A 56,270-nucleotide genomic window follows, 5' to 3' on the forward strand; every position below is an offset into this window, starting at 1 on the left:
ATGCCGAGCTTGACGCGCATCGAGTAGGCGGAGTTCTTGTTCACGGTGACCTTTGCGGGAAGGCTGACCCACTTGGCACCCTGCTTCTGCTGGAGGGTGACCGTGGTGCCCGCCTTGATGTCGGTGGCCTTGCCGCCGACGCGGAACTCCTGCCACGCCTTGACCGTGTCGGTGCTCGCCTTGGCGGTGAGCGCCGGCTTGGCCGCCGCGGTGGACGAGGATGCGGACGCGGACGTGGCGTGCGCCGGGGTGGCGGCGACGGCGGCGGCGGCGCCACCGGCGACGAGTCCTGCGGCGAGGACACCGGATATGGCGAGGCGGTACGCGCGGTTCATGAGGCATTCTCCCTGATGAGCCTGTGAGCCTGTTGGTGGGCTTCGGTGGGCTTCACTGAGGAATACGTGAAAAAGGGAGACACCGGTTGCAGGTGGATCGAACGTATTTTCAGGACTTATGGGTCTTGACCGAAAATCAGCGGATCCTGGCGGAAAATCCTACGGATCCGCAGGGTTCTCCGCGGAACCTCACGACGAGAACGTGAAGTTGGAGTGGTTCGTCGCGAGCCGCGTCCCGTCCGGCCCGTACGCCGTCACCTGGAGCTGCCAGTGCACGGAGGGGTTGCTGACGAGGAACGTCGGGTGCCAGTTGGTCACGTCCCAGTTGAGGACCGGCGAGTGGACGACGGTGTCGACGCTCAGTGACTGCTTGGTCAGATCGCTGTACGTGTGCCACTTGATGTAGGCCGTCCTGCCCTTGAGCCCGTTGAGCGTGACGTTCACCTGCACCTTGGTGATGCCGACGCCCGCCGATCCCTTGGAGAGGACGCTGGTGACGCTGCCCGAGACCCGCAGGGTCGGGGTCGCGGACGGCGGGGTCGTCGAGGGCTGGACCGACGGCGGATGGGGAGTCGTCGGTCCGGGCGGCGGGGGTGGCGCGGGCCCCGTCGACACGGGTGCCGCGGTGCTGCTCAGGGGGCTCGTCGAGGGCGGGGTCGGTGGCGGGTTCCCCTTGTCGTCCGAGGAGCCGTCCTGCAGCAGGACCGGCAGGAGCGCCCCCAGGACGATGGCCATCCCACCGGTGACCCAGTAGGCCCAGACGCGGGACCAGAAGGGGGTGTTTCCCGGTGGGTCCGGCAGGTGTGGCGGGTCTCCTGCGCTCATGTTCCGTCCCCCTCGGTATGGCCCCGGCATGTGCCTTTGGGCCGAGCGTGACCGGACGCTACTCCCGGAATCGGCCATTCAGGGAGGCGTATGAGGCGCACGGAGGAGCGCGTAAAAGGGGCTCTTGCGCCCCTGTAAGGGATGGATTCCGCTTGCGTCCATGACACCATGGGCGGATACCTGTACGAGCCACGGAGTAACGCATGAAGGAGCCCGGCCCCGCCACGGCCGAACCCCGCGGGGACACCCCGTCCGACCAGCGGATATCCACCGCCGGGGACCCGTCCCCCGGCCGCAGGACCGGCCTGTTCGTCACCCTCGCCCTCGGCGGGCTGACGGCCATGGCCCCGCTCTCCATGGACATGTACCTCCCGGCGCTCCCCGAGGTGACGAAGTCCCTCGGAAGCCCCGCCGCGACCGTGCAGCTCACCCTCACCGCCTGCCTCATGGGCATGGCTCTCGGCCAGCTCGTCGTCGGGCCGATGAGCGACAAGTGGGGACGCCGCAGGCCGCTGCTGGCCGGCATGGTCATCTACGTCCTCGCCACCGTCCTCTGCGCCGTCGCGCCCGACGCCGGTCTGCTCATCGCCTTCCGGCTGGCCCAGGGCCTGGCCGGGGCGGCGGGCATCGTGATCGCCCGGGCGGTGGTCCGGGACCTGTACGACGGCGTGGCCATGGCCCGTTTCTTCTCCACCCTGATGCTGATCTCCGGCGTCGCCCCGGTCGTCGCACCGCTCGTCGGCGGCCAGTTGCTGCGGGCGACGGACTGGCGGGGCGTCTTCGTGGTGCTCGCCGTCATCGGCGCCGTCCTCACCCTCCTCGTCCACCGCTTCCTGGACGAGACCCTGCCGCCCGCCCGCCGCCAGTCCGGCGGTCTCGGCGGGACGATGCGCGCGATGCGCGGTCTGCTCGCGGACCGTGCCTTCACCGGCTACATGCTCTCCGGCGGCTTCGCCTTCGCCGCGCTCTTCTCCTACATCTCGGCCTCGCCGTTCGTCGTCCAGGACATCTACGGCGCCTCGCCGCAGACCTTCAGCCTGCTGTTCGGCCTCAACTCCGTCGGCCTGGTCCTCGTCGGCCAGATCAACGGCAAGCTGCTGATCGGCCGCGTCAGCCTCGACAAGGCCCTGGGCTGGGGTCTCGCCGTGATCACCCTGGCCGCGGCGGCCCTGCTGCTGATGACCTCCGGCGTCCTCGGCGAGGTCGGACTCGCCCCCGTCGCCGCCGGGCTGTTCGTCCTGATGGCGGCCATGGGCCTGGCCACCCCGAACACCAACGCCCAGGCTCTGATGCGCTCCCGCGACGCGGCCGGCTCCGCCTCCGCGCTGCTCGGCACCTCCACCTACCTGCTCGGCGCCGTCGCCTCGCCGCTCGTCGGGATCGCGGGGGAGCACACGGCGGTCCCGATGGCCACCGTGCAGCTGTGCTGCGCGCTGGCGGCGGTGCTCTGCTTCCTGGCGCTCTGCCGCCCGGGCCGGCGCGCGGACGGTACGGCGGAGGAAAGCGCGGACGGTGCGGCGGGGGAGCGTGCGGAGGGTGCGGACGGTACGGCGGGGGAGCGCGCGGGCGGTACGGCGGGGGAGGCGGCGCCCGCCGCGTGACCGGGTCCGGCCCGCGGGGCGGTCACCGTCCCTCCGCCTGCGGGGCGGTCACTGCCTTCACGCTCGCGGGGCGGTCACCGTCCCCACGCCTGCGGGGTGGCCCCGCCTTCACGCCTGCGGGGTGGCCACCCGTCCCCACGCTCGCGGGGGTGACCACCGCCCCCACGCCCGCGGGGCGGCCACCGCCCCCACCCCGTAAAATCCACCCAATGCACGCCCCCGAGAACACGCCGCCGACCGGCGAGAACCTCCGCGCCGCGCTCGCCGGACTGCTCGACGGACTGCCGCCCCGGCAGGCCGCCCGGGCCGTCGAGCGGCTGATCGCCAACTACCGGGGGCGCACCCCGACCGACGCGCCGGTGCTGCGCGACCGCTCCGACGTCGCCGCCTACGCCGCGTACCGCATGCCCGCGACCTTCGAGGCCGTGCGGTCGGCGCTGGAGGCGTTCCGCGACCGGCTGCCCGACTGGTCACCGGCCTCGCACGTGGACATCGGCGGCGGTACGGGCGCGGCGACCTGGGCGGTCGCGGCGGCCTGGCCGGAGGGGGAGCGGGAGACCACCGTCCTGGACTGGGCCGAGCCCGCCCTCGCGCTCGGCGCCGAACTCGCCCGCGCCGCCGCCTCCCCGGCCCTGCGCGCCGCCCGCTGGCAGCGGCAGGTGATCGGCGGCGGCCCCGCCGTCCCCGACGGCACGGACCTCGTCACCGTCTCCTACGTCCTGGGCGAGCTCACCGAGGCCGACCGGCGGGCCGTCGTCGGACAGGCGGCCCGGGCCCGGGCCGCGGTGATCATCGAGCCGGGCACCCCCGAGGGCTACCGGCGGGTGATCGAGGCGCGGGACCTGCTGATCGAGGCGGGCTTCGAGGTCGTCGCCCCCTGCCCGCACAGCGCGGCCTGCCCGATAGCGCCGGGGGCGGACTGGTGCCACTTCTCGGCCCGGGTCAGCAGGTCGTCCCTGCACCGGCAGGTCAAGGGCGGTTCGCTGGCGTACGAGGACGAGAAGTTCTCGTACGTGGCCGCGGTGCGGAGCGACGGCACGGACGGCCTCCCCGCCGCCCGCGCCCGCGTCGTACGCCGCCCGCAGATCCGCAAGGGGCAGGTGCTGTTGGAGCTGTGCACGCGGGACGAGGGGCTGGTGCGCGAGACGGTGACGAAGCGGCACGGTGCGACGTACAAGGCGGCGCGGGACGCGGACTGGGGCGACGAGTGGCCGCCCCGCGACGAGGCCTGACCGGCAGAGGCCCCGGTCACCTACACCTCACCTACACCGGTCACCTGCCCCGGACGGGCCGTCCCCGGCCCGCCCGGTACGTCCTCAGCGCAGTTCCTGCGTGCAGCACTTCACGCTGCCGCCCCCCTTCAGGAGCTCCCCGAGGTCCATCCCGATCGGCTCGAAGCCGCGGTCCCGCAGCGGTTCGTAGAGCCCGACGGCCGCCTGCGGCAGCACCACGTGGCGGCCGTCGCTGACGGCGTTGAGCCCCAGCGCCGCCGCGTCCTCCTCGTCGGCGATCAGCGCGTCGGGGAAGAGCCGTTCCAGGACGGCCTGGCTGCCGGGGGAGAAGGCGCCCGGGTAGTACATGATCTCGTCGGCGGCGGCGTCGAGGACGCACAGGGCCGTGTCGAGGTGGTAGTAGCGGGGGTTGATCAGGTCCAGCCCGATGACGGGACGCCCGAAGAACTCCTGTGCCTCGGGGTGCGAGAGGGGGCTGCTGCGGAAGCCGCGGCCGGCGAGCAGCCAGGTGTCCGTGACGGCGAAGTCCCCTTCGCCCTCGTTGATGTGCTCCGGTTCGCGGACCTCGGCGAAGCCGTGGGCCTGGAACCATTCCCGGTGCACGGCCGCCTCGGCGGCGCGCTGGGAGTGGGCGAAGCGGGCGCCGAGGACGCGGCCCTCGACGACGGTGGCGCCGTTGGCGGCGAACACCATGTCCGGGAGTTCCGGGCGGGGTTCGAGCTCCTCGACGGTGTGGCCGAGGGCGCGGTAGCGGTCGCGGAGGTCTTCCCACTGCGTGAGGGCGAGCGGCAGATCGACCGGCTTGGCCGGGTCCATCCAGGGGTTGATCGAGTACGTGACCTTGAAGTGGGTGGGCGGGCACATCAGATAACGGCGGGGAGTCGCCGCCCGTGGTGCTGCGGTACGCAAGTCGCGCTCCTCACGGTGGTGTTGGGCACGTGCGCGGCGAGCGCACGTGCCCAAATCGTCCACGCTGGGCGACGTTCGCGCATGAACCGTACGGGTGGTTTACGCCTGACTCCTCAGGCACCGGTGTTACCGGTCCGTCCTTCCCGCAAGGCGCGCAGCAGCTCCCGCTTCTGCGCGACGGGGTCCATGCCGCGGCCCGCCCCGCCGGACCGGCCGCCGCCGCGCAGCGCCTTCCGGGAGAGGTTGCTGCGGGTGCCGCCCACTCCGAGCATGTGTCCGTTTCCCCGAGGCATTGGGGTCTCCTTCCGCCGATCTTTGAAACGAGACGTCTCGTCTCGTTGCTCCACTATTACGCCACGTGAAACGCCGTGCGTCAACCCTCAACGAGACGAAACGTCTCGCCTCATTGGCCGCTACCCTGCCTCCATGGCCACCATCAAGACCCCGCCCGACGCCAACCGCCGCAGCGAGCGTTCCCGCCGCGCGATCCTGGAAGCCGCCCTCGAACTCACCGGCGAGACCGGGTACCAGCGGCTCACCATCGAGGCCATCGCCGCCCGCGCGGGAGTGGGCAAGCAGACGATCTACCGCTGGTGGCCCTCGAAGGCCGCCGTCCTCCTGGACGCCTTCGTCGCCCTCGGGGAGGACGCCGCGGAGGGGCAGACCGGGCTCCCCGACACGGGTGATCTGGAGGCCGACCTCAAATTCGTCCTCCGCGCCACCGTCGACGAGCTCAACAGCCCCCGCTACGACGCGCCTTCGCGCGCCCTCGCCGCCGAGAGCATCGTCAACCCCGAGCTCTGCGCCCAGTTCACCAGGACGGTCCTGGAGCCACAGCTCCAGCTCTACGTCACCCGGCTGCGCGCCGCCCAGGAGGCCGGGCAGATCGACGCGGACGTGGACCCGCGCGTCGCCCTGGAGCTGCTCACCGGACCGCTCGCGCACCGCTGGATGCTGCGGACCCAGCCGCTCACCCACGCCTACGCGGACATGATCGTGGAGCTCACCCTGCGGGGCCTCGCCCCCCGCTGACGGCCGTCCGGCCCGTACCGCTCCGGTGCCGGGAGCGGTCCGTGTCACACCCCCGGATGCGCCCGGCGGTCACGTCGGGCGCAGGATGGTGGCAGCATTGACCGGAGACCGCGGTCGAAGTGAGGGGATAGATGGAACGCAAGAGCAGATTCTCCCAGTGGCTGCGCCGCCCCAGGAGCGGAGCGGGCGGCGATGCGGGTACGGGGGCGGTCACCGGCGCCGCCCGCGAGGAACTGCTCCTGGCCGCGGCCGCCGCGGGATTCCCCCTGGCCCCGGCCGCCCACCCCTCCGGGTACGGGTGTTCGTGCGAGCGCATCGGCTGTCCCACCCCCGGCCGGCACCCGGTCTCCTTCGCCTGGCAGACCCTCGCCACCACCGACCCGGAGAAGGTCACCAAATGGCTCCGGGCCCAGCCCGAGGCCAACTTCGTCACCGCCACCGGCATGGCCCACGACGTCCTGGACGTCCCCGCCGAGGCCGGCCGCAAGGCGCTGGACCGGCTGACGGAGGCCGGCGTCGAGGTCGGCCCGGTCGCCACCGTGGCCCCCGACCGGATGCTGTTCTTCACCGCCACCCGCGGCACCCCGGACGACGAGGACGAGTGGTGGCCCTGCGAGCTGGACTGCCACCCCGAGACCCTCGACGAGCACCCCGGCCTGCGCTGGCACTGCCGCGGCAGCTATGTGCTGCTGCCGCCGTCCCGCCTCCCCGGTGACGACGCCCACGTCGCCTGGCTGCTCGGGCCGGAGCGGCCGTTGCCCGAACCGCTGACCCTGCTGGAGACCCTGACCGACGCGTGCGCGCAGTACGCGGGGGACCGGCCGGACCACGAGCACCACGCGGCGTGGCCGATCGGACGGTAAGCCGTCCGCGCGCCGCGGCCGCGGTCACTCGCCCTTGGCGGCGACCAACGACTCGATGCGGTTCAGGAAGACCACCCGCCCGCCCGTCGCCCTGCCCGGCACCCGCGCCGCGGACTCCGACACCCGCGTCAACGTGATCGCCGTCGTCAGCCGGCCCGACAGCAGCGCCTTCGTCCGCTGCTCGGTGACCGCGGGGCGCACGCCCTTGGCCATGGTGCGCTTCTCGCGGTGGTGCGCCGCGCTGAACACCAACGCGCCCCCGTCCTCGGTCCGCAGCGCCAGCGGCGGGAAGCCCGGGGCCTTCTCGGGGGTGTCGATCCAGTCGGTCCAGAAGGTGGGCGTCCGGGCCAGCCTGGCGCGGTCGGCCCGGAGCTGGGTGGTCGCGCCGCCGGGCGCGAAGACGTCGCCCTTGCCGGTGCGCAGGTAGTCGGTGTACGCGCCGCTGACCGCGGCGGGCTCAAGCACTAGCCCCGACGGCTTGCCCGCGGCGACCGGCACGGCCTCCGCCAGGCCGTCCCCGTCGGTCCTGAACGCCGGGACCGTACCGGGGGCGTGCAGCGTCAGGTAGGCGGCCTTCCACGGCTCCTTCGCGCCGCCGCGGGTGAACACCACCAGCCAGCGGTTGGCGTCGCGGTTGCTGAGGGTGTCGGCGAGGAAGAACTTGGGCCAGCCGGCCGACTTGGGCACGGTGAACCGGGCGTCGCGCAGCTCCAGCGCCGGATAGCGCGGGTTGCCCTTCGGCATCACGGCGCGCTGGGCCGTCACGTCGGCCCGGCCGATCTCGGCGAGGGCGCCGGTCTCGACCCGGTCCACGAGGGCCGGGTCGAGCCTGCGGTACGCCTCGGTGTAGCCGGCGGTGAAGTCGGCGAGGGCCTTGGCGGCCTCAGCCTTCTCCACCGACGGGACGATCTCCCGTTCGCCGTGCACCGTCATGCACCCGGTCGTCGTCGCCAGCAGCAGCGACAGTGCCAGTGCCGCCGGCCACGGGGAGAGACGCGGGCGCGTCCGACGTCGCATCGGCCTTGGCCTCCTGGGTGGCTGCTCGGGACGGCGCCACCTTACCGGGGCGGAAGAACAGCACCAGGGTGGGGATCAGATAGAGCGCCCACACCCAGACCTGGAGCTCGGTCGGGTCCGGCTGGAAGTTGAACACGCCCTTCAGCAGCGTCCCGTACCAGCTGTCGGCCGGTATCTGCTCGCTGATGTCGAAGGCCTTGTCGTGCAGCCCCGGGAGGACGTCGGCCTCCTGGAGGTCGTGGAAGCCGTACGCGAGCACGCCCGCCGCCACCACGATCAGCATGCCGCCGGTCCAGGTGAAGAACTTCGCCAGGTTGATGCGGAGCGCGCCCCGGTAGAACAGCCAGCCCAGCAGCACCGCGGTCAGCAGCCCCAGCAGCGCGCCGACCAGCGGCCGGACGCCGTCGTCGGTGGCCTGCACCGCGGTCCAGACGAACAGCGCGGTCTCCAGGCCCTCCCGGCCCACGGCCAGGAACGCGGTCACCACCAGCGCGGTGGTGCCCATCGCGAGCGCCGCGTCCAGCTTGCCGTGCAGCTCCTTCTTCAAATGCCGCGCGGTGCGCCGCATCCAGAAGACCATCCACGTCACCAGCCCCACGGCGACGACGGATAGCGAGCCGCCCAGCATCTCCTGCGCCTCGAACGTCATGGTCTGCGAGCCGTACTGGAGCACGGCGCCGAAGCCCATGCTGAGCAGGACCGCGGCGGCGATGCCGAGCCAGACCGGCCGCAGGGCGTCCCTGCGGCCGCTCTTGACCAGGTAGGCGACGAGGATGCAGACGACCAGGCTGGCCTCCAGGCCCTCGCGCAGGCCGATCAGATAGTTGCCGAACACGCGGCTTCTCCTCTGTGTACGGGGGCCGTCAGGCGAACAGGGCCCTGCCCCACCAGTCGTCCTTGTCGCGGACGCCCGGCGGTACGGCGAAGACCGCCGAACCCACGTGCTGGATGTACTCGTTGAGCGCGTCCGAGCGCGACAGCTGCTTCTGGATCGGCACGAAGCCGTCCCGGACGTCGCGCTGGTAGGCGATGAAGAACAGCCCGGCGTCGAGCCGGCCCAGGCCGTCGGTGCCGTCCGTGAAGGAGTAGCCGCGGCGCAGGATCGTCGCTCCCGCGTTGCTGTCCGGGTGGGCGAGGCGCACATGGGCGTCCGGCTTCATCACCTTGAGGTTGGGCTCGTCGTGCTCGCGCGGCTTGCCCAGCGGCGCGCCCTCGGCCTTGTCCCGGCCGAAGACGTCCTCCTGCTCCCTGAGCGAGGTCCGGTCCCAGGTCTCGATGTGCATCCGGATGCGGCGGGCGACGAGGTACGAGCCGCCGGCCATCCAGTCCGGGCCCTCCTTCTCGCCGACCCACACGTGCTTGTCGAGCCGGTCGGTCTCGGTGCCCGCGATGTTCCGGGTGCCGTCCTTGAAGCCCATCATGTTGCGCGGGGTCAGCGCGTCCGGCGTCGTCGACGACGTCTTGCCGAACCCCAGCTGCGACCAGCGGATCGCCACCCGGCCCATGCCGATGCGGGCCAGGTTGCGGATCGCGTGCACCGCGACCTGCGGGTCGTCCGCGCACGCCTGGACGCACAGGTCGCCGCCGCTGCGGGCCGCGTCCAGGTTGTCGCCCGGGAAGACCGGCAGGTCGATCAGGGCCTTCGGACGGCGGCCCTTGAGGCCGAAGCGGTCCTTGCCGTCCTTCTCGAACAGGGTGGGCCCGACGCCGAAGGTCAGCGTCAGCCGGGACGGCTTGAGGCCCAGCGCCTCACCGGTGTCGTCCGGCGGCAGCTCGTCGTTCTCGCTGATGGCACCCTCGCCGACCTCGTGTCCCGAGGTCATCCGGGCGGCCGCGGCCGTCCACTCCTTCAGGAGCTTGATCAGCTGGTCGCGGTCCTCGGTGCGCACGTCGAAGGAGGCGAAGTGCAGCCGGTCCTGGACGGGCGTGGCGATACCGGCCTGGTGGGCGCCGTGGAACGGCACCGCCTCGCCGCCGGCGGCGACGGTCCCGGCGTCGTCGCCGACGCGCAGGGCCGCGGCGGTGCCGCCGGCCGCGACGGCACCGAGCGCGAGCCCGGCCCCGCCCCAGCCGAGCAGCGCGCGACGGGAGGGCTTCCGGCCGGTGCCGGTCTTCTCGCCGGTCCCGCCGGTCTCTTCGCTCTTCTCGCTCATCGCCGGGTCCCCCGTCACTTCGCGACGGCGCCGGCGAGCTTGGACAGCGGCTCGCCGAGGGCGTTGACGGCGTCCGACAGCTTCTTGCGGTCGTCCTTGCCGACGGTGTCGTACGCCTTGAAGGAGTCGCCGTCGCGGTAGTCGCCGAGCAGCTTCTTCAGGTCCGCGAACTGCTTGTCGAGCTCCTTGACCAGCGCCGCGTCGTTCTTGGAGGCGACCGGCTTCAGCAGCTCGTAGGACTTCTCGGCGCCCTCCACGTTGGCCTGGAAGTCGTCCAGGTCGGTGTGGCTGTAGCGCTCCTCCTCACCGGTGACCTTGCCGGTGGCGACCTCGTCCAGCAGCTCCTTGGCGCCGTTGGCCATGCTGGTCGCGGTGATCTCGGCCTTGCCGACGCGCTTCTGCCAGTCGACGAGGTCCTTCATCAGCCGGTCGGCGAGGGCCTTGTCCTCGTCAGTGATCTTCTTGTCGTCCCAGAGGGACTTCTCCAGCTTGTGCCAGCCGGTCCACTTCTGGCCCTTCTCCAGGCCGTCCTCGCGGACGTCGACCTTCGGGTCGATGTCGCCGAAGGACTCGGCCACGGGCTCGGTCCGCTCCCAGCCGAGGCGGGACGGGGCGTAGGCCTTCTTCGCCTCGTCCAGGTCGCCCTTCTTGACGGCGTCGACGAACTTCTGCGCCAGCGGAATGGTTTCGTCGGCCTGCTGCTGGGCGTACTTGCGGTACTCCGCGACGGCCTTGTCGAGCGCCGGGTCGGTCTTCTTCTCCTTGCCGTCGCCCGCGGTGACGGTGACCTTCTGACGGATTCCGTCGCCCTTCATACCGGGCTTGCAGGCGATTTCGTAGTCACCGGGCTTCTTGACCGTCGCGGTGATCTCGGCCTTGGTGCCCGGGCCGATGTTCTCGCGCTCGGTGACGATCCGGTCGTCCGCGGCGTAGACGTAGACCTCGGTGACCTTGGAGCCCTTGTTCTGCACGTTGATCTGCACGTGCCCGGCGGGGAAGGAGGTCTTCGAGACCTCGCACTTGTCGTCGGAGGCGGTCACGCGTATCGCGTCGGAATCACCGGAGTCCGACTTCTCTGCGCAGCCGGTCACGACGGTCAGGGCCGCCGCCGCGGCGACGACGGTGACGGCGGAGGAGCGGAGGGCTCGCATACGGGGGCTCCAGGCGGGCTCGGAAAGCGGAAATACCGTGCGTTTCCATAACGGATCCGTCACGGGTGGACGGCGTGGCTGAAAACGCGCCTCTAATAAGGCCGCCCTAACTTATCTGAGGCTTGCCTGGGTCGTTCCCCAAAGTGCGCGTGATCCTGCTCTCACGGGGCGAAATTTCGACTCACCCGGTCATTGAGGCGCTCGTGCCCGTCGCTTCTCTCCAGTCTCTCCAGTTCGCGCCGCATGAAAGGATCTTGGTCCTCTTTCTGTCCGTCCCGCTCTTCCCGTACCTCGCGCCCGCCGCGCCTCTCCCGCACCGGTGTCACCAAAGGATCACCGCTGACGGGGTGTTCGATCACATCGACCGGATGCGCGTAGACCCGGCCCAGCAGTTCCGGATCGAAGACCTCCGCGGGCGGCCCGTCGGCCGCCGTCCGCCCGCCGTGCAGCACGGCGACCCGGTCCGCGTACGCCCCGGCCAGCCCCAGGTCGTGCAGGACGACCACCACCGCGACCCCCGCCGCGGCCCGCTCCCGGCAGAGGCGGAGCACCAGCTCCTGGTGGCGCAGGTCCAGAGCGGCCGTCGGCTCGTCGAGCAGCAGCAGTGAGGTGCGCTGCGCCAGCACCCGCGCCAGCGCGACGCGCGCCCGCTCCCCGCCGGACAGGGCGGCGAACGAGCGGGAGGCGAATCCGGCCACCTCGGTCAGGTCCATGGCCTCCCGCACGGCCTCCTCGTCCTCGTCCTCACCGGCGGTCCCGGCCCAGGGCGCACGGCCCATCCGCACGACCTCCTCGACGGCGAACGGGAACGACAGCTGCGCCGACTGCGGCAGCACCGCCCGCCGCAGGGCGAGTTCGCCGGCCGACCAGTCCGCCGCGGGACGCCCGTCCACCCGCACCTCACCGGCCTCGACGGGCAGGTCGTGCGCGAGCGCGGCGAGCAGCGTGGACTTGCCCGCGCCGTTGGGGCCGACGAGCGCGACGACCTCCCCGGCGCCGACGGAGAGGTCGACTCCGTCCAGCACCGTCCGCCCGCCCAGCCGCACGCACAGGCCGCGCGCCTCGACGAGGGGAGTGCCGGGGAGGGAGGGGGAGGGGAGGCTGCGGGTGCGGCCCGAGAGGAGTCGACGGAGCGGTCCGGACGCGGAACGACCTGACGACGTACGGTCGTTCACGCCCAGCCCCCCTGCCGCCGCCGCGTCCTGCGCAGCAGCCAGAAGAAGAACGGGCTCCCGATCAGCGCCGTCAGCACGCCCAGCGGCAGCTCCGCGGGCTGGGCGACCGTACGGGCCGCCAGGTCCGCCGACACCATCACCAGCGCCCCGCCCAGCGCGCTCCCCGGGATGAGGAAGCGGTGCCCGGGGCCCGCCGCCATCCGCAACAGGTGGGGCACCAGCAGCCCCACGAACGAGATCACTCCCGCCACCGCGACCGCCGCGGCCGTCAGCAGCGCCACCACCAGGATCAGCACCAGGCGCAACCTCTCCACGTCCACACCCAGATGGCGCGCCGGGCGCTCCCCGAGCGCCAGCAGGTCCAGTTTCCGTGCGAACAGCGGCGCCGCGGCCAGCCCCACCAGCGCGCACGGCAGCACCGCGAGCACCTTCGGCCAGGTCGCCTGGGCCAGCGACCCCAGCTGCCAGAAGGCGATCTGCGACACCTGCGCGTTGTCCGCGACGAAGATGCCCAGCCCGATCAGGGCACCCGTCAGCGCGTTCATCGCGATGCCCGTCAGCAGCAGCGTCACCACCTCCGCCCGGCCGCCCGACCGCGACAGCGCGTAGACGACCAGAACGGTCACCAGACCGCTGAAGAACGCGCAGCCGGTGATCGTCCAGTCGCCGAACACGGTCAGGCCGAACGAGATGGCCGCCACCGCGCCGACCGCCGAGCCCATCGAGATCCCGATGACGGCCGGTTCGGCGAGCGGATTCCCGAACAGCCCCTGCATCAGCGCCCCCGCGCAGCCCAGGGACGAACCGACGAGCAGCGCCAGGGCCACCCGCGGCAGCCGGACGTTCCACAGCACGCTCTCGGCGACCCGGTCCAGCTCCGCGCCGCCCAGGCCCACGCGGTGCAGCAGCGAGTCGACGACGTCGCCGAGCGGGATGTCGTACGCGCCGAGGCCGGCGGAGACCAGGCAGGCCAGCAGCAGGGCGGCCGCCATTCCGCCGGTCAGCAGGGCGACGATCCGTCGGTGGCGGACGGGGGCGCGGGTCACCGCCTCCGACACCGTTGTTCCCCGCGCCGTGGCCGTGCCGCTCACCCGCCGCTCCGGTGGATCTGCTCGACCAGCGAGGCCAGGACGCGGTCCGTGCGCGGACCGTAGTTGAGCAGGACACCGTCGTCGATGGAGGCCACGCGGCGGTCCATGCCGGCCGGCGTCTGCGCGACGCCCGGAACCTTCAGCAGCCCGTCCATCCCACCGACCGAGTCCAGCCCCTTGGACATCACCAGGATCACGTCCGGCGCCGCCTTGGCGAGCGCCTCACTGGTGATCGGCGTGAAGTCCTTCTCCAGCCCCGACTCCTTGCCCGCGTCCACCCCGCCGGCCGCCTCGATCAGCGACGACGCACCGGAGTCCGCCCCGCCGATCAGATAGACCGAGGCCGAGCCGCGCAGATAGAGGAAGGCCACACGCGGCTTCTTGCCGCCCTCCTTCGGAGCCGCGTGCTGTGCCTTCCCGACGCGTTCCTCGGTCCGTTGGCGCAGTTGCTTCCCCGCGTCGGGCACCCCGAGCGCGGCGGCCACGCGGTCGATGCGCGGGCCCACGTCGGAGAGCTTCTTCGGCGGGTCCAGCACGAGCACCGGGACCCCGGCGCCGCGGATCTGGTCGAGGGCCTCGGCCGGGCCGGTGGTGGTGTCGGCGATGACGACGTCCGGCTTGAGGGAGAGCACGCTCTCCGCCGAGACGTCGTGGCCCCGGGTGACCAGGGGCAGCTTCGCCGCCTGCGCGAACGTGGCGGAGATGTCCCTGGCGACGACGCGGTCGCCGAGGCCGAGCGTGAAGACGATCTCGGAGGCCGAACCCGTCAGCGGCGCGATCCGGTCGGCCTTGCTCACCGTGACCTCGCGCCCGTCCGACGACTTCACGGTGGCGGGCAGTCGCGGGGTGGGCGGCTTGCCCGCGAGCGGTTCGAGGCGGTCGGCGTCCTGCTGCCCGGAGTTGCCCCGCGTACCTGACGCGCTCGCGTCGGGTTTCCCGTCCGACTCCGCGTCCTTTCCGCAGCCGACGAGGGAGAGGGAGAGGACGAGCAGGGCGGCGAGGGCGCCGAGGAGGTGCGGGGTGCGCCGGGTGCCTGGGGTGCGGCGCGTGGGACCAGCGGGATGCGATGTGGTCATCGGCGCTTCCCGCGCCTGCCGTTGCTGCACGTTCCAACCTTTCCTGGGGAGGCGGGTGTACGTTCCTGCGTGGCTTAGCTTAGGTTAGCCTTACCTAAATGGCCACGCTGGGTGTGGGTGCCGACATACGCCCCGGTGGGAAAGGTTCTCGATGCCGTTGCTCTCGAAGGCGCCGTTCTCGATGACGCCTTGTCCGATGAAACAGTCTGTCGCCGAACAGCCTGGAGCGGCACTGCCGTACAGGTCTGCCCGCGCACGAGCCACGGTATTCCTCGGCGCCCGGGGTTTCCTGGCCGTCGTGGTGCTGGCCGTGTGCGCGACGCTGCTGACGCCGCCTTCCGCCGCCGGAGCGGCGGAGCGCCGGGAGGTGTCGGGCGGCCGGCTGGACTGGGGCATCAAGTCCTCGTTCCAGACATACGTCACCGGCCCGATCGCCCACGGCGGATGGGAACTCCGGGGCGGCGCCGCGACGGTGGGCAGCAACCAGTTCCGCTTCCACTCCGCCAAGGGCTCCCACGAGCCCGACACCGGGAACCTCGACGCCGCCTTCTCCGGCGGCGTCCACTTCACCGGCCACCGCAAGCCGGACGGCTCCTACGAACTCGACCTCACCATCGCCAACCCCGCCGTCAGCGTCCGGGGCGACGGCGGCACCCTCTACGCCGACATGACCAGCAAGGCCCGCGGCACGGGCAAGGTCACCTCCCGGACGCGGGTGCCCCTCGCCACCCTCGACCTCACCGGGACGAACCTGCGCGGCGCCGGAACCGCCGTCAGCCTGACGAACGTTCCGGCGAAGCTGACGACGGAGGGCGCCGAGTCGTTCGCCGGCTTCTACCAGCCGGGCACGCAGCTCGACCCGCTGAGCCTGTCCGCCGACATCACCGCGAACGCCGCGTCCTCGCCGTCCCCTTCGGGCGGCGCTCCCTCGGGCGGTGGTGGCGAAAAGCCCGCCGAGCAGGGCCGGTTCACCGGCGCGGCCGTGGACTGGGGTATCCGGCGCACCTTCCGCGAGTACGTCACCGGCTCCATCGCCCGGGGCTCCTGGAAGCTCGCCGACGGCGCCCGCGAGGGCGGTGCGCTGTTCCGCTTCCCGGAGGGCAAGGGCGCGTACGAGGGCGGGGGCACGGCGCTGGAGGCGTCGTTCGGCGGCACCCTCCGCTTCACCGGCAAGGACCTGGACCTGGCGCTGACCGGGGTCGAGGTCGCGGTGAAGGAGGGCAAGGGCACGCTCTCGGCGGAGGTGACGCGGGGCCCGCTGAAGAACAAGCGGCTCCCCCTCGTCACGTTCGACGCGTCGAAGCTCCGGCAGAAGGACGGCCTTGTGTCCGTGGCCGAGGCACCGGCCCGGCTCACGGGCCCGGGCGCCGAGGCGTTCGGCGGCCTCTACCAGGAGGGCGCGGAGATGGACCCCGTCTCGCTCGCCGTACCGGTGACGGCGGGGGCGAAGCTGCCGGAGCTGCCGAACGTGGGACGGGATCCGGGCGCGTCGCCCGCGCCTTCTGCTTCCGCTTCCGCTTCTGGGGAAGACACTTCGTCCTCCTCTTCCGCCACCACTGCGCTGGCGGCCGGCGGGGGAGGCGTGGTGATCCTGGCGGCCGTCGGCTACGTGGTGGTGCGGGCGCGCCGCAAGCGGGACGCGTGACGGGCCGGGCGGCGGAGCGGAAATGGCACGCATGAGGGCGCGAGTGACCCTTTTCCGCTTTCCGCGCATCCTTTCGACTGACTACCTTTCAAGTGCCGGCAGGTCCGGCTGCAGTTTCTCTAAGGAGAGTTGACACATGGCCGTAACCCAGAGACGAACGGCGCTCACCGCCGCCGTCGCCACGGCGATCGCCCTCGGGGCCACCGTGCTCACCGTGCCCGCCCACGCGGCCGGCGAGGACCCGGGCGCCGCGGCGAAGAAGCCGCCGACGAAGTTCCAGCTCAAGGACGGCACTCTGACCTGGGGCATCAAGGAGTCCTTCCGCAAGTACCTCGTCGGCCCGATAGGCGGCGGCAAGATCCAGCTCGCGGACGGCGCCAAGCAGGCCCCGAAGAACGGCCCGTTCACCTTCACCGGCGGCAAGGGCACCTACGACCTCAAGAAGCACGCCGTCACCACCACGTTCAAGGGGAGCGTGCGCTTCCTCGGCCACGCCAAGGGCAAGGGCTGGGAACTGGACCTCAAGTTCAGCGACCTCAAGCTGATCACCGAGGGGCAGAAGGGCCGCATCACCGCCGACGTCACCACGGCCGGCAAGACCCGCAACGACGTCGCGGTCGCCTCGCTCAACCTCGCCAAGGTCAAGCCGGCGGGCGGCAAGGGCGGTGTCCTCAAGTTCGCGGACATCCCGGCGACCCTGACGGCCGACGGCTCCAAGGTCTTCTCCTACCAGGGCCGCCCGTTCTACCAGCCCGGCACGCCCCTCGACGCCGCCACCCTCTCGGTGAAGCAGGGCGCCCCCGTCCCGGACTCCAAGCCGAAGCCCAAGCCCAAGCCCAAGCCGAAGGGGGTGGCCGCAGGGGAGCTCAAGGACTCCGACGTCCAGGACGAGTCCTTCGTCCCGAAGGCGGGCCACCCGAAGCCCGGCCACCACGAGAACAGCGGCAAGAGCGAGGCCGCCGGGGACGCCGCGAAGAAGGCGGAGACCCTGACGGCGGCGGCTTCGGGGCAGGTCTTCGACGGGCGGCTGGACTGGGGCTTCAAGGAGTCCTTCCGCAAGTACCTCACCGGCCCGATCGCCGCCGGGAAGATCGAGGTCGCCGACGGCGCGGAGAAGCGGGACAACGGCTTCCGGTTCACCAAGGGCAGCGGCCAGTACGACGCCGGGAAGTCTTCGCTCAACGCCACCTTCAACGGCTCCGTGCACTTCCTCGGGCACCCCAAGGGGAAGGGCTGGGAGCTGGACGTGAAGCTCTCCAAGTTCCGGGTCAAGGCGGACGGCGCCAAGGGCCAGCTGTGGGCGCAGGCCGAGACGAAGGACCAGGGCGGGAAGACCCAGTTCAACCAGGAAATCCCGCTCGTGGACCTGAAGCTGTACTCGGACTCCCTCAAGGCGAAGGACGGTGTCATCAGTCTCAAGGACGTGCAGACGACGGCCACCGCCGACCTCGGGAAGGTGTTCCGCTATCAGGGGAGGCCGAGCTACCAGGTCGGCGACGGCCTCGACCCGCTCACCGCGAAGATCGCGGTCAACAAGGACGCCAAGCTCGACGACGACTCCACCAGCACCAACACCGACGGCACCGGCTCGACGGGCTCGACCGGAACGGGCACCGGCACCGGTAGCTCCGGGACCGGCACCTCCGGCACCGGCACCGAAGGCGCCAAGGGCGGCGTCACCGGCACCGACGACACCCTCGCCCACACCGGCTCCGACGCCCCCACCGGCCCCCTCGCCGGCAGTGCCGCCGCTCTCGTCCTAGCGGGCGGCGCCGCCGTCTGGACCGCCCGCCGCAAGTCGGCGAACGCGGGCGCCTGAGGTTGTGACGGGCTGACGGTTCCGACCTACTGACGCTTCCGGTGGATCGGGGCGCTTTCAGGGCCGACCGGCCTTGATCCGCGCCCCGGTCCACCCAGAACCGTGTCCGCCCACCGAGAACGGCAGCACCACGTACCACTGCGGCCTCATCATCCTCAACGGTCAGTCGTCCAGGTGGGCGCGCCGACCTGGAGCACACCACAGCGGGGAAGCAACTCGCACTTCACCGCCGCACCCGGCCAGGTGCTGGTCGGCCGCTCGCACTACGGCGACGAGAACGGCCGGACGTCCTACGAGTACGCCAAGGTCTCCTAGGCGCGGCGGACTTCCGTCCACCACCGCTTCCGGGCCCTCCGTTTTCGCACGGGGGGGCCTTGCCGCGGACCGGCGCCCGGCCCGACGTCCCGGCCTCCGCCGCGCGCACGGACCGCGGGCGGTGCGCCTCCGTTTGTGGCTCGATCGGTTCCTTGTGGGCGGCTCACGGCCCTTCGTAGCGTTGATCGCGTTCGGCCCCGGGTCACGCACCCTGCGGCCCGCTGTGCCGTGCGCGTTCGTCCGCAAGCCGTCAAGGAGGCCAGCCCCATGCCCGACAGGTCGCCGATCGAGCCGTCCCCGTTCATCACGCGCAAGAACGACACCATCGTCACCATCCCGCCGTCCAACGACTTCACCGAGGCCAACCAGGGTTTTCTGGCGCCGCCGCCCGCCGGCCTTTCGGTCATCCCGACCAAGGACGGCAAGCGGGTGGCCTGGGACTTCGCCGGCTACGAGTTCTTACGGGACGGCGACCCGGAGACCCACCCCTCCTCGGTGAACCCGAGCCTGTGGCGGCAGGGACAGCTGACCGCCGCCGCCGGGCTCTTCCTGGTCACGCAGGCGGGCAACCGGTCCGTGTACCAGGTGCGCGGCTACGACCTGTCCAACATGACCATCATCACGGGCGACACCGGGCTGATCGTCATCGACCCGCTCGCCTCGTACGAGACGGCGCAGTACGCGCTGAGGCTGTACCGGGACGTCACGGAGGACCCGAGGCCGGTCAGCGCGATCATCTACACCCACAGCCACGTCGACCACTTCGGCGGCTCGCGCGGCCTGTTCGCCGAGAAGAACGACGAGGTGCCCGCCGGCCTGGACGTCTACGCGCCGGCCGGCTTCCTGGAGCACGCGATCAGCGAGAACGTGTTCGCGGGCCCGGCCATGGCACGGCGGTCGGAGTACATGTACGCCGCCCAGCTGGACAAATCGCCGTACGGGCAGGTGGGCGCCGGCCTCGGGCTGACCATCTCCACCGGCGAGGTCACGCTCATCCCGCCGCGCCACTACGTCGGCGGACAGGACATCGGGCCGAAGTCCGAGAAGGACTGGCGGCCGGAGTACGTGATCCCGTGGCGGCACGGCCTGCACGCGCTCACGATCGACGGCGTACCGGTGGTCTTCCAGCTCACCCCGGGCACCGAGGCCCCGGCGGAGATGAACTTCTACTTCCCCGAACTGCGGGCCCTGTGCATGGCGGAGAACGCCACCCACACCATGCACAACATCCTCAGCCTGCGCGGCGCCCAGGTCCGCGACCCGCACGCCTGGTCGAAGTACCTCACCGAGGCCATCCAGACCTTCGGCGAGCACACCGACGTCGAGTTCGCCTCCCACCACTGGCCGCGCTGGGGCAACGCGAACATCCTCGAATTCCTCGGCAACCAGCGCGACATGTACGCCTACCTCAACGACCAGGCGCTGCGCCTGATCGACGCAGGCCGCACCGGCGTCGAGATCGCCGAGGAGCTCCGGCAGCTGCCCAAGGGCCTGGCCGAGCACTGGTACAGCCAGGGCTACTACGGCTCCCTCAGCCACAACCTCAAGGCGGTCTACCAGCGGTACATCGGCTGGTTCGACGGCAACCCCGCCCACCTGTGGACCCTGCCGCCCGTCGAGGCCGGCGCGCGGTACGTCGCCGCCATCGGCGGCCCCGACGCCGTCGTGGCCCAGGCGCGTACCGCGCTGGAGGCCGATCCGCCGCAGTACCGGTGGGCCGCCGAACTGCTCAACCACGTCGTCTTCGCGACCGCCGCGGACGGCTTCGAGATCAGTGAGAAGACCTTGACGGAGGCAAAGGAGCTCCAGGCCCGGACCTTCACCCAGCTCGGCTACGGCGCCGAGAACGGCACCTGGCGCAACTTCTACCTCACCGGTGCCTGGGAAGTCCTCGACGGCCCGCAGAAGCCGGTCGTCCACGGAGCGTCCGACCTCGTCCGCAGCATGAGCCTCGACCAGTTCTTCGCCGCCATGGCCAAGAGCATCGACGGCCCCAGGGCCGCCGCCGAGCAGTCCGCCCCCGTCGTCCTGCGCTGGACCATCCGCCCCGAGACCCCCGGGACCCGGCCGCAGGCCGGCGCGCAAGCCGACCAGGAACGCGTCTGCACCACGACCCTCCGCAACGGCGCCCTCATCTACGTCGACGGCACCGACCCCCTCGCGGGCAAGCCCAACGCCACCATCCGCCTCACCCGCGCGGCCCTGAACCAACTGGCCCTCGCCGGCCCGCGCTTCCCCCACAACTTCGACCAGCAGGTCACCGACGGAACCATCGAGGTGGACGACAAGGCCGCCACGGACACCGTCTTCGGCTACCTCACCTTCCCCGACCCCGCCTTCCCCATCGTCACCCCTCGGCGTCGAGCCGGGGCCTGACCGGCGACAGCACCGGTCCGGGCAGCCGGGGAGCAGCACGGCCCCAAGGGGCAGCCGGCGCTCCCCGACGTTCCGTCGCTGTCCCGTCGCTGCCGTCAGCGCGCCGCCCGGCTTCCCGGGCGGCGCGTTCGGCGGAACACCTGCCGATCCCAACGTCACGTGCGCAAGGTGTAGTTCGACACCCTGCGCTGCCCGCCGAACGGGCACGGCACGCTCCCCAGGTGGGCGTTGGGGCGGACGGCGATCGGGCCACCGAGGACCGTCCAGGACCGGTCCAGGACCGTCCGGGGCCCGCGCGGCCGGAGCCCGGCGACTACGCGACGACCGCGTCCAGCGCCGGCGCGATGACGGCGAAGGCGTCGTCGATCAGCGCGGCGGAGTCCTCGGCGCCGTCGCTGGCGCTCCAGCGGTGGAGGACGGCGTCGAAGGCGGTGAGCGCCATGCCGGCGGCCATGCGGGGATAGAGGTCGGTTCCGGGGTCGAGGTCCAGGCGGCGGGCGAGTTCGCCGGCCAGGTCGTCGCGCCACTGGGCCTGGCGCTCCAGGAAGCGGGCGAGGAGCGCGGGCGTCCGCAGGATCAGCTGGACGACGCGCAGGGCGCGGTCGGAGTGACCGGCGCAGGCGGCGACGGGGACCCACACGGCGTGCTGGAGCGCGACGGAGGGGCGCTCACCGGCGGGGCGGGCGACGAGCTCGGCGTGGATGCCGGTGCCCATGTCGGCCAGGAACTGGACGACGACGTCCTCCTTGGACGCGAAGTACCGGAAGAAGGTCCGCTTGGACACGCCGGCGGTGGCCACGATCTCGTCCACGGTGACCGCGTCGAACCCCTTGGACGCCAGCAACTGCAAGGCGGCTTCGGAGAGTTCGTTCGCGACGAGCCGGCGCTTGCGCTCGGCCAGGGTCAGTTCGGGGCGAGTGGTCACCGGCCCATGGTACCGCCTGCGGCGCCACGCCTGACACTCAGGCGTTCACTTGACACCAAGTGCCATGAGGGGCAACGTGTGCCGCATGAAAAAGGAGCTGCGCTGGACCGTCGATCAGATTCCGGACCAAACCGGGCGCGTATGCGTCGTCACCGGGGCCAACAGCGGCCTCGGCCTGGCGACCACCCGGGCGCTCGCCCGCCGGGGCGGGCGGGTGATCCTGGCGGTGCGCGACGAGGAGAAGGGCCGCCGGGCGGCCGCCGGGATCACCGCCGAGCAGCCGGGCGCCGACCTGGAGGTACGCCGCCTGGACCTGGCCGACCCCGACTCGGTCCTGGCCTTCGCCGACGGGATGCGCACCGACCACCGCCACCTGGACGTCCTCGTCAACAACGCCGGTGTGATGGCACTGCCGCGCTCGCTCACCGCGCAGGGCCACGAGCTGCAGTTCGCCTGCAACCACCTCGGCCACTTCGCGCTCACCGGCCTGCTGCTCGACCTGCTGGCCGCCGGGCGCGACCCCCGCGTCGTCACGGTCAGTTCGGTCAACCACCGCAAGGCCGGCCTCGACTTCGACGACCTCACCGGCGAGCGCCGCTACTCGCCCATGGGCGCCTACAACCAGTCCAAGTTCGCCAACGCCGTCTTCGGCCACGAACTCCACCGACGCCTGACCGAAGCCGGCAGTCCGGTCCGCAGCCTGCTCGCCCACCCCGGCTACACCGCCACCGGCCTCCAGATGAAGTCCCCGATCGGCCTCTGGCGACTCCTCCTCGGCCGCATCGGCAACCCCCTCCTCGCCCAGCCGGCCGAGCACGGCGCACTGCCCCAGCTCTACGCCGCCACCCAACCGGGCCTCGAAAGCGGCCTTTTCATCGGCCCGTCCGGCACGGCCGAACTCCGCGGCGCCCCGACCGAGGTCCAGCTCGCCCCCGCCGCAGCCGACCCCACCACCGGCCGCCGCCTGTGGGAACTGTCGGAACGGGCGACGGGCGTGCGGTACGCGTTCCCGGCCACGGTCTGAGAGCCGGTCGCGCGGTCCGGGGCCCTTCTTGCGGACCCCGGCCGCGGGGCACGGTCTCCGACGCCGGCGGGGCCGGCCGCCTCGGCCGCCCGCTCTACACGTCCACGACGTGGATGGGCGTGGAGTCCTGGGGCCGGTCTCCCACGAGGAAGTTCAGCCGGCTGTCTCCCAGCGGAGAGTCGGCCGAGGCCTTGACCGCGACCCACGCCACGGCGGTGGAGCCGCTGCCGGAGAGGGCCAGGGCGACGTCCACGAAGGTGAGGGTCTGCCCGTCTGCGGACAGGGTCCCGGGGTGGTGCTGCGTGTTGCCGGAGGCGTCCTGCACGGTGAGCTGGTGTCCCGGGAAGGCCTCCTCGACGAACCGCAGCTCCTTGCCCGGGGGGAGGGTGACACGGATGGTGCGACGGGAGCCGGGTGCGCCGTCCGTGTCGGCGCGCAGCTGTACGCCGGGGTAGCGGGTCTCGCCCGTGCGGGGCAGGGTGACGTCGGGTGGTCCGCCGGGCAGGACCGAGAACCACTCCGTGACACGGATGGGCGTGGAGCTTCCGGGACGCTCTCCCACGCGGAAGTTCAGTTGCGTGTCCCCGAGCGTTGAGTCGGCGGAGGCCTTCACCGCGACCCAGGCCGAGGACAGCGATCCGTTGCCCGACAACGCCAGGGCGACGTCCGTGAAGGTGAGGGACTGCCCGTCGGCGGACAAGGTCCCGGTGTACTGCACCGGGCCGCCTGAAGGACCCTGCACGGTGAGCTGGTATCCCGGGCCGCCCTCCTCGACGAACCGCAGTCCCCTTCCCGGGAGAAGATCCACGCGGACCGTGCGACGAGATCCCGATCCGGCCGCGTCAGCGCGTAGTTGTACGCCGGGGTAGCGGGTCTCGCCCGCGCGGGTCAGGGTGACGTCGGGTGGTCCGCCCGGCAGCACCGAGAACCACTCCACGACGTGTATCAGGGCGGAGTTCTGGGTTCGGGGTCCTATGCGGTAGGTGAGCCTGGTGTCTCCCAGGGGTGCGGTGTCGGTGGCCTTGACCGCTACCCATGCCTTGGACGTCGAGCCTGTTCCTGACAGTCCTGGTGCGACGTTGGTGAAGGTGAGTGTCTGGCCGGTTGCGGAGAGCGTTCCGTTGTAGCGGGTCACGGTTCCGGAGGAGCTCTGCACGCTGAGCTGGTACACGGAGTTCGCCTCGGCGACGAACTGCAGCCCTTTGCCGTGGGGAAGGTCCACGTACACGGTTTGCAGAGCGACCGCGTTGGCGTCGGCGCGTAGTTGTACGCCTGGACGTCCGGTGTCGCCGGCGCGGGTCAGGGTGACGTCCGGGGGGCCGCCGGGTAGCAGCGATAGCCATTCTGTGACGCGGACGGTGGTGGAGTTCTGGGTTCGGGGTCCTATGCGGTAGGTGAGCCTGGTGTCTCCCAGGGGTGCGGTGTCGGTGGCCTTGACCGCTACCCATGCCTTGGACGTCGAGCCTGTTCCTGACAGCCCTGGTGCGACGTTGGTGAAGGTGAGTGTCTGCCCGTTGGCGGACAGTGTTCCGTTGTAGCGGGTTACGGCCCCGGAGGAGCTCTGCACGCTGAGCTGGTATCCGGGGCTTCCGTCGGTGACGAACTGCAGCCCCTTTCCCGCGGGGAGATCCACGTACACCGTCAGCTGCTGAGCGACTGAGCTCGCGTTGGCGCGCAGTTGCACGCCCGGGCGGCCGGTGTCGCCGGCGCGGGTCAAGGTGACGTCGGGTGGGCCGCCGGGCAGGAGCGAGAGCCATTCCGTGACGCGGATGGTGGTGGAGTTCTGGGAGCGGGGGCCTATGCGGTAGGTCAGCCTGGTGTCTCCCAGGGGTGCGGTGTCGGTGGCCTTGACCGCTACCCACGCCTTGGACGTCGAGCCCGGACCCGCCAGTCCCGGGGCGACGTTGGTGAAGGTGAGTGTCTGGCCGGTTGCGGACAGCGTTCCGTTGTACCGGGTCACGGTCCCGGAGGAGCTCTGCACGCTGAGTTGGTATGTGGGGCTTCCGTCCGTGACGAACTGCAGCCCCCTCCCCGCGGGGAGATCCACGTACACGGTCTGCGCCGGGATCGTGCCCGAGTCGACGCGCAGTTGCACGGCCGGGCGGCCGGTCTCGCCCGCGCGCGTCAGCGTCACGTCCGGCGGCGGGCCCGGCAGCAGGGAGAACACCGGTGGCGGCGGTGGTGGTGCGGGCAAGGACGTCCAGGCCTGCCGGGCCCACGACCCGAAGTAGTAGCGCCAGACTTCGATCTTGCACTCGCCGATGCCGTCCACGCGGATCTGCGGGCGCGCGGTCGCCCGGCCGTCAGTGTGCGCGCTCCACGCGATCTGAGTTCCGTTCGTGTTCGCGTTCAGCAGAGTGCAGGGCCCTGCGACCTGTAACGTCCCTTGCTGGCCTGCCAGGGTTCCGGAATTCCCGGGGCAGGAGATGTCGACTTCGACTACGGCGACCTGCCCCACATGGCCCGGCAGGCCTGCCATACGGGTAATCGCGATTTCGCCAGCCATTCTTCATCCCCTCACGAGGAATTGGACGACGGGAAGCGGGCGAGGCGGCACGGCGACCACCTGCCCGAACGCCGGGCTTTCGGTAGCACTTGCTCAGCCTCGCCCGGCCAAGGCTGCCCGGGTGCGGTGGCCTGCAAAAGGGGGCGTGTGCACTCGAAAACGGTTCCCTGCCATGCAGAGTGCCCACCGCGCCCCGCATCACGGACTACGCGTGTCCCGCACGCACCGCCCGAGTCCCACGGCCCTCCCCGCGCGCTCCACGGCACCCTCCGTCCACTCCCGGTCCCCACCCCGGAGCGCGCCCACTATGGCCGGAACCCCCTCGGACCCTCGGGCGCCCACCACCGCGCCCGGCACTCGGCCGCTGCGCGGGGCGCCGGCGAGTCCTGGAGGTTGACGGCTCAATTACGGTGAGCTGGTGCGGCCCTGCGTCCCTTTCCTCCTGTTTTCGCTGTCACGATCCTCCAATTCCGGCCCCGGCCGGTTCTGCGATGCTGAGTGGGTGAGCCAGCAAGAGTGGGAAGCGCTGACCCAGTCCGAGGAAGCGTTCATGGTCAACGCCTACGAGATCGACATCCTGCCGGGCGTCCGCGGCGATCTCGCCGCAGCGGACCAGCCCCGGCCGGTCGGCGAGCTCGCGGACATCCTGCTCGCTCTCGTCGACCGCGGGTGGATCGAGGTCCACCGCGTCGCGCCCTGGCACGGCCCTTCGGGACAGGTCGGCATTCACCCCGGGGCCTTGGTGTCCCGTGATCGGCTGCCGTCCGTCCTCGGCGACCCGGCGAACTGGGAGTATCCGGCCGACGGGGATTGGACCGGCGCCTTGACCCTGGTCCAGACGGAGGCGGGGAAGAAGATCACGCATCGCTAGGCGGCGTTCATAGACGGTCTTCCACGGTCCGGACCTCTCGGGCAGGTCACGCCACTGCGCCCCGGTCCGCACCCGGCGCAGAATCCCGTCGATCACCTGCCGGTGATCCCGCCACCTGTCACAACGCCCGTTGCTGACTGGCAGGAACGGCCCCAGGCGTTCCCACTCGGCATCCGTCGGATCGCCCCGCCCCATGCTCACATCAACGACTCGGGAACGGGGGCCGTTCACGTGGGCAGCACGACACCTGCGTGCTGGGCGCTCTCTGGCCTGGAGAGGAACACCCGTCGGGTTGGCCGGTCGATTTCCGCGACGACGACGGCGATCTCCTCCCCGACCTCGAAGTCTCCTGCCGGACTTGCCGCAGGCCGGCCGTGGGTCTCTCTGAAGGGGACCAGCCCGAAAACGCCGTCCCCGAGGTCGACGAAGATGCCGATGGGAAGCACCTTCTCAACCGTCCCGCGGAGTTCTTGGCCCACCACTGTGCGGTCGGCGAAAGCCTGGAGGGGGTCGGGCTCCAGTGCCTTCAGAGACAGTCTGGCCTCCGCGTTGAAGGTGCAGGGACTCCAGGAACGCCCAGAGTTCCGGGCTCTCAGACCGCCAATCCATACCCGCCACCCTGGCACACGGCGTCGTGTGCCAGCCGAACCGCGCCGGAGGCGATGTCCGGCCTGGCCCTGCTTCTCCGGGATCGTGTGCGCGATGCCGCGGCGGCGCAGGTCGGAGCGGATCGCGCGTGAGGAATAGGCGCGGTCGGCCAACACGTGGTCGGGTCGGGTGCGTGGGCGTCCACCGGCCGGGCGGCTCACACGGATGCGTTGCATCAGCGGTAGGAACTGTGGGGCATCTCCGCGCTGTCCGGCGGTGATGATGACGGCCAGCACGTGCATCGAGGCGGCGACCGCCAGGTGGACCTTGCTCGTCAGCCCACCGCGGGAGCGGCCGAGACTGTGGTCGTCGGGCTCGACGCTCACCAGCGATTCTGGCACTGTGGGCGCGCCGGCTGCCCCTTTTTGCGGGCTCCGGCAGCGTGCTGATGCGCCCGGCAGGCGGTGGAGTCGATGGGCACTTCCCAGTCCAGGATCCCGTCGGCGTCGGCGGTAGCGTTCAATAATGCTGCCAGGATTCGGGCCCAGACGCCGCCGCGCTGCCAGCGGCGAAAGACGGCGTATGCCGTCGCCCAACGGTCCGTACCGCTCGGGGATGTCTCGCCACGGCGAGCCGGTCCTGGACCGCCACCAGATCGCGGAACACCTGGCGGCGGTCCCTGGGCGGGTGCCCCATCGACGGTATCGGCGGCAGCAGCGGCTACAGTCGCCCCACTGCCGGTCTGTCAGGTCTCCACGGCTCACCGGGAGATGATGCACCGGGGTGATCAATGCTCCGAACTGGCCCTCGCTCTCCCGCTACCATCAGGCGGGTTGCGCGGGTGCGGCCCCCAGGGCTCGGATCGCGAGATCGATCGCGGTGGTCAGTCGCTCCATCTCGTGGCCGGCGCGCTCCCGCACCCGCAGGCCGAGCACTGTCGTGAACAGCAATTCCGCGGCCCCACCGATGTCGAGATCGGTGGACAGCTCGCCTCGCTCCCGCCCTTCGGCCAGCACCGCATGCAGGGCCTGCCGAGTGACCGCGAACGCAGCCTCGGTCCGCTCATGGACCTGGTCGTCAGCGGTGCCGAGCTCGGTGGCGGTGTTGACCACAAAGCATCCGCGACCGGACTCGCCGCCGGCTGGGCAGGTCACCAGCCACAGCATCCATTCCCGCAGTACCTCGCGAACCGGTCGATCACTCGCATCCAGACGCTGGCGGGCCTGCGTCGACTCGGTGGCCCGGTAGTGGTCGAGCGCGCGCAGAAAGAGCGTGTGTTTGTCCGTGAACGTCCGGTACAGGCTGCTGGGCGTGAGCTTCAGCTCGTCGCCCAGGTCCCGCACTGAAGTGGCGTGGTAACCGCGCCGCCAGAACAGCTCGGTCGCCGAGTTGACCGCGTTCTGCTCGTCGAACTGTCGAGGGCGTGCCATGAGTTCACCTTACCCATCTTGTGGAGCGTTCGCTCCCATACTAGGGTCCCCGATACGGGAGCGATCGTTCCCGAATGTATGGAGGAGGATCCGTTGACGACCGCAGAGCAGACCCCCACCCAGATACAGGAACCAGGGACCCCAGGCAGGAGTCGCTGGATGGCGGTCTGTGTGGTGACGCTGGGCACCTTCCTGTTGGTGACCGCAGAGCAACTGCCGATCGGTCTGTTGACCTCCGTGGGGTCCGCGCTGTCGGTCTCCGAGGGCACGGCAGGGCTGATGGTGACGGTGCCCAGCATCGTCGCCGGGTTCGCGGCACCGCTGGTCCCGATGATCGTCGGGTCACTGAACCGCCGCGTCCTGCTGCTCGGGCTGATGGCCCTGATGACCGTCGCGAACCTGGGCTCCGCCCTGGCGCCGAACTTCGCGGTGCTGGTGGGCTCCCGGGTGCTGGTCGGCATAGCGGTCGGCGGCTTCTGGGCGATCGCCGCCGGCCTGGCGGTCCGACTCGTCGCGCCTGCGGACGTGCCTCGCGCCACCGCGGTCATCTTCGGCGGCGTCGGAGCCGCGAACGTGTTCGGTGTCCCGCTGGGCACCCTGGTCGGTGATCTGACCGGCTGGCGTATCGCCTTCTCCTCACTCAGCGCCCTGGCGCTCGTGACCCTGATCGCCCTGCTGGCGGTACTGCCGAGGCTGGTCACCTCCCAGACCATCCGGCCCAAGCTGCTGATGGAGCAGTTCCGGAACCCGGGCGTGCGCGTCGGCATCATCGCGACGGCGCTCCTCGTGTTCGGACACTTCGCCGCTTACACGTTCGTGAGCCCGGCACTGCAGAAGCTGTCGGGGATCGACGAGCGCTATGTCGGTCCGTTGCTGTTCGGGTTCGGTGCGGCCGGCATGATCGGCAACTTCGTCGCCGGGTCGGCGCTCTCCCGCCGCGTGCACCGCAGCGTACTGACCATCGCCGTAGCCATGACGGCCGCGATGCCACTCTTCCTGCTGCTGGGCCGGGCCGCGCTCGGCGGCGCCATCCTGCTGATCGTCTGGGGCCTGGCCTTCGGCGGTGTGTCTGTGGGCCTCCAGACCTGGATAATCAAGGCCGCTCCGCAGGCCGTGGAAGCCGCCTCCTCGCTGTGGGTGGCGGTGTTCAACCTGTCCATCGGTTTCGGCGCGTTGGCCGGCGGCATCATCGTCGACACGCTCACGCTCCAAGGCGTGCTCTGGCTCGGTGGCGCCTGTGCTTTGCTCGCCGCCCTGGCGATCTGGACCGCCCGTACCAACGACGCTGTGCGCTGACCGAGATCCACTCGGGCTGCCCGGGTACCGGAGAAGGACTTCCGGTGCCGGCCAGGGCGGCCTCGGCGGTCGGAATGATCGAACTCGGCCCGCCGGTCCGTACGGATGTGCTGCGCCGGTCGACCGGCGGGTGAACCGCGCATTTTCCGATCCTGCGACCAGGCGATTACCGGGTTGGATACGGATCGTCACCCACCGTCGATGCCCTGCGGGGGGGCGAAGGAGCGGCAGATGAGGCGTTCGAGGCTGTGGGCCGGAGCGGCGGCGACCTTGGCGGGGGCGTGTCTGATGACCTCGCAACTGGTCGTGCCGGCGGAATCCGCTCCTCAGCGGTATGTGGTGTTCACCCCGGGGACGGCGGCGAACTGGACGCCGCCGGGCGGGGTCAAGCAGCTGCACTTCTACCTCTGGGGCCCGGGTGGCGGCGGAGGCGGCGCGGGAGGGTCCGGCGGCGGGGGCGGCGGCGAGGGCCGGGGCGCGGTGAGCGGCGTCGGCACCGACAGCTCGTCGAACGGTGTGGACGGTGCCGGAGGCGCGGGAGGGAACGGCGGAGGCGGCGGGGCAGGGAGTTTCCTGCACTGCGTGGCGCCGCCCTCGGGATCGCTGATCATCTCCCCCGGAACGGGCAACGCGGGCGGCGCGGGTGGCGCGGGCGGGGACGGCGGGTCCAGCGGCACCAACCTCCTGGGCACCGACGGCAGCAAGGGCAAGAACGGTGCCACCGGCGCCCGCGGCAGCTCCGGGGGCCACACCTCGGTCGGCATCCTCAGCAGGTACAACCCCGTGACCGGCAGGCGCCAGGACACGACCCTGCCCATCATGGCCGCGTACGGCGGCCAGGGCGGACACGGGGGCCGGGGCGGAGGCGGCGGAGGCGGGGGAAGCGAGAAGGGCGCATCTGCCGGGCAGGCGACGAAGGCCACGGCGGAAGGCGGCGCGGGAGCGGCCAGGAAGCTCGCGTTCAAGCCCTGCCGTCAGTTCGTTCCCGGCAAGAAGGGCTCCAACGGCGGACAGGGGACGAATGGCGCCGCACGCTACACCGCGGGTGACGGCGGCCCCGGTGGCGCCGGCGGATCCGCAGCCCAACCCGCACGCATCAAGCTTCCCGACGGCACCTACTACACCCCGCCGGCGACAGCCGGCAGGGGCGGCAACGGCGGAACGCGCCCGCCCACCCGTTTCGACCGTTTCAGGTATCGCCCCGGCTTCGGCGGCGCCGGCGGCACCGGCGACACCAAGCCCGCGGCCGGCAAGCGCGGATACGACGGCGGCGCGGGCGCCAAGGGCGGCGACGGCCTGATCGTCATCGCCTGGTGACCCCCGCCGGCACCGGGCCCGGCATCTCCACCGGCCGGTGCAGCCGCCAGCGGCCCGCACGCCCCCTCACCCATCACCGCTCACGGACAAGGAGAGCCCCATGACCGGGACGCTGAAGAAGACCGCCATCCTCGCCGCCTGCGTGGCCGCACTGACCGGCGCCGCGGCCGCCCTGCCCGCCGGCACCGCCCATGCCGACACCGGCAGCTGCTCCGCCACCCTGCCCGCCCGCACCAACGGCAACGCCGCCAACGACGTCGTCCAGCAGGGCAACGCGGCCGTCGGCGCGGTCGCCGACCTGGTCACGTGCACCGTCAACCAGGGCAACAAGGGCCTCAACGGCGCCGACGACGAACTGGACCTGGGCTGATCGCCGCCCCCCACCGCCGCACGCACCGCCGGCCGGGCGTGCGGCCGTGGGGAGCGGTGAGCTCCGGGCCGTCGAGCGCCACCGGCGTCCCGGGAGAACGCGGAAACCGCCCCCGACTTCCGCCCGAACGGGCCGATGGCCGGCGTCGAGTCACCGCCGACGGTGCAGGCCTTCCGGGCCGGGCAGGCCGAGCCGTCCGCATCCAAGGGGCAGTCGGCCGCCGTCGTCGAAGACGGCCTGCGCGCGCCGGCGGGTCCGTGCGGAGTGGGTCAGCCTGAACACGGTGCTCAGCGCGGCGGCCCGGCTGCCGTTGCGCACGACCAGGGGCCGCCCCAGTTCGTTCCTCTGGTCCCTCCAACTCGGCCGGGCACGTGTTGACTTCGGCCTCCATCGCGGCGGTCGGCATACGCCATGCGCCCGCACGAGCAATCCCGTCGAGCTGGTACCCGGCGCGTATCCGGCGTGCCCTGCACTCCCGTTCTGTGGCCCTTGCGCGACCCGCGCGTCGTGGAACGCCTCGACGTGGACGAGTAGGACGGCGAGGAAGGGGTCGCACAGCTGGTGAGGGCGCCCCATGAATGCGCTTATGTGCCCCTTGGGTGGACCTGTTCAGAGTGCTGGCAATTGTCTTTGCTGTAAGTGTGCAAAAACCTTCATGTGCCGCGTACCGGGCCGGGCGCGAGGCCCGCTCCCGTCCGCGGGCCGGCGGGTGACATGGCGTACCGGGCGCCCGGCGTCCGAGAGCGGAGCGTGGCGATGACCGTGCCGCGGGGGACCGCAGTCGCGTCCGCGGGAGCGAGGTTGCCGAGGTGGCCGGGGTGGCCGGGACCGGTACTCGCTCCGGCGCATGAAGAGGTGTCGGCGTGTGCTGGGGAGATGCGTGCGTTCCTGGGGGAGGAGACCTTGCCTCCTGCCCGGAGAGCCCCGGCCACCGCGCGGGGGAAGGCGAGATGACCGCGGGCGTTGCCGCGCTGCCGGGCGCGGCTGCCGTGCGCAGACGGGTCACCGCCGTGCTCGACGGCTTCCTGGAGCGCAAGGCCGGTACCGCCGCGAAGCTGCGGATGCCCGAGGAGCTGACCGGGTGTCTGCGTGATCTCCTGGCCGCAGGCGGGAAGCGGTTGAGGCCCCTGCTGTGTGTGAGCGGCTGGCAGGCCGCCGGCGGCCAGGGCACTCCCGGGACGCTGATCAGGGTCGCGGCGTCACTGGAGATGTTCCACGCCTTCTGCCTCATCCACGACGACGTCATGGACAACAGCGCCCGCCGCCGCGGCGCCCCCACCGTCCACCGCCGCCTCGCGCGGCACCACGCGCACGGTCGCACTGCCACCGCCGCCCGGCACGTCGGAACCAGCGGCGCGATCCTCGTCGGCGACCTCGCCCTGGCCTGGTCGGACGAACTCCTGCAAGCCGCCGGCCTCACTCCCCGCCAACTCGGCGCGGTCCTGCCGCTGATCAACGACATGCGCGGCGAGGTGATGTACGGCCAGTACCTGGACGTCACCGCCGCCGGCCGCCCCACCGCGGATGTCGAGCAGGCGCTGCGCATCGTGCGGTACAAGACCGCCAAGTACACCGTGGAACGCCCCCTGCACATCGGCGCTGCCCTCGCCGGCGCCCCGCTCGCCGTGCGCGAGGCGCTGACCGCCTACGCCCTGCCCGTCGGGGAGGCGTTCCAGCTGCGCGACGACCTCCTCGGCGTCTTCGGGACCCCCGAGGTGACCGGGAAGCCGTCGCTGGACGATCTGCGCGAGGGCAAGCACACCGTCCTGGTCGCTCTCGCGCTCCAACGGGCCGATGCCCGCCGGCGACGTGTCCTGCGCACCCTGCTCGGCGCCCCTCGTCTGGACGAGGCGGGGGCCGACCGCATCCGTGAGGTGTTCATCGCCACCGGCGCCCGGGACGAGGTGGAAGAGATGATCAGCGCCTTCCAGGCGCGGGCGCTCCGCGTACTGGAGACCGCGCCCTTCCCGTCCCGTGCCATCGCCCACCTGCGGCTGCTCGCCGACGCCGCCACGGTGAGGGCCTCATGAACCCGCCCTTGCCACCTGAGGCCACGGGCGCGACCTGCCGAGGCGGCTCAGCCTCTCCGCATGACGACCGCCAACAGGTTCAATCACCAGGAGCCGATGTGAAGTACCCCAGTCCCATCCCTTCCGCCGCCGGCGGTCTGCCGCTGCTGGGCCACCTGATCCCGTTGCTGCGCGACCCCCTGGGGTTCCTCACTCGCCTGCCCGAAGACGGAGACCTAGTGCGGGTCCGTGTGGGCCCGCTGCAGGTGCTCGTGGTGTGCTCCCCGGATCTCATGGGCGAAGTCCTGCGCGATGACCGGACCTTCGACAAAGGCGGACCGGTCTTCGACCGGGTCCGGGAGTTCGCCGGCAACGGTCTGGGAACCTGTCCGCACGATGAGCACCGCCGTCAGCGGCGCCTGCTCCAGCCCGCCTTCCACCCCGCCAGGCTCCCCGGCTATGCCCCGGCCATCACCGCCCGGACCGTCGAGGCAACCGGATCCTGGCAGGACGGCCAGATCCTCGACGTGTTCGCCGTCATGCAGGAGCTCTCGGCCAGGATCACGGCCGACACACTCTTCTCGACCGCCACGCCGCCCGAGGTGCTCAGCCAAGCCCTCGGCGACGTCAACACCCTTCTCAACGCCATTCCCGTGCGGATGGCGACACCGCGGCTGCTGGACCGGTTGCCCACCCGCGGCAACCGCCGCTACCACCAGGCGCGAGCCCGTCTGCCCCGTACCCTCCAGCACATCGTCACCGAACGCCGGGCCGCCGGCACCGATCACGGCGATCTGCTGTCGATGCTCCTGACCGCCTGCGACCCCGACTCCGGGCCCGCCGAACAGAAGCTGACCGACGAGGAGATCATCGATCAGGTCGTCACGTTCTTTCTCGGGGGCGCCGATACGTCCGCATCCGTCCTGGCCTCGGCGCTGCACCTGCTGGGGCAGCACCCCGAGATCGAGAAACGGCTGCACACCGAGGTCGACGCCGTCCTGGACGGCCGCCCGGCCACCCACGCCGACCTGCCGCACCTGGAGCTGACCGACCGCGTCCTCACCGAGACCCTGCGCCTGTGGCCTCCCGGCTGGATCTTCACCCGCACCTGCACGGCCGACACCCACCTGGGCCGATACGCGGTCCCCGCAGGGACGTCCATCGTCTGCAGCCCCTATCCCCTCCACCGCCAGGCCGATCTGTATCCCGACCCCGACCGCTTCGACCCGGACCGGTGGGCACCCGACCACCCCTGTCCACCCCGGCGCGCGGCGTTCATCCCCTTCGGCGGAGGAGCCCGCAAGTGCATCGGGGACCGGTTCAGCACCACCGAGATGGTGCTCGCCCTGGCAACCATCGTCGGCCGGTGGCGCCTTGAGCCCCTCCCCGGTACGCCCGTCCGCCCCACCCTCGGCCTCGCACTGCACCCCGGCGGGCTGCGGATGCGAGCCGTCGCCCGGATACCGGCCGGCACCGAAAGCCCGGTGAACAGCTAGCCGCGGCAGTGACGCCGGTCCGCGGCCGAGGCGGCAGACGATCCCGGTGAAGTCGCTGATCCCGCGGCGGCCCTGGGCCCCGTTCCCGAACTCCCGGGCGCCGCAACGAGCGTGAGCCTCGCCCTACTTCCATGATCCTGGAGGAATCATGGCAGGTGCGTTCCCGCAGCTGGATGAGCTGTCTCCTTCGGTGTACGACGTCGCAGCGGTGTCCCTGGCCGAGGGCCCGCAGCAGCCGGCGTGCGTGCAGTGGCTCACCGAGCACCGCACGACCCCCACCTCCTGGGGTGTTCCTCCCGAGGTCAACTGGTACGACTGCTATCTGTCGACCTACGCCGCCGCCCTCGCCCTGTACAACGCGGGCCGGCGCTCCCTGGCCGAGCCCGCTCTGTCGGCACTGGCTGCGCTGGTTCCCCCGGATCCCACCGGTGTGCTGGAGACCCTGACCTTCGGCGGCCTCGTGGACGCCCTGGACCGGTTGTGCGTTCAACGCGGCTGGCCGGTGCCCCGGCACCCCGGCCCCGTGGCCGCCGTCGTCGGCCGTGAGCGCGCCAAGTGGCGCCGGATGCGCACCTGGGACCGTTTCCTCGACCCGGACCGGTCCATCGCCGGCTACTGCGCCGAACGCGTCTACGGGGACGAGACCATCGACGCCGGCGCCTTCCTGGAAGCCTTTCAGGCTCCCAACGGATCCGTGTCCAACGCTCCAGGCGCTTCGGCCTTCTTCTTCCTCGAAGCGCAGCGCCGCGGCAAGGGCGTGCCGCCCGAGCGCATCGACCGCCTGCGTCACTACCTGCACACCTGCCCCGTTCCTGTCGGCTACCTGGACTGGGTTCCCCACTTCACCACCGCGTGGTCGATCATGTTCGAGGACGCGGCGGGATCCGCACCTGCCCCGGACCCGGCGGCGCTGGACGCGCTCTGCGTGGATCTGGCCCACCCGTCCGGTCTGCTCTGCACGGTCAGCACCCTGGGCGGAGGACTCACCGTCCCCGGCGACAGCGACAGCACGGCCTGCGCCATGCTCGCCGCACGGATCATGGGCCGGAAGGTTCCCGACTCCTCCCGCCTCGACCCGCTCTACGCACCTTCCCAGGGGTGCTACCGCACCTTCCTGTTCGAGCACGACCCGTCGATCACCACCAACATCCATATGGCCGCCGTACTCGCCCTCGACGGACGCCACGACCGCCTGACGCGGGTGCTGCGCTGGCTGAACCAGGCGGTCGGCGAAGGCCGGACGCTGTGCAAATGGCACCTGTCCCCGGCCTACACGCACGGTGAGCTTGCCCGGGTCACCGCGGGTATCGACCACCCCTTGGCGGCCCCCCTCTGCATCCAGGCCGTGGGAAGTCTGCTGGCCACACAGAACGCGGACGGCGGATGGGGGCTGCACAACTCCACAGCCGAGGAGACCGGTTACGCCGTCCACGGCCTGGCCACCGCGGCCCACAGCCACGGCCCCGCCTGCACCGCCAGGACGACTGACGCCCTCGGCGCCGCCCATACCTACCTCACCATCCACCGGCCCCGGGAGACGGCCCTGTGGCTCGGCAAAACGCTGTACTGCCTGCGCCCCCTCGTGCCCGTGCTGCACCGCACCGCCCTCGCACGGATCGAACAACTCGCCCTGCCGTGACTCGCCGAGGAGGACCAGTGGACCCCTACGACTTCACGATCCCCGCCGGAACCGTCTTCCGGATCCCCGAGATCCGCACCAGCCTTCCGGAAGCCTGCCACCCGCGCTGCGCCGAACTCGACGAGCGCGCTCACACCTTCTCCAGGCCCTACCTCGTGGACTACTTCGGCGACGAGGACCGAGCCGACCGCTTCCTTGCGCAAGGGCACGCCCATTACGCCTGCCTCGGCTATCCCCATGTCCTTGAGGACCGGGCACAGGCCGTCGCCAATTCGATCCTCCCGGCCACGCTGCTCGACGACACCTTCAGCAAGCCTGGCCTCCAGGGCAATCTGACCGCCCTCAAGGAACACCATGCCCAGTGGAGCGCGGTATTCGCCGGCGAGCGTCCACCACCGGAAGCCGACGCGGCCTACCACTTCGTGTACGACTCCATCGAGGCATGCGCGCCCTACGCATCTACCGCTGTTGCCCGACGCCTCCGCGACGGCTGGCAAGACGCGGCGGACGCCTTCCTGGACGAGGCCGTCCACCGCCACCACAACCACACGACCGACCTCGCCGCCTACGCCGAACGGCGCGTGAGGGTTCACTTCCGCACATGGGCATGCGCCCTGCTCGAATTCTCCCTCGGCATCGACCTGGGCCCTCTGGCCGACCACCCGCTGGTCCGGTCCGCCCAGCACTACGCCATCTGGCACCTGGCACTGGCCAACGACTGCTACTCACTCGTCAAGGAACTCAGCGCCCATGAAGCGACGAACACGATCATCGAGCTGATGCGGCACGACCGGCTCGACCTGCAAACCGCGGTCGACAAGGTCGCCGGGCTGGTTCACCGAACCGAGCGGGACTATGTGCGCGTACGCGACGAAATCCGCAGCACATTCGGCGACCGATCCGACGTGGCCGCCTACGCGGACGGACTCGGCTTCTTCATCACCGGAAACCTCCGCATCATGCAGAGCTCCAGCCGGTACCACGGCCTCGACCACGACGGCAGCCGAGTGCTCCCCGGCCCGGTGACCATCACGTACATGCCCACCGTCCACACACCCCGGGGGGAATTCCCCTGCTGAGCACCCGGCGAGGCGTCGTGAGACGTGCTCAGAGGTTGTCGAAGTCGCCCTTTATGACGCCTCCCTTGAACGCTTCCCACTCGCGGGCGTCGAAGAACAAGGGGTCCCGGTCGGGGTTCTTCGAGTCCCGCACGGCGACGCCGCCGCCGGGTAGTCCCGCCAATTCGAAGCAGTCACCGTTGTTCGCGGTGAGGCTGCTCTTCTGCCAGCGCAGTGTCGAAACGTCTGTCGAGTAGAGGTCTGCCTTATCGGCTGCGCTCATCGAGGAAATGCCTCCCCTGGAGTGGTGTGCGATGTCGCGATGACATCCACGAATGCCTGCCAAGTAGCGGCTGTGAAGGTGAGAGTGGTGCGGCGGTCAGGGTCCTTGGTGTCGCGGACGGCATGTACGGAGGTGCTGAGGGTTGTGTGCTCCAGGCAATTGTTGTCGCGCCCGCTGTAACTGCTGGTGTGCCACTGGGCGGGCAACTTCGGTATCACTGCAAGGTCTGCGGAAGTCATTTGCGGTATTCCTCGATGAGTCCTTGGATGAACTTTCGGGACGCTGAAGGTGCCAGCGCTGCTGCGGTGAGTTCTTCCCAGGCGCGGGAATAGTCTTGAACTGTGCTCTCCTGCTCCAGCAATGTTCCACCGTTGAGGTGCTCCAGCCACACCACGTTCATGGATGACGTGCCACGGAACGTGTACAGCCCGAAGGGCGGGTATTGGTTCAGGGGAAGCCTGGCTTTGAGCGGCAGCACTTGGATGGTGACGTTGGGGCGCAGGGATGCCTCGCTGAGCAGAGTCAACTGCTCAATTGCGACGTGTCGGTCGCCCGACAGTCGATGAAGGGCCGGCTCATCGATGACGGCACGCAGGCGGAACCCCAAGTGGTCGTCCAGGAGGCGCTTGCGCGCCATGCGGGTCTCCACGAGCATTTCAGCTTGTTCCTTGGACTGGGAGTAGGAGAACATCTCCCTCATGTATCCCTCGCTCTGAAGGATGCCTGGAACCAGCATGGACTCGTACTCGCGAATCAGCGAGGAATCCGCCTCCAGCGTCAGGTAGTCCCTCAACGTGTCGTGGATCAGGGGTCCTTGCGCGGACCACCAGTCCACCTTGTGCACGTCGCGTGCCAGTTGCTTGATGCGTTCACGGAACCGCTCATCGTCAACCCCGTACAGGTCGAGCAGCGTGCACAGGTCGGCGGGTCGTACACCTCGTTCACCGTTCTCGATCTTGGAGATCTTCGGCTGCCCACAGCTCAAGTGCTCGGCGACCTGAAGGGTGCTGAGCTTGCTGGCTTTGCGGAGAGAACGGAGCTCGTTGCCGAGCCGCTTGCTCCTCATCGTGGGCATGCTCCTCTGTTCCATGGCTGCATGATGGCCCATTCGCAGGGCCCTCTGAGGTGGCATATGCCAAGTCCACTCTGGGGGTGTATGCCTTCTGAGGGAAGACTTGCCCAAGCGCCTCCCGGCAGTCCACTATGACCGTCATCACACAGCGCACCCGAGGTGTGACCCATTGCCCACCCGTGCCTGGCGCGCTGCGCGCGCCCGTGCCTTGGAGACGCCATGACGGTCCCTGTGCAAGATCTGAAACTTGAGATGACCCTCGCGCTCACCCGAATCGAGCTGCCGCAAGTGCGCCGTTTCGTGCGGCTGCAACTGCGGTGGTGGGGGCTGGTCGAGCCGCTGGGGGGCGGCTCGTACCGCGACTTGGGGATCGTGGACGACGCCCTGCTCGTCGTGGGGGAGCTGCTGGCGAACGTGGTGAAGCATGTGCGCGACCCGCGCTGCGGGCTGTCGCTCCGGGTGCGGGACGGGTTTCTGCACGTCGGGGTGCGGGACGACTCGCCGGTGCTGCCTGCGCTGAAGTGGCAAGCGGAGGACGACCAGTTGACGCGGGAGGAAGGCCGCGGCCTGCTGCTCGTCGATCGGCTTACCGAGGGGGACTGGTACGCCGAGCGAACTCCGCCGTGCGGGAAGACCGTCCGGTGCAGGCTGCCGATTCCGCGGCAGGCCCTCGACCGGGGGATGCTGCGCACCGCGGAGTCCGGGTGTGACTGCCGTCCGGACCGGGGCACCCCTCCCGCCCGGCGAACCGACCCCCCGCCCCCACCGCCCCACTGGCACGCCTTCCACTGGTCCGGCCCTGGCCGGCCCACCCGAGCCGAGGAACTGGACGTCGAGTCCGGCAAGCCGCCCGCCGTCAACGCCGCGTCGCGGACGTGGCTGGCCAAGCCGCCGTCGCTGCGTGACGGGCACCTGCCCGACGCCGCGTCCTGCCTCGACTGGCTGGAGCGCAAGCTGGGCGACGACCCGCCGGTCAGCCGCGTACCGCCGGGGCGGATCACGGAGTACGCGCGCGGCGAACTCACGTCGGGCACCCGCAAGTTGCCGCTCGAATGGCCCACCCGGGACGGCCGCGTCGTTCGCCTGATGCTGCTCGCCTGCCCCAGCAGGAGCCGCGCGTTCCCCTGCCCGGGGACCGGCGGGCCGGAGGAGGGCGCACGATGAAGCGGACCGTCGGACGTCTCGTCGACACCTGCCGGCACACCTCCGGCTGGGAGTCCGCCGGAGGCGAGGAACAGTGCCCCGACTGTGGAACGCGCCGCTTCACCGACTACGGCGCCCTGCGCCCGCCCGATCTGCCGTCCGCGGCCCCGACCCCGTCCCCGCGCGACAGCGCCCGCGCGGACCGTGCCGCCGCGACCGTGATTGCCCGCACGGTCCGCCACCTCAGCCACTGGGGCCGCAGCCGCACCGCCTTCTGGCTGCCGGTGGCGACGTGGACGCGTGGGAGCATGCAGGGATGATCGACATCCAAGTACTCAGTGTCTTCTGCGGAACGGACGGCCGGGGCGGCAACGCTCTCGGCGTCGTCCTGGACGGTGCGTCCGTGCCCGGACCGGAGCGGCGGCAGGCGCTCGCCGCCGAACTGGGCTTCAGCGAGACGGTGTTCGTGGACGACGCGGAGAGCGGGGTCATCGACATCTGGACGCCGAGCGTCCGGCTGCCGTTCGCAGGGCACCCGTCCATCGGCGTGGCGTGGCTGCTCAAGGAAGCGGAGGTGCTGCGTCCGGCGGCCGGGGAGGTTCCGGTGCGCAGGGACGGGGAGACCGTGTGGATAGCGGGTCGCCCGGAGTGGGCGTCCGGGCGGCGGATGGAGCGGTACGCGTCCGTCGCCGAGGTGGACGCGCTGCCCGCGCCGCCGCCGGGGGAGGGGTGGCTGTACGCGTGGGCGTGGGAGGACGAGGCGGCCGGCCGCGTCCGGGCGCGGGCGTTCCCGCGGCGCGGGGACTCCGTGGTCGAGGACGAGGCGACGGGTGCGGCGGCCATCGTCCTCACCGGTGAACTGGGCCGCGCCCTGGACATCCGGCAGGGCGCGGCCTCGCGGATCCTGACCCGGCCGCTGCCGGACGGGATGATCGAGGTGGGCGGTCGGGTGCGTTTCGTGGAGCGGCGGACGGGCTGAGGGGGCGGCAGGGCGCCCCTGCCGTCACGCGCTCAGCGGGAACGCCTCGCCGAGCTGCCGGAACATCGCCGTGTTCAGCGCGAACGCGCGCTTGCACTCGGTGATGACCTGCTGCTTCTCGATGTCGTCGAGCGGCAGCGCGTCCAGCAGTTCGCGGTACTCGCGCTTGAAGGCGGCCGGGTTGTCGATCTCGTCGAAGACGTAGAACCGGACGCCGTCGCCCTTGCGGTCGAAGCCCCAGGTCTTCTCGGCGGTGCCGCGGATGACCTGGCCGCCGGAGAGGTCGCCGAGGTAGCGGGTGTAGTGGTGGGCGACATAGCCGGCCGGCCAGTCGCGGGCGCACTCCTGGATCCGGGCGGCGTACGCCTCCGTGGCGGGCAGCGCCACCAGGCCCGTACGCCACTCGGGGCCGCCGAGGTGCGCGAGGTCGCGTTCCAGCTGCGCGGTGCGGGCGAGCTCGGGTCGGATGAACGGGCCCGCGACGGGGTCGTCGGCGAGCGCCGGGGCGGTGGCCTCCAGGGCCCGGTAGACGAACCAGAGCTGCTCGGTGTACCGGCGGTAGGCGGCGATGCCGAGCCGGCCGCCGAGCAGGTCGCTTATGAACGACGAGTTCTCGGCCTCGGTGTGCTGCTCGTGGGAGGCCGTGCGGATGAGCGTGGAGAACGGAGTCGTGGCGGGCGAGTCCAAGGCGGACCTCCGGTGACGGAAGGAAGGGAGTGCGGAGGACGGCCGGCCCACGGGTGCGCCGGGGCGTTCCGCGAACCGATTCTCTCTAGTTAGGCTTACCTAAGTCAATCGTTTTCCCGACGCGCTGTCGGAAAAGACGATACCGCCGTCACCGCTCCCGTGGGAGACCTTCCCCCCGCCCCGGCTTCCGTGCCCCCGGCTACGGCAGCGTCAGGATCTCCGCGCCCGTGTCCGTCACCACCAGTGTGTGCTCGAACTGCGCGGTCCGCTTCCGGTCCTTCGTGACGACGGTCCAGCCGTCCTCCCACATGTCGTACTCGTAGGTGCCCAGCGTCAGCATCGGCTCGATGGTGAAGGTCATCCCGGGCCGGATGAGGGTGTCGTGGTGCGGACTGTCGTAGTGGGGGACGATCAGGCCCGAGTGGAAGGACGAGTTGATCCCGTGGCCGGTGAAGTCACGGACCACGCCGTAGCCGAAGCGCTTGGCGTACGACTCGATGACGCGGCCGATGATGTTGATCCGGCGCCCCGGCTTGACCGCCTTGATCGCCCGGTTCAGCGCCTCCCGGGTGCGCTCCACCAGCAGCCGGGACTCCTCGTCCACGTCGCCGCAGAGGTAGGTCGCGTTGTTGTCGCCGTGCACGCCGCCGATGAAGGCCGTCACGTCCAGGTTGACGATGTCGCCGTCGCGCAGCACGGTCGAGTCGGGGATGCCGTGGCAGATGACCTCGTTGACCGAGGAGCAGAGGGACTTGGGGTAACCGCGGTAGCCGAGCGTCGAGGGGTAGGCGCCGTGGTCGCACATGTACTCGTGCGCGACCCGGTCGAGTTCGTCCGTGGTCACGCCGGGCGCGATGTGCTTGGCCGCCTCCTCCATCGCCTGCGCGGCGATGCGGCCCGCGATCCGCATCCGCTCGATCGTTTCGGCGTCCTGGACCTCGGGGCCGCTGTACGGGGTGGGGGCGTCCTTGCCGACGTACTCGGGCCGCGGGATCGAGGCGGGCACGGGGCGGGCGGGAGAGAGTGTCCCGGGGACGAGAAGTGACTGGCCAGACATGCCTGCGAGTGTAGTCACGGCCGGTCGGGGAGCATGGGGGCGAGAGCCCCGCAGAGGAGGAGACCCGATGGCCCTGTTCAAGAAGCGTACGGCGGGCAAGCCGGGCGAGTGGTACTACTGCCTCAAACACGGCACGGTCGAGGAGGGCCCCGAGTGCCGCGCGGCCGACCGCATGGGTCCGTACGACACCCGCGAAGAGGCGTCCCACGCCATGGAGACCGCGCGCGAGCGCAATGAGGCGTGGCGGCAGGACCCGCGCTGGAACGACGAGCGGGAGGGCGGGGGCGGCGGTACGGGGTGACGGGGTGAGGGCGCGGCCCGTCGATCCCGCGCCCGTCGGCCCGAGCGCCCGTCGGTCCCGTGCCCATTGGCCTCCGGCCCTCGCCTCGCCTCACCTCACGCCGCCTCCGCCACCTCCGTCGCCCGGGCCCGCCGTTCGCGCATGCGGACGGCGTGCTCGTCGGTGCGCTGGTCGTAGGAGAGGAGCTTGGGCAGGGCGAGGGCCAGCAGGCCCACCGAGGCCACGCAGGCCAGGCCGCCCGCCCACACCGAGGCGCGGACGTTGGTGAGGGCGGCCATCCCGCCCGCGCGGACCTGGCCGAGCTGTGGGCCGACCGAGTAGGAGAGCAGTTCGATGCCCGCGAGGCGGCCGCGCAGCTCGTCGGGGATGGTCTGGTCCCACATCGCCGAGCGGAACAGGCCGCTGACCGTGTCGGCCGCGCCGGCCAGCGCCAGCATCACCAGCACCAGCCAGATCGAGTCCATCCAGCCCGCAAGGGCCATCGCCGCGCCCCAGGCGAGCGCCGCCCCGGCCACCATCCGGCCGTGCCGGTGGATGCGGGAGACCCAGCCGCTGGTCAGGCTGACCGCCAGGGAGCCGATGGCACCGGCCGCGTACATCAGGCCGAGCGCCCAGCGGGCGTCGAGGTCGTCGGCGAGGAACGGGAAGACCGCGTTGGGGAAGGCGAAGAACATCGCCGCCATGTCGACCGCGTAGGTGCCGAGCAGTTCCTTGCGGTTCCAGGCGTAGCGGGCGCCGTCCAGGATGCCGCGCAGGGACGGCTTCTCCGCGTCGTGCGCGGCGGGGGAGGCGGCGAGGCCGACGGTGAGGAGGACGGAGATCGCGTAGGAGGCGATGTCCAGGGCGTAGGCCCACTCCAGTCCGCCGAAGGCTATGATCACGCCCGCCAGCGACGGTCCGGCGATGGCGCCGACCTGCCAGCGCATCGTGTTCAGCGCGATGGCGGCGGGGAGTTGATCGTGCGCGACGATGCGGGGGACGATCGACTGGAGGGCCGGGCGCTGGAGTCCGGTGAGCGCGCTGACCAGGCCGGCCACCACGTAGAGCGGCCAGACCAGCGGGTGCGGCAGCAGGGTGTTGAGCAGCAGGAGGCCGCTGAGGACGCCGAGTCCGGCCTCGGTCCAGAGGATCAGTTTGCGGCGGTCGAGGGCGTCCGCGAGGGCACCGCCCCAGAGGCCGAAGACGATCAGCGGGACGAGCTCCACCGCGCCGATCGCACCGACGGCGAGGGCCGAGCCGGTGAGCTCCTTGAGCTGGACCGGGAGGGCGACGAAGGTCAGGAAGCTGCCGAAGACGGTGACGAGCCCCGCCATCCACATCCGCCGGAAGTCGCGCGACGAGCGCCAGGGGGTCAGGTCGGGGAGGAGGGACCGCAACCGGCCCAGGGGGGCAGCGGCGGCGGGGGTGGCTGGGGATGCAGGGGGGTCTTGCTCGGTCACGGGGGACCATGGTCCGTGGGCGGACTGTTCCGAGCAAACGTTTTTCCCCTGGCGCCGGGCGGGGCGTGAGCTCCAGAAGGAGCGGAGGGGGCGGAGGGTGTGGCGGCGGGCAAATCCCCGGAATGTCGCGAAAAGCCCACGATGTACGGGAAGTTTGCGGTGTGTGGCGGGCCTGCGGTGCCGGTCGGGGCGGCCGCGCCCGCCGCGCCCGTGGTGGGCGACGCGTCCGCGGCGCGTGACGGGTCTCACGCGGGAGGGGGCGGGGGAAGCCGACGGCGCGGAGGTGCGCGCCGAGTGCCGGGGAGGCGCCTTACGCGCCCGGAGGCGCCGCGCGAGCCCGTTCACCACGGCTCCGGGGGAGGGGCCGTGAGCCGGGCGGCCAGCCGGGAGAGCCGGTCGCGGAAGCGGCGCCCGGGCGGTACGTCCTCGCCCGCTGCGGCGCTGACCAGGTGCTGGACTGTGTCCAGATCCAGCCCGGCTGAGGCTGGCGCGGACAGGACCTCGTGGGCGAGCGTACGGAGCTCCCGCGCATCACCCCCCGTCGCCCCGGCCCCGCCGTCCGGCGTTCCGCCGTCCAGCGCGAGGACGGTCGCCCCGCCGCGCCGGACGTCGTCCACCCGCTCCAGCAGCGCCTCCCCGGGCGGCGGGCCGCCCTGCGGCGCCACCACCAGCAGCGTCCGGCCACGCCCGGCGCCCGTCAGCCGGTCGAGACCGGACGCCAGGTGCGCCGGGGCCCCGGGCGGCACCCGGTGGCGGACGAGCGTGGGGTGCAGCCCGGGACGGCCGGACCGGGCGGCCTCCTCGTCCAGGTGCGCCGCCAGGTGCCAGGGTTCGTACTCCGCCGTCCCGAGGAGCAGCAGCCCCCCGCCGTGCGCCCCGACCGAGCCGCGCAGCGCCCCGGCGAAACGGCGCGTGTCCCGCAACCACTCGGTCCCGGCGAGCACTTCGCGCAACAGCGCGACACGCACAGCGTCCATGGCTCACCATCCTTCCGCGACACGCCGGGCGAAAAACCGGGACCGGGTCCGGCTCACCCGTTCGTGCCCCGGTGGTGCTGCGCCCGGCCGTCTCGGGACGGCCGGGCGTGGGCGTGACAGTATCGCTGTCATGACGAGTTCTGTTGACGCAACAAAGCCTTCTGTAAAGGACCCTTGGGACCTTCCGGACGTTTCCGGCCTTGTGGTCGGTGTGCTCGGCGGCACCGGTGACCAGGGGCGTGGTCTCGCCTACCGGCTGGCCAAGGCCGGCCAGCGAGTGATCATCGGCTCCCGGGCCGCCGAGCGCGCCGAGGCGGCCGCCGCCGAACTGGGACTGGGCATCGAGGGCGCCGACAACGCCGCGTGCGCGCGGCGCAGCGACGTGGTGATCGTCGCGGTGCCGTGGGACGGGCACGGCAAGACCCTGGAGGCGCTGCGCGAGGAGCTCGCGGGCAAGCTCGTGATCGACTGCGTGAACCCGCTCGGCTTCGACAAGCAGGGCGCCTACGCGCTGAAGCCGGAGGAGGGCAGCGCCGCCCAGCAGGCCGCCGCCCTGCTGCCGGAGTCGCGGGTGACGGCCGCGTTCCACCACCTGTCCGCCGTCCTGCTCTCCGACCCGGAGATCGAGGAGATCGACACCGATGTGATGGTGCTCGGCGAGAACCGCGCCGACACCGACATCGTCCAGGCGCTGGCCGCCCGCATCCCCGGGATGCGCGGCGTCTTCGCGGGGCGGCTGCGCAACGCGCACCAGGTGGAGTCGCTGGTCGCCAACCTGATCTCGGCCAACCGCCGCTACAAGGCGCACGCGGGGCTGCGGGTCACCGACATCTGAGGCCTGTCGGGCGGGTCTGGGGGGCTTCGCCCCCGAACCCCCGGGTCCTCAAGTGCCGGACGGGCCGAAATCAGCGCGCCCGGCGCTTGAGGACACCGCGCGGAAGGGGCGGGACCGGGGCAGGGCCCATCGGCCGGGGTGCGCGTGGGGCCGCCGACGGGCATGGGGGACAATGACCGGGATCGTACGCACTCGCGTCAGGTCCCCGTTCACGTCCCCGTCCACGGACAGGAGCCGTTCCCCATGCCCCGCCTCGCCCTCTTCGCCCTCGCCACCTGCGTCCTCGCGGTGGCGGCGGCCGTCGTCTCCTTCACGCGGGGCAGCTGGCTCGGCGTCGTCTGGATCCTGCTGGCGGGCGTCGCCTCCAACATGGCCTGGTACTACCTGCGCAAGCAGAAGGCCGACCGCGAGGCGGAGCGGGCGGCGGCGCTCACGGAGTGAGCGCCGGGGCGTCCTCGGGGACGGCCGTTCGGGGCGGTCACCCGACGCGGGTCCACCGCCACATCTCGTCCGGGGACGGGATGGACTAGGGAGCGTCCCAGAAGCGGAACAGCTGACGTCCCCAGTAGGCGTCCCAGTCGTCCACGCCCAGCACCTTCATGACCGAGTACACGAGGTCGAAGAACGCCTCGTTCACCTCCGGGATCATCAGGAACCCGAACAGCGCCAGGAACCCGAACGGCGCGAACGGCTCCACCTGCCGGCGCGCGCCCGGGGAGAGCCACGGCTCGATGATGCCGTAGCCGTCCATGCCCGGCACGGGCAGCAGGTTGAGGATGGCCGCCGACACCTGGAGCAGCACCATGAAGCCCAGCGCGTAACGGAAGTTGACCGGCACCCCGTCCAGCGCGCCCAGCCAGAACGGCGCCGCGCAGACCACCGCGAACAGCACGTTCGCCAGTGGCCCGGCCGCCGAGACAAGGCTGTGCTTCCACCGGTCGCGGATGCGGTGCCGCTCGATGAAGACCGCGCCGCCGGGCAGGCCGATCCCGCCCATGATCACGAACACCACGGGGAGCACGATGCTCAGCACGGCGTGGGTGTACTTGAGCGGGTTGAGGGTGAGGTACCCCTTCGCCCCCACCGTGATGTCCCCGCCGTGCAGGGCGCTGCGCGCGTGCGCGTACTCGTGGAGGCAGAGCGAGACGATCCAGCCGGAGACGACGAACAGGAACACGGCGAAGCCGGGGCTGGCCGCGTAGTCGGTCCACACCGCCCACATGGACGCCGCCATCACGGCGACGAGGGCGAGGAAGACGGGGCTCACGCGCCGCTCGGCGTGCGTCGCGTCGGATGCCATGGCGATGTGCTCCAGGGGGTGTGCGGTACGGCCGGGGGCCCGGCTCGGGGACGTACCGGCCGACGGTACTTGGTCCCGGCCGGAAAGTCGTAACGGGTCCGGAGCCCGAGCGGGGACAATGTGCCGGTGCGCTACGGCATCCTCGGTACCACCCAGGCCCATTCCGACGACGGTCGGCCCGTCGCCCTCGGCGGCGCCCGGCTGCGCGCGCTGCTGGCCGCGCTCGCCCTGCACCCGGGGCGGGGGCGCACCGCGGGCACGCTCATCGACCTCGTGTGGGGCGACGAGCCCCCGGCGGACGCGCCCGGCGCGCTCCAGGCGCTCGTCGCCCGGCTGCGGCGGGTCCTCGGGGCCGGGGCGGTGGAGTCGGTGGCCGGCGGCTACCGGCTGTGCGCGGGCTCCGACGACGTGGACCTGCACCGCTTCCAGCACCTGGCCGACGAGGGCGGGCGGGCGCTCGCCGACGGCGACCCCGTGAAGGCCGTCGGCCTCCTGGAGGACGCCCTCGGCCTGTGGCGCGGCCCGGCCCTCGCCGACCTCCCCGGGCACGAGGCGCTCGCCGCGCGGCTGGACGCCCGCCGCCTCGACGCGCGGCGCGGGCGGCTCGTGGCGGCCGTCGCCCTCGGCGACGCGGCGGACACCCTGCCCGAGCTGGCCGAACTCTGCGCCGAGCACCCCCTGGACGAACCGCTCCAGGCCCTGCGGCTGCGCGCCCTGCGCGCGGCGGGCCGGCCGGCGGAGGCCCTCGCCGCCTACGAGGAGATCCGCGCGGCCCTGGCTGACCGCCTCGGCGCCGACCCGGGGCCGGAGCTGCGCGCCCTGCACGCGGAGCTGCTGGACGCGGGGGAGCCGGACGTGGGCGGACGGCCGGGACGGGTGGGACTGCCGGGACTGCCAGGACGGCCGGGACGGACAGGACGGGCGGACGCGCACGCGCCGGGTGCGGTGGCCGGTACTCCACGCGCGCCCGGTGCCGCCGGGGCGAACGGGACGAATGAGGCGACCGGGGGCGGTATGCCCGCCTCCGCGCCCCCCGCGCCCGCCACACCCCCCGCCCCCCGCGGCAACCTCCGAGCCCGGTCCACCTCGTTCGTCGGCCGGGAGGACGACCTGCTCCTGATCCGGCGGGACCTGGAACGGCACCGGCTCGTCACCCTGCTCGGCCCCGGCGGGGCCGGGAAGACGCGGCTGTCGCAGGAGGCCGCCGAGGCCGCCGCGCGGGACACCGGCGCCTGGCCGGACGGGGTGTGGCTCGCCGAGCTCGCGCCCGTCGACGACCCGGCGACCGTCGCGGAAGCCGTGCTCACCACCCTCGGCGGGCGCGAGACCGTCGTGCGCGGCAGCGCCGCGGAAGGTTTGCGGGCCGCCTCCGACGCCACCGCGTACGACCCGCTGGCCCGGCTGGCCGAGGTGTGCGGACCCCGCCGCCTGCTGCTCGTCCTCGACAACTGCGAGCACCTCGTCGACGCCGCGGCCCGGCTCGCCGAGACGCTGCTCGCGCACTGCCCCGGCGTGACCGTGCTCGCCACCAGCCGCGAACCGCTCGCCGTGCCGGGCGAGCTGGTGCGCCCGGTGGATCCGCTGCCGGACCCGGTCGCGCTGCGGCTGCTCGCCGACCGGGGCGCCGCCGCGCGCCCCGGCTTCCGGACCGAGGACGACCCCGAGGCGTGCGCGGAGATCTGCCGCCGGCTCGACGGGCTGCCGCTCGCCATCGAACTCGCCGCCGCCCGGCTGCGGATGCTCACCCCGCGCGGCCTCGCCGACCGGCTCGACAACCGCTTCCGGCTGCTCACCTCGGGCAGCCGCACGGTCCTGCCGCGCCAGCAGACGCTGCGGGCGGTCGTCGACTGGTCCTGGGACCTGCTCGACGCCCCCGAACGCGCCGTCCTGCGCCGGCTGTCGGTCTTCGCGGGCGGCTGCGACCTGGCGGCGGCGGAAGCGGTGTGCTCGGACCCCGGTACCGCCGGGAACGCTGCCGCCACCGGCCCGGAGGTGCCCGAGGAGGACGTCGCCGTGCTCGTCGGCTCGCTCGTCGACAAATCGCTCGTCGTCGCCGCGCCCGCGGCCGACGGGGAGATGCGCTACCGGCTGCTGGAGACCGTGGGGGAGTACGCCGGGGAGCGGCTGGACGAGGCCGGGGAACGGGCCGCCGTCGAACGCCGCCACCTCGTCCACTTCCGGGAACTCGCCCGCACCACCGAGCCGTTGCTGCGCGGCCCCGGCCAGCGCGTCCTCCTCGACCGGCTGGAGCGCGAGCACGACAACCTGCGCACCGCCCTGCGGCGGGCGGTCGCCGCACGGGACGAGCAGGAGGCGCTGTGCATGCTCCACTCCCTCGGCTGGTTCTGGCACCTGCGCGACCACCAGGCCGACGCGCGCATCTGGTCCGAGGCGGCCATGGGGCTGGGCCCCGACCCTTTCGCCGACCCCCTCGAACCGGCCCCGCCGCTGTACGACCGGTGCATCGACGCGCCGCCGCCCATGCGGCACGAGCTCCTGATGGAGGCCCGGCGCGGCGTGCATCTGTACTGGCTGTCCAGCAGCGAACTGGACATGCAGGTGGTCAGCAGCCCGGAGATGCTGGCCAAGATGCGCCGCATCATCGCCGCCTACGGGCCGGGACAGCCCCAGAACTGCCGGACGCCGGGGTCCACCTGGTACTTCGTGCGGTTGCTCACCGGTGACACCGCCAGCCTCCAGCAGTGCCTGGACGACACGATCGCCATGTGCCGGGAGCTCGGCTACGACTGGGAGCTGGCCTTCCACCTCCAGCACCGGGCCAAGCTGCGCAACGAGATACCGGGCCGCGCGGGGCAGGGGCTGCGGGACGCCTACGAGAGCCTGGAGCTGTTCCGGAGGATCGGCGACGCCTGGGGCGTGGCCGAGGCCCTGGCCGGCCGGGGCGAGAGCCACGAGCGGCGCGGCGCCTACGCCGAGGCGGTGCAGGACTACCGCGAGGCGATCGACAGCGCCCGCGACCTGGGCTCCGGCGGTCAGATCCCGCTGCTCCGGGCCCGGCTCACCGACATGCTGATGGAGTCCGGTGAGGTGGACGGCGCGGAGGGCGAACGGCTGCTGCGGGCCGCGCTGGAGGAGGCCGAGGACCTGAACCCCGAGGCCACGTACTTCATCCGGGTCTCGCTCGGCGTCCGGGTCGCCCGCAACGGCGGCCACGCCGAGGCGCGGGAGCTGTTCGAGGGCCTGCTCGACGAGCTCCGGGACCGCTCCATCCGGCTCTTCGTGGGCATGATGAACGGGCTGCTCGGCTGGGTCGACATCCTGGAGGGGAAACCCGCCGAAGCCCTTCCCAGGGTCCGCGAGGCGCTGTCGGCGTCCGACGACCCGCTGACCGTGCTGGTCGCCGCGCACCTGCCCGTGATGCAGCTGCTGAACGGCGCCCTCGCCCACGCCGCCCTCGCCCACGCCGAGCCGGCCGGGGACGGGCACGCGGCGACGGCCGCCCGGCTCCTCGGCGCGGTCGACGCCCTGCGGCCCGAGGGCCTCCACCCGTCGTCCGTCGAGCGGGAGACCACGGAGCGGGCGACGGCCGGGGCCCGGGCCGCCCTGGGCGGGGAGGCGTACGGGCGGGCGTACGCCGAGGGCGGCCGGCTCTCCCTGGAGGAGGCCGCCGCCCTGGTGTGAGGTGCCGTGGCCGGGGGTCCGGCACGGCCTCATCTCATATCCGGCTCGCGTTGTGCGATCTCGTGTTGCGCGACCTCGCGTCGTGGGGCCTCGCGTTGTGCGATCTCGCGTCGTGCGGCCTCCTCACGGGGTCTCACCTCGTGTGATCTCACCTCGTGCGGCCTCACGTCTTGCGGCGGAACCGGGAGACCGCCAGCGGCGCCGTCACGGCGGTGATGCCCACGGCCCAGGCCAGCGTCATCCAGACCGACTCGGCCACCGGGCCGCCTGTGCACAGGTTGCGGGAGGCGTCGGCGAGGTTGGCCAGCGGGTTGTAGTCGGTGAAGGTCTTCAGCCAGCCCGGCATGGTGTCCGGTTTGACGAAGATCGAGCTGGCGAACTGGAGCGGCATCAGGACGAGCATGCCCACGCCCTGCACCGCCTGGGCGGTCTTCATCGTCAGACCGATCAGGATGAAGATCCACATCAGGGCGGCGCCGAACACCACGCTCAGCACCACCGCGGCCAGCAGGTGCAGCACGGAGGTCTTGATCTCCAGCCCCAGGGCGAACCCGATGCCCAGCTGGACCGCCACGGCGATCAGCAGCCGGCCGATCTCGGTGACGACCTTGGCTATGAGCACCGACGACCGGGCGATGGGCATGGTCCGGAAACGGTCCATCACCCCCTTCCGGAAGTCCTCGTTGACGCCCGAGCCCACCGCCATCGCGATGTTGAGGCCGGTCATGGCCATCAGGCCGGGCACCAGGTGGTTCACGTACGCCTGCTGGCCGCCGGCGAGCGCACCGCCGAAGACGTACACGAACATCAGCGTGAAGATGATCGGCATCAGCAGGACGTCGAACATCGACTCCGGGTCCTGCTTGAGCTGGAGCATGTTGCGGCGCGCCAGGGCGCCGATGTGCCGGAGGTGGGAACGGAGGGGCAGCCGGCCCTCGTCGGCGGGCGCCGCCACGGGCGCGCTGATCGTCGCCGTGCTCATGCGGCGGCCTCCTGGAGTACGTCGGTGGGCGCGTCGTCGGTCAGCGAGGTCTTCTGGCCCGTGATGGCCAGGAACACCTCGTCGAGACTGGGCAGATGGGTGTTGATGCCGGCGAGGGTGAAGCCGCGGTCGCCCAGCATGGTGACGACGGCGGTCAGCTGGTCGTCGCTGACGATCGGGATGTTGATCAGGCCCTCGGCCTCGTCCATGGTGGCGCCGGCGATGCCGTCCAGCCCGGCCTGGGCCACCGCGCCCACCATGCGGGGCAGTTCGGCGCGGTCGGCCGGACGGATCTGCAGGGTGCGGCCGCCGACCTTGGCCTTCAGCTCGTCGACCAGGCCGCCCGCGATCACCCGCCCCCGGTCGATGACCGTCAGCTCGCTCGCGAGCTGCTCGGCCTCCTCCATGTACTGGGTGGTGAGCAGGACCGTGGCGCCCTCCCGCACCAGGTGCTGGACCTCGGCCCAGACCTCGTTGCGGGTGCGGGGGTCGAGGCCGGTGGTCGGCTCGTCCAGGTAGAGCACGGAAGGCCGGCCGGTCATGGAGGCCGCCAGGTCCAGCCGGCGGCGCATACCGCCCGAGTACTGCCCGGCGGGCCGCTTGGCCGCCTCGGTGAGCGAGAAGCGCTCCAGCAGCTCGTCCGCGCGGCGCCGGGCGTCCTTGCGGGACAGGTCGAGCAGCCGGCCGATCATGTAGAGGTTGTCGAAGCCCGAGAGCTTCTCGTCGACCGAGGCGTACTGGCCGGTCAGCCCGATCACCCGGCGCAGCTGCCGGGGCTGGGACAGCACGTCGTACCCCGCGACCCGGGCCGACCCGGCGTCGGGGCGGATCAGCGTGGACAGCACCCGCACCAGAGTGGTCTTGCCCGCGCCGTTGGGGCCGAGGACACCGAGGACGGTGCCCTCGCGGACGTCCAGGTCGACCCCGTCCAGGGCCTTGGTCTCGCCGTAGTGCTTGACCAGCCCCCGGACCTCGACGGCGTTCCCGCCGCTTGTGGGGATGTCGTTTCGTGTCATGGGAAGAGGTTGGCAGAGGCCACTGACAACGAGCCGATATTTTTCCGACAGGGCCCCGACATGGAACCGCCGGGCGGCCGTGGCGGCCACCCGGCGGGTGGTGGGACCGTGCGCGACGCGGTCCGGGGGCGGTCCCGGCGCGCGCGGTGTCCGTTACCGGATGCCCTCACCGGGCGCCCGGGCCCAGCTCAGTGGAAGGCGTGCTCCGCGGCCGGGTAGGCCCCGCCGACGACGTCCTCGGCGAACTCCTTGGCCGCGCCGCCGAGTACCTCGCGCAGGTTCGCGTACTGCTTGACGAAGCGCGGTACGCGGCCGCCGGTCAGGCCCGCCATGTCCGTCCACACCAGCACCTGCGCGTCGCACTCGGAGCCCGCGCCGATGCCGACGGTCGGGATGTGCAGGCTGCGGGTGACCTCGGCCGCCAGCTCGGCCGGGACCAGCTCCAGCACCACGGCGAAGGCGCCCGCGTCCTGGGCGGCCTTGGCGTCGCGCAGCAGCTGCTGTGCCGCCTCCTCGCCGCGCCCCTGGACCGGGTAGCCGCCGAAGGCGTTCACGGACTGCGGGGTGAGGCCGACGTGGGCCATGACCGGGATGCCGGCCTGGACCAGCAGCTCGATCTGCTGGGCCGAGCGCTCGCCGCCCTCCAGCTTGATCGCGCCGACGCCCGCCTCCTTCACCACCCGGGTGGCGTTGCGCAGCGCCTGGACCGGCCCCTCCTGGTACGCGCCGAACGGCAGGTCGGCGACGATCAGGGCGCGCTTGGTGCCGCGGACCACGGCGGCGGCGAGCAGGGTGATCTCGTCCATGGTGACGGGCACCGTGGACTCGTAGCCGAGGTGACAGTTGCCCATCGAATCGCCCACGAGCAGGACGGGGATGCCCGACTCGTCGAAGACGGACGCGGTCATCGCGTCGTAGGCGGTCAGCATGGGCCACTTCTCGCCGCGCTCCTTGGCGGCGGCTATGTCACGGACGGTGATGCGCCGGGAACTCGTCCCGCCGTACAGCGCCTTGCCGGGCTTCTCGCCCGCGGGGCTGCTGCCGGCCGATGTCACGGCATGCGTCATGGCTGTGGCTCCTGTGATGTCGTCTCGAAGCGCCCTTGCGGCGTCCCCGGATCCCCTCCATGCTGACACGCGGGGCCACGGCGAGGAAGACACCTCCGGTAACAAGGGGTGGCACGGGATGACAGCTCCCGGTACGGCCCCCGATGCGGCCCCCGGTGCGCTCCCGGCGGTCGCACTCGCCGGTCGCTTTTGCCCGCAGGGCAAAGCCTTTCCAATACGGAACGGTGCCGTATCGGAAAGAGGGCTACCGTGGTGATATGACAATCCCACCCGGTGATGCGCCGGTGCGCCAGGTGCCGGAGGCCGTGCACAGGAGGCGGTGGGCGATCCTCGCCGTACTGCTGTTCAGCCTGCTCGTCGTCGTCCTCGACAACTCGATCCTCAACGTGGCGATGAAGACCATCGCGTCGCCCCCGCCCACCGGCCTCGGAGCCACCCAGAGCCAGCTGGAATGGGCGATCAACTCCTACACCCTCGTCTTCGCCGGCATCCTCTTCACCGCCGGCCTGCTGGGCGACCGGCTGGGCCGGAAGAAGGTCCTGCTCTTCGGGATGGTCGTGTTCGGGATCGGCTCGGTGCTCTCCGCCACCTCCGGCTCGCCCGGCGAACTGATCTCGTTCCGCGCGGTGATGGGCTTCGGCGGTGCCTTCGTGATGCCCGCGACGCTCGCCATCATCATGAACGTCTTCGAGCGCGACGAGCAGCCCAAGGCCGTCGGCATATGGGCGGGTGCCGTCGGACTGGCCATCGCCATAGGCCCGATCACCGGCGGCATCCTCATGGACCACTTCTGGTGGGGCTCGGTCTTCCTGGTGAACGTGCCGATCGTGATCATCGCGGTGATCGCGATGGTGGTGCTCGTCCCCGACTCCCGGGACCCGGCGCCGGGCCGCCTCGACCCCCTCGGCGTGCTGCTGTCGGTCGTCGGCCTCGTCCTGCTCGTGTACGGCATCATCAAGGGCGGCCAGCTCGCCGACTTCACCGTGCCCGAGGTCTACGGCACGGTCGGCGGCGGACTGCTCGTCCTCGCCCTCTTCGTCCTGCACGAGCGGCGCAGCGGCCATCCCGCCCTCGACATGCGGTGGTTCCGCAAACCGCAGTTCTCGGCGGCCGTGACGTCGATCGGGCTCGTCTTCTTCGCGCTGCTGGGCGTCACCTTCTTCACCGTCTTCTACACCCAGAGCGTGCGCGGCTACAGCCCGTTGCAGAGCGGTCTGCTGCTGCTCCCGCTGGCCGCCGCGCAGATGTTCTTCGCGCCGCGGGCCCGGCACGTCGTGGCCCGGTTCGGCGGCCGTGCCGTCTGCTCGGGCGGGATGCTGCTGGTGGCGATCACCATGTCGGGGTTCGTGCTGCTCGACGCCGACACCCCGATCTGGGTCCTGGAGGTGTTGTTCTTCTTCCAGGGCACCGCGATGGCGCACGTCATGCCGCCCGCCACCGTTTCGATCATGCAGTCCCTGCCGCGCGAGAAGGCCGGCTCCGGATCGGCCGTGAACAACACCTTCCGGCAGGTCGGCGGCGCCCTCGGGGTGGCCGTGCTCGGCTCGGTGCTCTCCACCGTCTACCGCGACGGCATCGCCGCCCGGCTCGACGCCGTCCCCGGGCTGTCCGGCTCCGCCCGGCACGCGGCCGGCGAGTCGATAGAGGGCACCCTGGGCCTCGCCGGGAAGCTCGGCCCCGCCGGGCAGGACCTCGTCGTCCCCGCCCACGACGCGTTCCTGCACGCCATGCACGTCACCGCCCTGGGGGCGGCCGGGGTCGCCGCCCTGGGCGCGCTCGTCGCCGGCATCTTCCTGCCCGGCAGGAACGCGGCCCCGCGCCCCGGCGCCGACCGGCCCACCGAGCGACAACAGGCGGGAGCCGGCCGGTGAGCGGCGCGGCGCGGGAGACCGGCACCCTCCCCGTCCAGCAGCGCGGACGGCCGCGCAGCGCCGCCGTCGACACCGCCGTGATCGAGACCGTCCTGCGGCTGCTGGAGGAGGGCGTCACCGTCAGCGAGCTGTCCATGGAACGGATCGCCCGCGAGGCCGGCGTCGGCAAGGCCACCGTCTACCGGCGCTGGGCCGGCAAGGAGGCGCTGATGCTCGACGTCCTGCGCTCCCTGGAGGAATCCGCCCCCGAGCTCACCGGCGCCTCCGTCCGCGACGACCTCGTCGCCCTGCTGGACTTCCTGCGCCGGCGCGGGCTGGCCAAGCGCTCCTCCGCCGTGATGCGCACCGTCGTCGCCCAGGTGCAGGCGCAGCCCCGGGTGTGGAAGGAGTACCACGACACGGTCGTCGCCTCCCGCCGGGAGGCGTTCCGCGCGGTCCTGCGGCGGGGCGTGGCGACCGGCGAGATCCGTGCCGA

The 56,270-nt window shown here is 71.7% G+C and carries 53 protein-coding genes and 1 pseudogene (2 of these 54 running past the window's edge); 26 read left to right on the forward strand and 28 right to left on the reverse strand.

Features of this window, described 5'->3' with window-relative positions; translation table 11 throughout:
- Nucleotides 1–335, reverse strand: the 5' portion of a protein-coding gene (locus tag HN013_RS01625; RefSeq protein ID WP_171162053.1) for a hypothetical protein. 73 nt of this gene lie to the left of the window's left edge; only the first 335 of its 408 coding nucleotides appear in the window; the start codon lies at nt 333–335; the stop codon falls past the left edge of the window.
- A 189-nt stretch (nt 336–524) separates the two neighbouring features.
- Nucleotides 525–1,160, reverse strand: coding sequence for a hypothetical protein (locus HN013_RS01630; protein WP_171162055.1), 636 nt, complete (start codon nt 1,158–1,160; stop codon nt 525–527).
- Nucleotides 1,161–1,363: 203 nt separating this feature from the next.
- Here HN013_RS01630 and HN013_RS01635 point away from each other — a divergent pair, with 203 nt between their 5' ends.
- Together HN013_RS01635 and HN013_RS01640 are read left to right on the forward strand one after the other, a co-directional pair.
- Nucleotides 1,364–2,761 carry a multidrug effflux MFS transporter gene (locus tag HN013_RS01635; RefSeq protein WP_171162057.1) on the forward strand — a complete coding sequence of 466 codons (1,398 nt, stop codon included), beginning with the start codon at nt 1,364–1,366 and terminating at the stop codon, nt 2,759–2,761.
- A 209-nt stretch (nt 2,762–2,970) separates the two neighbouring features.
- Nucleotides 2,971–3,993: a small ribosomal subunit Rsm22 family protein gene (locus tag HN013_RS01640; protein WP_171162059.1), complete on the forward strand. Its 1,023-nt coding sequence runs from the start codon at nt 2,971–2,973 to the stop codon at nt 3,991–3,993.
- Between the two features lie 84 nt (nt 3,994–4,077).
- On the opposite strand, the gene ddaH is transcribed toward HN013_RS01640, so the two are convergent.
- Nucleotides 4,078–4,902 (reverse strand): dimethylargininase, encoded by an 825-nt coding sequence (gene ddaH / locus HN013_RS01645; protein WP_398977935.1) that lies wholly within the window; start codon nt 4,900–4,902, stop codon nt 4,078–4,080.
- Between the two features lie 113 nt (nt 4,903–5,015).
- Complete coding sequence (locus HN013_RS01650; RefSeq protein ID WP_171162061.1) at nt 5,016–5,195, reverse strand: DUF6243 family protein; 180 nt, start codon at nt 5,193–5,195, stop codon at nt 5,016–5,018.
- 133 nt (nt 5,196–5,328) lie between these two features.
- Between HN013_RS01650 and HN013_RS01655 the strand changes: the two genes are divergently transcribed.
- Both HN013_RS01655 and HN013_RS01660 read left to right on the forward strand, forming a co-directional pair.
- Complete coding sequence (locus HN013_RS01655; RefSeq protein WP_171162063.1) at nt 5,329–5,934, forward strand: TetR/AcrR family transcriptional regulator; 606 nt, start codon at nt 5,329–5,331, stop codon at nt 5,932–5,934.
- A 131-nt stretch (nt 5,935–6,065) separates the two neighbouring features.
- The gene (locus tag HN013_RS01660; RefSeq protein ID WP_171162065.1) at nt 6,066–6,797 is read left to right on the forward strand and encodes a bifunctional DNA primase/polymerase; all 732 of its coding nucleotides are present in this window, start codon (nt 6,066–6,068) and stop codon (nt 6,795–6,797) included.
- Between the two features lie 24 nt (nt 6,798–6,821).
- Here HN013_RS01660 and HN013_RS01665 read toward each other — a convergent pair whose 3' ends face one another.
- The 7 genes from HN013_RS01665 to HN013_RS01695 form a co-directional block, all read right to left on the reverse strand.
- On the reverse strand, nt 6,822–7,730 hold the full coding sequence (locus tag HN013_RS01665) for a hypothetical protein (protein ID WP_171162067.1): 909 nt from the start codon (nt 7,728–7,730) through the stop codon (nt 6,822–6,824).
- A complete protein-coding gene (gene efeU / locus HN013_RS01670) occupies nt 7,681–8,649 on the reverse strand; it encodes an iron uptake transporter permease EfeU (RefSeq protein ID WP_171162069.1) in 969 nt (322 codons plus the stop codon). Before efeU ends, HN013_RS01665 begins: the two co-directional genes overlap by 50 nt.
- A 28-nt stretch (nt 8,650–8,677) precedes the next feature.
- Nucleotides 8,678–9,967: an iron uptake transporter deferrochelatase/peroxidase subunit gene (efeB, locus tag HN013_RS01675; RefSeq protein WP_171162071.1), complete on the reverse strand. Its 1,290-nt coding sequence runs from the start codon at nt 9,965–9,967 to the stop codon at nt 8,678–8,680.
- Nucleotides 9,968–9,981: 14 nt separating this feature from the next.
- Nucleotides 9,982–11,118, reverse strand: a complete 1,137-nt coding sequence (gene efeO, locus HN013_RS01680; protein ID WP_171162073.1) for an iron uptake system protein EfeO — start codon at nt 11,116–11,118, stop codon at nt 9,982–9,984.
- A 161-nt stretch (nt 11,119–11,279) separates the two neighbouring features.
- Nucleotides 11,280–12,293 (reverse strand): heme ABC transporter ATP-binding protein, encoded by a 1,014-nt coding sequence (locus tag HN013_RS01685; protein ID WP_171162075.1) that lies wholly within the window; start codon nt 12,291–12,293, stop codon nt 11,280–11,282.
- Nucleotides 12,290–13,351, reverse strand: coding sequence for a FecCD family ABC transporter permease (locus HN013_RS01690; protein ID WP_398977944.1), 1,062 nt, complete (start codon nt 13,349–13,351; stop codon nt 12,290–12,292). Before HN013_RS01690 ends, HN013_RS01685 begins: the two co-directional genes overlap by 4 nt.
- 29 nt (nt 13,352–13,380) lie before the next feature.
- A complete protein-coding gene (locus HN013_RS01695; protein ID WP_171162077.1) occupies nt 13,381–14,460 on the reverse strand; it encodes a hemin ABC transporter substrate-binding protein in 1,080 nt (359 codons plus the stop codon).
- 196 nt (nt 14,461–14,656) lie between these two features.
- Here HN013_RS01695 and HN013_RS01700 point away from each other — a divergent pair, with 196 nt between their 5' ends.
- The 4 genes from HN013_RS01700 to HN013_RS01715 all read left to right on the forward strand — a co-directional run bounded on the left by HN013_RS01700 (nt 14,657) and on the right by HN013_RS01715 (nt 20,615).
- Nucleotides 14,657–16,105, forward strand: a complete 1,449-nt coding sequence (locus tag HN013_RS01700) for an HtaA domain-containing protein (RefSeq protein WP_171162080.1) — start codon at nt 14,657–14,659, stop codon at nt 16,103–16,105.
- 136 nt (nt 16,106–16,241) lie between these two features.
- On the forward strand, nt 16,242–17,924 hold the full coding sequence (locus HN013_RS01705) for an HtaA domain-containing protein (protein ID WP_171162082.1): 1,683 nt from the start codon (nt 16,242–16,244) through the stop codon (nt 17,922–17,924).
- Between the two features lie 174 nt (nt 17,925–18,098).
- On the forward strand, nt 18,099–18,239 hold the full coding sequence (locus tag HN013_RS01710; protein WP_171162084.1) for a hypothetical protein: 141 nt from the start codon (nt 18,099–18,101) through the stop codon (nt 18,237–18,239).
- Between the two features lie 267 nt (nt 18,240–18,506).
- Complete coding sequence (locus tag HN013_RS01715) at nt 18,507–20,615, forward strand: alkyl/aryl-sulfatase (RefSeq protein WP_171162086.1); 2,109 nt, start codon at nt 18,507–18,509, stop codon at nt 20,613–20,615.
- Between the two features lie 313 nt (nt 20,616–20,928).
- Here the strand turns inward: HN013_RS01715 and HN013_RS01720 are convergent, their stop codons facing one another.
- Entirely contained in the window at nt 20,929–21,540 is a 612-nt protein-coding gene (locus tag HN013_RS01720; protein ID WP_312018460.1) for a TetR family transcriptional regulator, read from the reverse strand.
- An 85-nt stretch (nt 21,541–21,625) separates the two neighbouring features.
- Between HN013_RS01720 and HN013_RS01725 the strand changes: the two genes are divergently transcribed.
- Nucleotides 21,626–22,564 carry an oxidoreductase gene (locus HN013_RS01725; RefSeq protein ID WP_171162088.1) on the forward strand — a complete coding sequence of 313 codons (939 nt, stop codon included), beginning with the start codon at nt 21,626–21,628 and terminating at the stop codon, nt 22,562–22,564.
- A gap of 94 nt (nt 22,565–22,658) precedes the next feature.
- On the opposite strand, the gene HN013_RS01730 is transcribed toward HN013_RS01725, so the two are convergent.
- Nucleotides 22,659–24,836 carry a hypothetical protein gene (locus HN013_RS01730; RefSeq protein ID WP_171162091.1) on the reverse strand — a complete coding sequence of 726 codons (2,178 nt, stop codon included), beginning with the start codon at nt 24,834–24,836 and terminating at the stop codon, nt 22,659–22,661.
- Nucleotides 24,837–25,572: 736 nt separating this feature from the next.
- On the opposite strand from HN013_RS01730, the gene HN013_RS32600 reads away from it, so the two are divergent.
- On the forward strand, nt 25,573–25,941 hold the full coding sequence (locus HN013_RS32600) for a hypothetical protein (protein WP_249374667.1): 369 nt from the start codon (nt 25,573–25,575) through the stop codon (nt 25,939–25,941).
- A 3-nt stretch (nt 25,942–25,944) separates the two neighbouring features.
- On the opposite strand, the pseudogene HN013_RS32605 reads toward HN013_RS32600, so the two are convergent.
- The 3 genes and pseudogenes from HN013_RS32605 to HN013_RS01750 form a co-directional block, all read right to left on the reverse strand.
- A pseudogene (locus tag HN013_RS32605) lies at nt 25,945–26,136 on the reverse strand (transposase); the annotation flags it as partial.
- Between the two features lie 32 nt (nt 26,137–26,168).
- On the reverse strand, nt 26,169–27,308 hold the full coding sequence (locus HN013_RS32610; protein WP_312018468.1) for an IS5 family transposase: 1,140 nt from the start codon (nt 27,306–27,308) through the stop codon (nt 26,169–26,171).
- A gap of 45 nt (nt 27,309–27,353) precedes the next feature.
- Entirely contained in the window at nt 27,354–27,959 is a 606-nt protein-coding gene (locus HN013_RS01750; RefSeq protein WP_171162095.1) for a TetR/AcrR family transcriptional regulator, read from the reverse strand.
- A 93-nt stretch (nt 27,960–28,052) separates the two neighbouring features.
- On the opposite strand from HN013_RS01750, the gene HN013_RS01755 reads away from it, so the two are divergent.
- The 3 genes from HN013_RS01755 to HN013_RS01765 all read left to right on the forward strand — a co-directional run bounded on the left by HN013_RS01755 (nt 28,053) and on the right by HN013_RS01765 (nt 30,942).
- Complete coding sequence (locus HN013_RS01755; RefSeq protein ID WP_171162098.1) at nt 28,053–29,255, forward strand: MFS transporter; 1,203 nt, start codon at nt 28,053–28,055, stop codon at nt 29,253–29,255.
- Nucleotides 29,256–29,486: 231 nt separating this feature from the next.
- The gene (locus HN013_RS01760) at nt 29,487–30,572 is read left to right on the forward strand and encodes a hypothetical protein (RefSeq protein ID WP_171162100.1); all 1,086 of its coding nucleotides are present in this window, start codon (nt 29,487–29,489) and stop codon (nt 30,570–30,572) included.
- A gap of 100 nt (nt 30,573–30,672) precedes the next feature.
- The gene (locus tag HN013_RS01765; RefSeq protein ID WP_171162102.1) at nt 30,673–30,942 is read left to right on the forward strand and encodes a hypothetical protein; all 270 of its coding nucleotides are present in this window, start codon (nt 30,673–30,675) and stop codon (nt 30,940–30,942) included.
- A gap of 150 nt (nt 30,943–31,092) precedes the next feature.
- Here HN013_RS01765 and HN013_RS01770 read toward each other — a convergent pair whose 3' ends face one another.
- Nucleotides 31,093–31,260, reverse strand: a complete 168-nt coding sequence (locus HN013_RS01770) for a hypothetical protein (protein ID WP_171162105.1) — start codon at nt 31,258–31,260, stop codon at nt 31,093–31,095.
- A 632-nt stretch (nt 31,261–31,892) separates the two neighbouring features.
- Between HN013_RS01770 and HN013_RS01775 the strand changes: the two genes are divergently transcribed.
- The 4 genes from HN013_RS01775 (at nt 31,893) to HN013_RS01790 (ending at nt 37,165) form a co-directional block, all read left to right on the forward strand.
- Nucleotides 31,893–32,972 (forward strand): polyprenyl synthetase family protein, encoded by a 1,080-nt coding sequence (locus HN013_RS01775; protein WP_171162107.1) that lies wholly within the window; start codon nt 31,893–31,895, stop codon nt 32,970–32,972.
- Between the two features lie 98 nt (nt 32,973–33,070).
- Complete coding sequence (locus HN013_RS01780) at nt 33,071–34,447, forward strand: cytochrome P450 (RefSeq protein WP_312018461.1); 1,377 nt, start codon at nt 33,071–33,073, stop codon at nt 34,445–34,447.
- 148 nt (nt 34,448–34,595) lie between these two features.
- Complete coding sequence (locus HN013_RS01785; RefSeq protein ID WP_171162112.1) at nt 34,596–36,086, forward strand: hypothetical protein; 1,491 nt, start codon at nt 34,596–34,598, stop codon at nt 36,084–36,086.
- 17 nt (nt 36,087–36,103) lie between these two features.
- Nucleotides 36,104–37,165, forward strand: coding sequence for a terpene synthase family protein (locus tag HN013_RS01790; protein ID WP_171162114.1), 1,062 nt, complete (start codon nt 36,104–36,106; stop codon nt 37,163–37,165).
- 28 nt (nt 37,166–37,193) lie between these two features.
- Here the strand turns inward: HN013_RS01790 and HN013_RS01795 are convergent, their stop codons facing one another.
- Genes HN013_RS01795 through HN013_RS01805 form a run of 3 tightly spaced genes read right to left on the reverse strand, consistent with a single transcriptional unit; the run spans nt 37,194 to nt 38,517 of the window.
- The gene (locus HN013_RS01795) at nt 37,194–37,427 is read right to left on the reverse strand and encodes a DUF397 domain-containing protein (RefSeq protein WP_171162116.1); all 234 of its coding nucleotides are present in this window, start codon (nt 37,425–37,427) and stop codon (nt 37,194–37,196) included.
- On the reverse strand, nt 37,424–37,666 hold the full coding sequence (locus HN013_RS01800) for a DUF397 domain-containing protein (protein ID WP_171162118.1): 243 nt from the start codon (nt 37,664–37,666) through the stop codon (nt 37,424–37,426). The genes HN013_RS01795 and HN013_RS01800 overlap by 4 nt, the downstream gene beginning before the upstream one ends.
- A complete protein-coding gene (locus HN013_RS01805) occupies nt 37,663–38,517 on the reverse strand; it encodes a helix-turn-helix transcriptional regulator (RefSeq protein ID WP_171162120.1) in 855 nt (284 codons plus the stop codon). The genes HN013_RS01800 and HN013_RS01805 overlap by 4 nt, the downstream gene beginning before the upstream one ends.
- A 201-nt stretch (nt 38,518–38,718) precedes the next feature.
- Between HN013_RS01805 and HN013_RS01810 the strand changes: the two genes are divergently transcribed.
- The 3 genes from HN013_RS01810 to HN013_RS01820 are packed head-to-tail and all read left to right on the forward strand — an operon-like array spanning nt 38,719 to nt 40,621.
- A complete protein-coding gene (locus HN013_RS01810) occupies nt 38,719–39,663 on the forward strand; it encodes an ATP-binding protein (RefSeq protein ID WP_171162122.1) in 945 nt (314 codons plus the stop codon).
- A complete protein-coding gene (locus tag HN013_RS01815; RefSeq protein WP_171162124.1) occupies nt 39,660–39,962 on the forward strand; it encodes a DUF6255 family natural product biosynthesis protein in 303 nt (100 codons plus the stop codon). The genes HN013_RS01810 and HN013_RS01815 overlap by 4 nt, the downstream gene beginning before the upstream one ends.
- Complete coding sequence (locus HN013_RS01820) at nt 39,959–40,621, forward strand: PhzF family phenazine biosynthesis protein (protein ID WP_171162126.1); 663 nt, start codon at nt 39,959–39,961, stop codon at nt 40,619–40,621. Before HN013_RS01815 ends, HN013_RS01820 begins: the two co-directional genes overlap by 4 nt.
- A 24-nt stretch (nt 40,622–40,645) precedes the next feature.
- Here the strand turns inward: HN013_RS01820 and HN013_RS01825 are convergent, their stop codons facing one another.
- Together HN013_RS01825 and map are read right to left on the reverse strand one after the other, a co-directional pair.
- Nucleotides 40,646–41,308, reverse strand: coding sequence for a heme oxygenase (biliverdin-producing) (locus HN013_RS01825; RefSeq protein WP_171162128.1), 663 nt, complete (start codon nt 41,306–41,308; stop codon nt 40,646–40,648).
- A 199-nt stretch (nt 41,309–41,507) separates the two neighbouring features.
- Complete coding sequence (gene map / locus HN013_RS01830; RefSeq protein WP_171162131.1) at nt 41,508–42,365, reverse strand: type I methionyl aminopeptidase; 858 nt, start codon at nt 42,363–42,365, stop codon at nt 41,508–41,510.
- A gap of 67 nt (nt 42,366–42,432) precedes the next feature.
- Between map and HN013_RS01835 the strand changes: the two genes are divergently transcribed.
- Nucleotides 42,433–42,666, forward strand: coding sequence for a hypothetical protein (locus HN013_RS01835; protein ID WP_171162133.1), 234 nt, complete (start codon nt 42,433–42,435; stop codon nt 42,664–42,666).
- A gap of 95 nt (nt 42,667–42,761) precedes the next feature.
- On the opposite strand, the gene HN013_RS01840 is transcribed toward HN013_RS01835, so the two are convergent.
- A complete protein-coding gene (locus HN013_RS01840) occupies nt 42,762–44,105 on the reverse strand; it encodes an MFS transporter (RefSeq protein ID WP_398977963.1) in 1,344 nt (447 codons plus the stop codon).
- A 341-nt stretch (nt 44,106–44,446) separates the two neighbouring features.
- The gene (locus tag HN013_RS01845) at nt 44,447–45,082 is read right to left on the reverse strand and encodes a hypothetical protein (RefSeq protein ID WP_171162135.1); all 636 of its coding nucleotides are present in this window, start codon (nt 45,080–45,082) and stop codon (nt 44,447–44,449) included.
- Nucleotides 45,083–45,212: 130 nt separating this feature from the next.
- Between HN013_RS01845 and npdG the strand changes: the two genes are divergently transcribed.
- Nucleotides 45,213–45,917, forward strand: coding sequence for an NADPH-dependent F420 reductase (gene npdG / locus HN013_RS01850; RefSeq protein ID WP_171162137.1), 705 nt, complete (start codon nt 45,213–45,215; stop codon nt 45,915–45,917).
- Nucleotides 45,918–46,160: 243 nt separating this feature from the next.
- Nucleotides 46,161–46,358: a hypothetical protein gene (locus HN013_RS01855; protein ID WP_171162139.1), complete on the forward strand. Its 198-nt coding sequence runs from the start codon at nt 46,161–46,163 to the stop codon at nt 46,356–46,358.
- Between the two features lie 85 nt (nt 46,359–46,443).
- On the opposite strand, the gene HN013_RS01860 is transcribed toward HN013_RS01855, so the two are convergent.
- A complete protein-coding gene (locus HN013_RS01860; protein WP_171162140.1) occupies nt 46,444–47,217 on the reverse strand; it encodes a site-2 protease family protein in 774 nt (257 codons plus the stop codon).
- Nucleotides 47,218–47,343: 126 nt separating this feature from the next.
- On the opposite strand from HN013_RS01860, the gene HN013_RS01865 reads away from it, so the two are divergent.
- On the forward strand, nt 47,344–50,859 hold the full coding sequence (locus tag HN013_RS01865; protein WP_171162142.1) for a BTAD domain-containing putative transcriptional regulator: 3,516 nt from the start codon (nt 47,344–47,346) through the stop codon (nt 50,857–50,859).
- Nucleotides 50,860–51,022: 163 nt separating this feature from the next.
- Here the strand turns inward: HN013_RS01865 and HN013_RS01870 are convergent, their stop codons facing one another.
- The 3 genes from HN013_RS01870 to panB form a co-directional block, all read right to left on the reverse strand.
- On the reverse strand, nt 51,023–51,841 hold the full coding sequence (locus tag HN013_RS01870; RefSeq protein WP_171162144.1) for an ABC transporter permease: 819 nt from the start codon (nt 51,839–51,841) through the stop codon (nt 51,023–51,025).
- The gene (locus HN013_RS01875) at nt 51,838–52,857 is read right to left on the reverse strand and encodes an ATP-binding cassette domain-containing protein (protein ID WP_171162146.1); all 1,020 of its coding nucleotides are present in this window, start codon (nt 52,855–52,857) and stop codon (nt 51,838–51,840) included. Before HN013_RS01875 ends, HN013_RS01870 begins: the two co-directional genes overlap by 4 nt.
- 188 nt (nt 52,858–53,045) lie before the next feature.
- A complete protein-coding gene (gene panB, locus HN013_RS01880) occupies nt 53,046–53,924 on the reverse strand; it encodes a 3-methyl-2-oxobutanoate hydroxymethyltransferase (protein ID WP_171162148.1) in 879 nt (292 codons plus the stop codon).
- 257 nt (nt 53,925–54,181) lie between these two features.
- On the opposite strand from panB, the gene HN013_RS01885 reads away from it, so the two are divergent.
- Nucleotides 54,182–55,795 (forward strand): MFS transporter, encoded by a 1,614-nt coding sequence (locus HN013_RS01885; RefSeq protein WP_171162151.1) that lies wholly within the window; start codon nt 54,182–54,184, stop codon nt 55,793–55,795.
- On the forward strand, nt 55,792–56,270 hold the 5' portion of the coding sequence (locus HN013_RS01890; protein ID WP_171162153.1) for a TetR/AcrR family transcriptional regulator C-terminal ligand-binding domain-containing protein. 169 nt of this gene lie beyond the right edge of the window; only the first 479 of its 648 coding nucleotides appear in the window; its start codon is at nt 55,792–55,794; the stop codon falls past the right edge of the window. The genes HN013_RS01885 and HN013_RS01890 overlap by 4 nt, the downstream gene beginning before the upstream one ends.

The organism is Streptomyces sp. I05A-00742, assembly GCF_013055795.1.
Classification (GTDB): Bacteria; Actinomycetota; Actinomycetes; order Streptomycetales; family Streptomycetaceae; genus Streptomyces.

Excerpts from the sequence above, each read along its gene's own strand:
- HN013_RS01635 (WP_171162057.1), top strand. The coding sequence starts at position 1,364 with ATGAAGGAGCCCGGCCCCGCCACGGCCGAACCCCGCGGGGACACCCCG.
- HN013_RS01875 (WP_171162146.1), bottom strand. The coding sequence starts at position 52,857 with ATGACACGAAACGACATCCCCACAAGCGGCGGGAACGCCGTCGAGGTC.
- HN013_RS01810 (WP_171162122.1), top strand. The coding sequence starts at position 38,719 with ATGACGGTCCCTGTGCAAGATCTGAAACTTGAGATGACCCTCGCGCTC.
- HN013_RS01630 (WP_171162055.1), bottom strand. The coding sequence starts at position 1,160 with ATGAGCGCAGGAGACCCGCCACACCTGCCGGACCCACCGGGAAACACC.
- HN013_RS01705 (WP_171162082.1), top strand. The coding sequence starts at position 16,242 with ATGGCCGTAACCCAGAGACGAACGGCGCTCACCGCCGCCGTCGCCACG.
- HN013_RS01665 (WP_171162067.1), bottom strand. The coding sequence starts at position 7,730 with ATGACGGTGCACGGCGAACGGGAGATCGTCCCGTCGGTGGAGAAGGCT.
- panB (WP_171162148.1), bottom strand. The coding sequence starts at position 53,924 with ATGACGCATGCCGTGACATCGGCCGGCAGCAGCCCCGCGGGCGAGAAG.
- HN013_RS01835 (WP_171162133.1), top strand. The coding sequence starts at position 42,433 with ATGGCCCTGTTCAAGAAGCGTACGGCGGGCAAGCCGGGCGAGTGGTAC.
- HN013_RS01855 (WP_171162139.1), top strand. The coding sequence starts at position 46,161 with ATGCCCCGCCTCGCCCTCTTCGCCCTCGCCACCTGCGTCCTCGCGGTG.
- HN013_RS01700 (WP_171162080.1), top strand. The coding sequence starts at position 14,657 with ATGAAACAGTCTGTCGCCGAACAGCCTGGAGCGGCACTGCCGTACAGG.
- HN013_RS01845 (WP_171162135.1), bottom strand. The coding sequence starts at position 45,082 with ATGGACGCTGTGCGTGTCGCGCTGTTGCGCGAAGTGCTCGCCGGGACC.
- HN013_RS01775 (WP_171162107.1), top strand. The coding sequence starts at position 31,893 with ATGACCGCGGGCGTTGCCGCGCTGCCGGGCGCGGCTGCCGTGCGCAGA.
- HN013_RS01640 (WP_171162059.1), top strand. The coding sequence starts at position 2,971 with ATGCACGCCCCCGAGAACACGCCGCCGACCGGCGAGAACCTCCGCGCC.
- HN013_RS01820 (WP_171162126.1), top strand. The coding sequence starts at position 39,959 with ATGATCGACATCCAAGTACTCAGTGTCTTCTGCGGAACGGACGGCCGG.
- map (WP_171162131.1), bottom strand. The coding sequence starts at position 42,365 with ATGTCTGGCCAGTCACTTCTCGTCCCCGGGACACTCTCTCCCGCCCGC.
- HN013_RS01885 (WP_171162151.1), top strand. The coding sequence starts at position 54,182 with ATGACAATCCCACCCGGTGATGCGCCGGTGCGCCAGGTGCCGGAGGCC.
- HN013_RS01785 (WP_171162112.1), top strand. The coding sequence starts at position 34,596 with ATGGCAGGTGCGTTCCCGCAGCTGGATGAGCTGTCTCCTTCGGTGTAC.
- HN013_RS01815 (WP_171162124.1), top strand. The coding sequence starts at position 39,660 with ATGAAGCGGACCGTCGGACGTCTCGTCGACACCTGCCGGCACACCTCC.
- HN013_RS01760 (WP_171162100.1), top strand. The coding sequence starts at position 29,487 with ATGAGGCGTTCGAGGCTGTGGGCCGGAGCGGCGGCGACCTTGGCGGGG.
- HN013_RS01650 (WP_171162061.1), bottom strand. The coding sequence starts at position 5,195 with ATGCCTCGGGGAAACGGACACATGCTCGGAGTGGGCGGCACCCGCAGC.
- HN013_RS01750 (WP_171162095.1), bottom strand. The coding sequence starts at position 27,959 with ATGGCACGCCCTCGACAGTTCGACGAGCAGAACGCGGTCAACTCGGCG.
- HN013_RS01725 (WP_171162088.1), top strand. The coding sequence starts at position 21,626 with ATGAAAAAGGAGCTGCGCTGGACCGTCGATCAGATTCCGGACCAAACC.
- HN013_RS01695 (WP_171162077.1), bottom strand. The coding sequence starts at position 14,460 with ATGACCACATCGCATCCCGCTGGTCCCACGCGCCGCACCCCAGGCACC.
- HN013_RS01660 (WP_171162065.1), top strand. The coding sequence starts at position 6,066 with ATGGAACGCAAGAGCAGATTCTCCCAGTGGCTGCGCCGCCCCAGGAGC.
- HN013_RS01870 (WP_171162144.1), bottom strand. The coding sequence starts at position 51,841 with ATGAGCACGGCGACGATCAGCGCGCCCGTGGCGGCGCCCGCCGACGAG.
- HN013_RS01765 (WP_171162102.1), top strand. The coding sequence starts at position 30,673 with ATGACCGGGACGCTGAAGAAGACCGCCATCCTCGCCGCCTGCGTGGCC.
- HN013_RS01715 (WP_171162086.1), top strand. The coding sequence starts at position 18,507 with ATGCCCGACAGGTCGCCGATCGAGCCGTCCCCGTTCATCACGCGCAAG.
- HN013_RS01655 (WP_171162063.1), top strand. The coding sequence starts at position 5,329 with ATGGCCACCATCAAGACCCCGCCCGACGCCAACCGCCGCAGCGAGCGT.
- HN013_RS01860 (WP_171162140.1), bottom strand. The coding sequence starts at position 47,217 with ATGGCATCCGACGCGACGCACGCCGAGCGGCGCGTGAGCCCCGTCTTC.
- efeO (WP_171162073.1), bottom strand. The coding sequence starts at position 11,118 with ATGCGAGCCCTCCGCTCCTCCGCCGTCACCGTCGTCGCCGCGGCGGCG.
- HN013_RS01805 (WP_171162120.1), bottom strand. The coding sequence starts at position 38,517 with ATGGAACAGAGGAGCATGCCCACGATGAGGAGCAAGCGGCTCGGCAAC.
- HN013_RS01800 (WP_171162118.1), bottom strand. The coding sequence starts at position 37,666 with ATGACTTCCGCAGACCTTGCAGTGATACCGAAGTTGCCCGCCCAGTGG.
- HN013_RS01795 (WP_171162116.1), bottom strand. The coding sequence starts at position 37,427 with ATGAGCGCAGCCGATAAGGCAGACCTCTACTCGACAGACGTTTCGACA.
- efeB (WP_171162071.1), bottom strand. The coding sequence starts at position 9,967 with ATGAGCGAGAAGAGCGAAGAGACCGGCGGGACCGGCGAGAAGACCGGC.
- npdG (WP_171162137.1), top strand. The coding sequence starts at position 45,213 with ATGACGAGTTCTGTTGACGCAACAAAGCCTTCTGTAAAGGACCCTTGG.